The organism is Stenotrophomonas sp. STEN022, assembly GCF_056760155.1.
The window spans coordinates 1-52461 of sequence record NZ_JBRREG010000021.1; the positions used below are offsets into that span (position 1 = coordinate 1).

Genomic DNA, 52461 nt, shown 5'->3' on the forward strand with positions numbered 1-52461 from the left:
GCGCTTTTGTTGCGGTGTTTCTTTTGGTGGTGCGCGGTTCGGTCGCTGGTGGGGGGGGTGGGGGTGGTGGTGTTTCCTCGGCTGGGACGCGCCCCCCCCCCCACTTCAGGTCGTTGGCTCAGCCGCGACCCAGCACCAGCTCGATCACGAAGCGGCTGCCGAAGAACGCCAGCAGCAACAGCGCCATTGCGGTCAGGGTCCAGTGCACGGCCTTGCCGCCACGCCAGCCGTAACGGCGACGGCCGATCAGCAAGGTGCCGAATACGATCCACGACAGTACGCTGAGCACGGTCTTGTGCACCAGCTTCTGTGCCAGCAGGTTGTCGACGAACAACACGCCGGTCAGCAGGGTCAGGGTCAGCAGGCAGAAGCCGACCGTGATCGTGCGGAACAGCAGGGTTTCCAGGTCGGCCAGCGGCGGCAGGGCGCGCAACCAGGGGCGGAAGTCGCGGCGGCGCAGGGCCCGCTCCTGCAGCCACAACATGATCGCCAACAGCGCCGCCACGCTAAGCGTGGCGTAGGCCAGCAGCGCAAGCCAGGCATGGGTGGCCAGTCGCCAGCCCGGCAGCTTGCTCGGCTCATGGCCGTAGCCGTGGTAGGCCAGCAGCAGGATCGCCGCCATCGGGAACACCACCACGCCCAGCGCTGACATGCGCCCGCGCGCACCAACCACGGCGGTCAGTGCCGCCATGCCCAGGCCTACCAGCGACAGTGCCGCGAAGAAGTGCATGTCCGGTCCGCCAGCGGTTTTCATCGCCACCATCAAGTGGTAACCGGCATGTAGCAGCACGGCGGCGATGGTCGGCAGCAGCCAGTTGCGTGAGGGCGGACTACGCTCGCCGGCCAGCCCGCGTACCAGCAGGGCGGTGGACACCAGATAGAGCGCGGCGGCGATGAGAACGATTGTCATCGATGCAGTTTCGCATACAGGCCCGCCTCTGGCGATCTGAACCGGCGGTGGCGGCGGCTGGCCGTTATACTGACTGCCTCTGTTTCCACGATTTCCGCAGGTTCCGTCGCATGTTCGAGTCACTGACCCAGCGCCTTTCCGGCACCATCGAGCGCCTGCGTGGGCGCGGCCGCCTGACTGAAGAAAACATCCGCGAGGCCACCCGCGAGGTGCGCATCGCCCTGCTGGAGGCCGATGTGGCCCTGCCGGTGGTGCAGGCCCTGATCGAGAAGATCAAGGTCCGCGCGGTTGGCCAAGAGGTGCTCAAGTCGCTGACCCCCGGCCAGGCCCTGATCAAGGTCGTGCGCGACGAGCTGACCGCCGTCATGGGCGCCCAGGCCACCGACCTGAACCTCAATGTGCCAGCGCCGGCCATCATCCTGATGGCGGGCCTGCAGGGCGCCGGTAAGACGACCACGGTCGGCAAGCTGGCCAAGCACCTGAAGGAAAAGCGCAAGAAGAAGGTGATGGTGGTGTCGGCCGACGTTTACCGCCCGGCCGCCATCGAGCAGTTGAAGACGCTGGCCGAGCAGGTCGGCGTGCTGTTCTTCCCGTCCGCGCCGGACCAGAAGCCGGTGGACATCGTGCGTGCCGCCATCGACGACGCGCGCAAGTCGTTCGCCGACGTGCTGCTGGTCGATACCGCCGGCCGCCTGGCCATCGACGAAGCGATGATGGCCGAGATCAAGGCCCTGCACGCCGCGGTCAACCCGGCCGAAACCCTGTTCGTGGTCGATGCCATGACCGGCCAGGACGCCGCCAATACTGCCAAGGCCTTCGGCGAAGCGCTGCCGTTGACCGGCGTCGTGCTGACCAAGACCGACGGTGACGCCCGTGGCGGCGCCGCGCTGAGCGTGCGCTACATCACCGGCAAGCCGATCAAGTTCACCGGTACCGGTGAAAAGGTCGACGGCCTGGATGTGTTCCACCCGGAACGTGTGGCGAGCCGCATCCTCGACATGGGCGACGTACTGTCGCTGGTGGAGCAGGTCGAGCAGCAGGTCGACAAGGACAAGGCACAGAAGCTGGCCGAGAAGGTCGCCAAGGGCAAGAAGTTCGATCTGAACGACATGCGCGACCAGCTGGAGCAGATGCAGAACATGGGCGGCATCGGCGGCCTGATGGACAAGTTGCCGGGCTTGGGGCAGATCCCCGAGCACCTCAAGGCGCAGGTCAGCCAAAGCAAGGAAGTGCCGCGCATGATCGCCATCATCGGCTCGATGACCAAGAAGGAGCGCCGCAACCCGGGCCTGCTCAATGGTTCGCGCCGCGCTCGCATCGCGCGTGGCTCCGGCACCCAGCCGGCCGACGTCAACAAGCTGATGAAGCAGTACATGCAGATGGAAAAGATGATGGGCAAGCTTGCCGGTGGCGGCATGAAGGGCATGATGCGCAACATGAAGGGCATGCTCGGCGCCATGGGTGGCAAGGGCGGCCTGCCGTTCCGTTGATCACAACGGATTCCAACCGATTGAGAAAGGAGTGGTGCATGAAGAACAGGATGTATCTGGTATTGGCAGTGTTGGCGCTGAGCGCGTGTGGTGAGGACCGCTCGATCTCGCAGAAGGCCGGCAGTGCGATCAGCGGCACCGCCACCGATTTCGTCGCTGGCCTGGGCGAAGGCGTCGACAAGCGCATGTCGCTCAAGCTCGATGTGGCGCCGGAAGTGGTCAGCAACGGCATGACCGTGACCTTGGGCAAGAGCCGCGGCATGGGCTCCAAGGATGCCTCGGTCTATGTGGTGGCAACCAAGCCCTACAAGGGTGCATTCCTGGCGCGGGCATTGGACGAATCGGGCGCTGAAATCGGTCGCTCGCGGGTGGAAGTGGATTTCCCCGCCGATGATGCGCAGTATGTGAACTTCACTTTCAACGAAGAGATGGACAGTCAGCTGGTGCGTTCCTACGCCCTCTCGCTGCGCTGAGTGGCGCGTGCATCGGCGGTATGATCACCGCCATGCACAACGCTCTCATCTCAGCCCGGACCGAAGCGTTCTGCCAGCGCTTCGGTCTTGAACTTCCCATCCTGCTGGCTCCGATGGCCGGCGCCTGCCCGGTGCCGATGTCTGCCGCGCTTGCCAATGCCGGCAGCATGGGCGCGATGGGCGCAGTGCTGTCCACGCCGGAACAGATCAGCCAGTGGATGCAGGCGTTCGGCCAGCAGTCGCAGGGGCCGGCGCAGGTCAATCTATGGGTGCCGGATCCCGCACCGCAGCGCGACCGTGTTGCTGAAGCTGCTACGCGCGAGTTTCTTGCGCAATGGGGGCCGCAGGTTGCGGCAGAAGCTGGTGATGCTGGTCCCGCCGATTTTGATGCCCAGTTCGATGCGCTGATTGCTGCCAGGCCAGCGGTGGCTTCAACCATCATGGGTGTGTTCTCTGCTGCACAGGTGGCACGACTGCAGGCTGCTGGCATTGCCTGGTTCGCCTGCGCCACCACCTTGAGTGAAGCGCTGCAGGCGCAGGCCGCCGGTGCCGATGCGGTGGTTGCGCAGGGCATGGAGGCGGGTGGCCATCGCGGTGCGTTTGATGCGGCGCAGGCCGAGCGACAGATGGTCGGTTTGTTCGCTTTGTTGCCACGTCTGGTCGATCACCTGAGTGTGCCGGTGATCGCCGCTGGCGGCATTGCCGATGGTCGCGGCGTCGCTGCCGCCCTGATGTTGGGCGCCAGCGCGGTGCAGGTGGGTACGGCATTCCTGGCTGCCGATGAATCCGATATTCCCGCAGCGTGGAAGCAGGCGCTGGCGGTTGCCGAGCCCGAAGCCACGCGTGCGACGCGGGCTTTCAGTGGACGGCTGGGGCGTGCCTTGGATACGGCTTACGTGCGAGCAGCCGAGGCAGTTGGTGCGCCGGCGCCGCAGCCCTATCCGGTGCAGCGTGGACTGACCGCTGGCATGCGCAAGCAGGCCGGCACCGATAACCAGCTTGATGCGATGCAAGCATGGGCGGGGCAGTCGGCATGGATGGTCAAGCGTGCACCTGCGGCGCAGATACTGCGCGCGATGTGGGCGCAAGCGCAGACCCGGCCATGACGGTACTGTTCTGCAATGGGCAACTGGCTGATGCCGGAGCGTTGAGCGCGGCGCTGGTCAACTACGGACACTTCACTACACTGCAGGTGCGCGCTGGCGCGGTGCAGGGCTGGGCGCTGCATCTGGAGCGTTTGCAGCAGGGCACGCGTGAGTTGTTTGAGGTTGAACTGGATTGTGCGCAGGTACTGGGGTGGTTGCAGCAGGCGTTGCGGCAGCTGGATACCGCAGACGCATCGGTGCGGATCACGGTGTTCTCGCGACAGTTCGATTTCCGCCAGCCGCTTCGCGCGGTGCCGGTGGATGTATTGATAGCCATCGCCGCGCCGGCATCAATTCCACCGCTTGCGCGTTCAGTGCTGCCGCTGCGCTACCAGCGCGAGATGGCGCATATCAAACATGTGGGTACGTTTCCGCTGTTCCAGCTGCGGCGGCAGGCGATGCAGCGCGGCTTCGATGACGCGTTGTTTGTCGATACACAAGGCCGCATCAGTGAAGGCACGACCTGGAACCTTGCCTTATGGGATGGCGTGCAGGTGTGTTGGCCCCAGGCGTCGGCGCTGCGTGGCAGCACCGAGCGTCTGCTGATGGACGGCTTGACCGCCCTTGGTCAGGCGCAGGCCCAGGTCGAAGTGCACTTGCTGGCGCTGGCCCGCTTCAACGGCGCGGTGGCATTCAATGCCTCCGGCATCTGGCCGTTGGCGGCAATCGGCAATCAGCAACTGGAGCAGTCCGATGTGCTGATGGTCCATCTGCAATCAGCATTGGCGCAGACGCCCTGGTTGCCGCTCTGAGGCATTGCGTGAGCTGGCTTACCTGGCCGGTGTATGTGGATGGGGGCTGGCCGTGCATTGCGCGTACTCCTGTTGGCTCAGCTTATGGTCCTTGTTGCTGTCGCAGTGGTGCAGCCGTGCTGCAACGCCTGGTGGGTAGACATCGATTTCGGACAGGGTGACGATGCCGTCCTTGTCTTTGTCCAGCTGTGTATAGCTGGGCAAGCTGGTGTCGGCTGGGGGTGCGGCCTGTGCCAATGAATAGCTACCAGTGAGTAAAACCGCTATCAGTATCATTTGTGCCGAGTGGGACAGGTGCATCATGTTCTCCTCGAAGCCGGACGATCCGGTTGTCTGCCGGCATAGCAGGCGCCGCCGCGCCTTCGCGATTGGTGAAAAAAAGCGGGCGATGGTGTTTGTCGCGATGCTCGGTTTAGCTGCCGTTGGCTGGATGGGGAAGCGCGTGTTGATCACAGCCACACGAACGGCGTGCTATTGATCTGCCTTGTACCGTCACCGGCGTTGGGGGGAGCAGCATGGTATTTGAGCTGGGCTGGCCGCAGGCTCCCTTCCAATGGGTGGTCAGCGGGTTGGTTTTCATCGCGCACCTGCTGGTGGCTGCGCGGGCGCTGACCCGACCCAATCGTGCCCCCGCGTCCCGCGCGGCGTGGGTGGCAGTGATCATGCTGGCGCCACTGCTGGGCCTGTTCGCTTATTTGTTGCTGGGTGAAACCAGCATTGGGCGTGCGCGCGCTCGGCGCCTGCGCCAGACCGTTCGGATGCTGCAGGCGGCGGGCGATCCGCACGACATTGTTGCTGCGGAAATCGGCGACAAGGCTGCATCCTTGTTTGCGCTGGCGCAATCGATCAATGGCTTTTCGCCACAGCCGGGCAACCGGATCGCGCTGCTGGGCACGGCGCATTCGCTTGCGAACGCCCCAATGGAGGATTGCCGTGCGGCCATTGATCGGTTGGTGCAGGACATCAGTCAAGCGCAGCAGAGCGTGCATATCGCCTTCTACATCTGGCTGGATGATGGCGCTGGTGGCCGTGTTGCCGACGCGGTGGCTGCCGCGGCAAGGCGAGGTGTGGCCTGCAGGGTGATGGTGGACGCATTGGGTTCGCGGGCGTTCACTGGCAGCCCGCGCTGGTCGCAGCTGCAGCAGGCCGGGGTCAAGCTGGTGCGCACACTGGATGATCTGACCCGGCTGCAGCATGTGGCCTTCAGCCGCATGGATCTGCGTGATCACCGCAAGATCGTGGTCATCGACAACTGCATCGCCTATTGCGGCAGCCAGAACTGTGCCGATCCGGAGTTCCGGGTCAAACCAGGTTACGCGCCATGGATTGACCTGCTGTTGCGTTGCGAAGGTCCGTTGGTTGCGCAGGTCCAGCGGCTGTTCCTCAGTGGCTGGATTCCTGAGACCGGTGAGCAGGGACTGGACACTTACGCGGTGGCAACGCCGCAGCCGCAGTTCGACGATGGCTGTCTGGCAATGGCGTTTGAAACAGGCCCGGTTACCCGCCACAACGCGATGACCGATATGTTCGTGGCGTGCATCTATGCCGCGCGCCATGAGTTGATCATCAGCACGCCGTACTTCGTGCCGGACGAAGCGCTGCTGCGCGCGATCTGCGCGGCGCCGCGTCGGGGGGTGCGCACACAGGTGATCTTCCCCAAGCGCAATGACTCCTGGCTGGTGGGGCAGAGCAGTCGCAGTACCTATGCCGACCTGCTGCAGTGTGGCGTTGAGGTCCACGAGTATCCCCTGGGGCTGCTGCATGCCAAGTCGCTGACCGTGGATGGCGAGATCGCCCTGATCGGCTCGGCCAATATGGATCGGCGCAGTCTGGAGCTGAACTTCGAGAACAATCTGCTGATTGCCGACAGCGCAGTTACCGCCAGCATCGTGCGGCGGCAGCAAGGCTATTTGTCGGTATCCGAGCCGGTACTGTTGTCGCAGGTGATGGCGTGGCCCTTGGCCACGCGTTTGGTGCACAACGCGGTAGCGATGATGTCGCCTGTGTTGTGAGGCGAAGCCTCAGGCGGCCGGTGCGCTATCGCCGCGCAGCAGGCCCATGAACTCGCCGAACAGGCGCCGGTCGATCAAGCGTCCGCGGTCATTGGCCAGGATCTCGATGGCACGCTGCATCGGCATCGGGCCGCGATACGGGCGCTGCGAGGTCATCGCATCGAAGCCATCGACGATGGTCAGGATGCGCGATTCAAGTGGAATGTCTTCGCCCTGCAGACCATGCGGATAGCCACTGCCGTCCCAGGCTTCGTGGTGATGGCGGATCAACGTGGCAACGGCTTTGGCGTCGCTGCGGCCGGTGGCAGTGAATAGACGCGCGCCGCGCTCGGGATGGGTGCGCATTACCGAGATCTTGTCATCGTCCAGTTTGCCCGGGTGCAGCAGTACCTCGTCACGGATGCCGATCTTGCCGACATCATGGAAGCGGGCGGCCAGCACGAGGTGGCCGATGCGTTCCTCGGACAGATCGCAGCGGCGGCCCATGGCCTGGGCAAGTTGCGAGACGCGATCGCAGTGGTGATCGGTATAGCTGTCACGCTGGTCCAGCGCGGCGGCCAATACATCGATAGCGCAGGAGCTGTCATCCGGTGGATGCGACAGGCCCACGGGCGTGGTGATGGTCAACATGAGTGCGAAGCCACGTGGGGAACGGCTGCGAGCGTAAGAGAGGGGGCGTTATTTTCAACGCCCTTTCATCTTCACGCAATGTTTACAGGCTCTTTTATTCAGGCGCGGCCGGGATGCAGCGTGGTCAACAACGCGCGCGCGGCGTTGAAGCGGTCGGCGCTTTCCGGCAGCGGGTGCTTGATGCGCAGCTTGTCCGGGCCGTCCATCTGGTAGAGCTTGGGCTGCTTCTGGATCAGCTGGATCACCACCATCGGATCGATGTTGGGCTTGCTGTCGAACACGATGCGACCACCGTTCTCGCCCAGCTCCAGTTTGCGGATGCCCAGTTCGTTGGCCTGCAGTTTGAGCTCGGCGATGGCGAACAGATGCTTGACCGGATCCGGTAGCAGACCGAAGCGATCAATCATTTCCACCTGCAGTTCGCGCAGACGCTCGTTGTCGCGCGCCGAGCTGATGCGCTTGTACAAGGTCAGGCGGGTATGCACGTCGGGCAGGTAATCTTCCGGAATCAAGGCCGGCACATGCAGTTCGACGTCGGCACCGCGTGCCTCTTCGCCTGCATCCAGATCCGGCAGCTTGCCGGACTTGATCGAACGTACCGCGCGTTCCAACAGCTCGGTGTACAGGCTGAAGCCGATCTCCGCCATCTGCCCGCTCTGGTCTTCACCCAGCAACTCACCCGCACCACGGATTTCCAGATCGTGGGTGGCGAGGGTGAAGCCTGCACCCAGTTCGTCCATTGAGGCGATGGCATCCAGGCGCTTCTGCGCGTCTGGCGTGATGGAGCGTTTGTCCGGCACCAGCAGGTAGGCATACGCACGATGGTGCGAGCGACCAACGCGGCCACGCAGCTGATGCAACTGCGCAAGGCCAAAACGGTCGGCGCGGTTGATGATGATGGTGTTGGCGTTGGGGATGTCGATGCCCGACTCGATGATGGTACTGGCCAGCAGCACATTGAAGCGCTGCTTCTGGAAATCCAGCATCACCCGTTCCAACTCGCGCTCGGGCATCTGCCCGTGGGCCATGCCGATGCGTGCTTCGGGCACCAGCTCGGACAGCTCGCGCTGCATCCGCCCCATGCTTTCCACATCGTTGTGCAGGAAGTACAGCTGGCCGCCGCGCGACAACTCACGCTGGAAGGCCTCGCGCAGCTGTGCGTTGTCCCAGGCGGTGACAAAGGTCTTCACCGCCAGCCGGTTCGGCGGCGGCGTGGCGATGATCGACAGGTCACGCAGACCGGCCATGGCCATGTTCAAGGTACGCGGGATCGGTGTCGCGGTCAGGGTCAGCAGGTGCACGTTTGCGCGCATCGCCTTGAGTGCTTCTTTCTGGCGCACGCCAAAGCGTTGCTCTTCATCGACGATGACCAGGCCCAGGTCCTTGAACTTCACGTCCGGCTGCAATAGCCGGTGGGTGCCGATGATCACATCGATCGTGCCTTCGGCGACCTTGTCGAGCTCGGCCTTGATTTCCTTGCTGGTCTTGAAGCGCGACAGCACTTCCACCCGCAGCGGGTAGTCGGCGAAACGGTCGCGGAAGTTGCGGTAGTGCTGTTCGGCCAACAGCGTGGTCGGTACCAGTACTGCAACCTGCTTGCCACCACTTGCCGCAGCGAACGCCGCGCGCAGCGCGACTTCGGTCTTGCCGAAGCCGACGTCACCGCAGACCACGCGGTCCATCGGTTGGCTGGATTGCAGGTCACGTAGCGTGGCTTCGATCGCAGCCTGCTGATCCGGTGTTTCCTCGAACGGGAAACCGGCCGCAAACGGCTCGTACAGCGAGCGGTCGATATCCAGCGCCAGGCCGGCGCGGGCGCGACGACGGGCCTGGATTTCCAGCAGCTCGGCGGCAACGTCACGGACTTTCTCGGCAGCCTTGCGCTTGGCCTTTGCCCACTGCTCGCCACCGAGCGAATGCAACGGTGCGGTTTCCGGCGACGCGCCGGAATAGCGGCTGATCAGGTGCAGCTGCGCGACCGGCACATACAGGCGGTCGCCCTTGGCGTATTCGATCTCGAGGAATTCGCCGGGCATGCCGCCGACATCCATCGCGATCAATCCGCGGTAGCGGCCAACGCCATGATCTTCATGGACGATGGGCGCGCCTTCGGTCAGCTCGCCAAGGTCACGGATGATGGACTCGGGCTCACGCCCGGCACGCCGCGTACGCCGCGCCTGACCCGCGCGTTCCGGGAACAGCTGGCGCTCGGTAAGCACGGCCAAGGCCGGCTCGCTGAGCGCAAAGCCGTCATCCAGCGGCGCCACGGTAATGGCGAACTTGCTAAGCCCCGCTTTGCCTTCAAGCCCCTCTCCCGTTAACGGGGCGAGAAGAGGCGTCTGCGAACCACTGGTTCGCGACTCTTCGAGCGCACTCGCGCCAGCGCGAGGGCCGGGGCGCGGAGCGGGGGTTGGGGTGAGGGCGCTCTTGCTCTTGCTTTGGCTGGGAGCCTTACCCCCATCCGACCCTTCGGGCCACCTTCCCCCGATGGGGGAAGGCAGGAAGTCATTGAAGCTCCCAACAACCTCAGGCCGCAACTCAGCCGCCTGCAACACTTCCAACAAGGCCTCACGCCGTCCCGGCGAATCCGCCGCGATCAGTACCCGCCCCGGGTAATGTTCGATGAAGGACTTCAGTGCCTGCCCAGCCGGTGCATCCTTGGCCGCGACCGGCAACGGCGGCAGCGGCTGGTCACCCAGCGGCTGTGCCTCGGCGGCGCGCGGATGATCGGCCGCGCAGACTTCCACGCGCGGCAGTTTGTTGAACTGCTCGCGCAGCTTGTCCGGTGACTGGTAGATCTCGTCCGGCGGCAGCAGCGGCCGTTCGATATCGTGGCGGCGCTGTTCGTAACGGCTGTTGGTCTGCAGCCAGAACGCATCGGAGGCTTCGCTGACACCGCTGCCGAGCACGGTCATGAAACCGTCCGGCAGGTAGTCGAACAAAGTCGCGGTCTGGTTGAAGAACAACGGCAGCATGTATTCGATGCCCGAAGGCGCCAGACCAGCCTTCAGATCCTGGTACAGCGGACTGCGCCGGGTATCCACGTCGAAGCGCTCGCGCAGCGTGGCCAGCACCTTGCCGAGGCTGGCCTCGTCCATCGGCACTTCGCGGCCGGGCAGCATCTTCACTGCGGTGACCTTGTCCAGCGAACGCTGCGATTCCGGGTCGAATTCGCGGATGGAATCGATGTCCTCGTCGAGCAGCTCGATGCGCAGCGGCGCGTCGGCGCCCATCGGATAGACATCGAGCAGGCCGCCACGCACGGCGAAATCGCCCGGGTCCATCACCTGCACGACATTGCGGTAACCGGCGCTTTCCAGTCGGCGCTTTTCCGCGTCCATGTCCAGGCGCTGGCCGACCTTGAGGTCGAAGCTGCCGCCGACGATGTAGCTCAATGGCGCCAGCCGCTGCAGCAGGGTCTGCACCGGCACCACGACGATGCCTTGCTTCAGCGTCGGCAGGCGGTGCAGGGCGGCCAGGCGCTGCGAAATGATGTCCGGGTGCGGGCTGAACTGATCGTAGGGCAGGGTTTCCCAATCCGGGAACGGCACCACCGGCAGCGGGCTGTTCGCACCCAACAGGGTCTGCAGATCAGCGACCAGCTGATGCGCACTGTGGTTGTCGCGGGTAATCAGCAGCAGCGGTTTGGCGTGCGCCTGCGCGGCGCAGGCGACATGCCAGGCCAGCGCACTGCTGGAAGCCGGAGCGCGCCACCAGGCGCGGAGCTGGCCCGAACGGGGCAGCGGCGGAATGGGGTAGGTAATAGGCGACATGAACCGCGAATTTTACCAGATGCGTCCCGGTCGCCCGTTTGGGCCTGATCTGAGTTGCAGGTGTGGGCGTTGCAGGGCCGATAACGCGACAGGCGCCTTGCCGGCGCCCGTCGTGAGCTGAATGGAGAACCGACGCTTAGTTGGCCAGTTCCAGCACCATCCGCACCAGCCCGGGCGCGGCGGAAGGGTGCGGCACCTGCTTGAAGCCCAGCGAAGCGGCCAGCTGCAGCATTGGCTCGTTGTCCTGGGCGATGTCGCCATACAGGCGGTCCAGGTATTTGCCGCGCGCCCATTTGACCAGTTTGCGCATCAACTGCCGGCCCAGACCCTGACCGGCAAGGAAGCCGCTGACCAGGATGGCGTACTCGGCATCGCGGGTGCCCGGGATGATGGAGGCACGCGCCACCGCACCGACAACCGCCTCGCCGGGTGGCAGCGGCTCGGCTGCGACCAGTGCGATCTCGGTTTTCGGGTTGGGGTGGGTCAGGCGCTGGGCGGTCTCATCGGACAGTGATTCAACCGACTGCAGGAACTTGTCGCGCACCTCTTCCGGCCCGAACAGGGCGAACGCGCCCTGCAGCGGCGCACCGTCTTCAGGGCGGATGGGTCGTATCAGCAGCTCACGGCCGCTGGGTGCCTTGAAATTTTCATGCCACGGGGGCATGCGGTTGCGTGTGGCCATGACTACGTTTCCTCCAAAGTCGCCTGATTCTGTCACCGCGGCTGCTACGTTCTGTGAACGCGGTCCAAAGCGGCTGCAGATTGCTGGCGTCGCCCGTCATTCGGGCGTCTTCAACCACTCCAGCCGGGTCGAGGTGCCGGTTTCACCCAGATACTGCTTCAGGACCGGCAAGGCCGGGGCCAGCACCTGCTCGAACTGCCATGGCGGGTTGAGCAACAGCATCCCGCTACCATTCAGACGCAGCGGAGAGTCGTCGGCCCTCACCATGAATTCGGCAACCAGGATGGACTTGGCCGGCAGCGCGGCCGCCTTGCGGAAGAATGGCTGCAGGGTGCGGCGTTGCTTGATCGGGTACCAGACCGCGCATTGCGCTTGCGGCATTCGGGTGAGAATCTCACGAAGGGTTGAGATGATCAGCGGGTACTCGGCGTCCTGCACCTCATACGGCGGATCGATCAGCACCAGCGCCCGCCCAATCTTGATCGCGCCGCTCTTGGGCGGCAGGAAGGCGCGGATGGCTTCATAGCCGTTGCCAGCGTGCACCTGTACCCGGCGGTCGTGGGCAAACAGCTCCTTGAGCGCGGTGACCTCATCCTTCTGCAGCTCGCAGGCGGCCATGCGGTCCTGTTCGCGCAGGGCGCGCGCGGCCAGCAGCGGCGAGCCCGGGTAGGAGATCAAGGCGCCGACCGGGTTGTCGGCCTGCACTGCGCGCAGGTAGTGCTCCACCACTTCGGGCAGCGACGGGGTGGTCATCAGCCTCAGCACGCCTTCGTCGATCTCGGCGGTCTTGCGGCTTTCCTCGGCGGACAGCAGGTACCGGCCGCGGCCGGCATGCGTGTCCAGCACGAAGAAAGGCGAGTCTTTGCGCTTGAGCGCGTCGATCATCGCCAGCATGACGATGTGCTTGAGGACGTCGGCGTGGTTACCGGCGTGGAAGGCGTGGCGATAATTCATCGGCGAAGTTTACGGCTTGCGGCGTGGTGTGGGCGTTTTCATTGGCGGGAGCCGGCTGGGTCGCAGCTCAGAGGGGTTGGCATGGCTGTTCCAAGCCCGCGCCTCTGGCGTCTGCAGCAAGGCCCGCTATGCTGATGCAATGTCCAGCCAACCTGCCCGGGTACTCGTCGTCGAAGACGAGGCCGCCATCGCCGACACCCTTCTTTATGCACTGCGCAGCGAAGGTTATGCCGCCAGTCACTGCACGCTGGGCCGCGAGGCGCTGGCCTTGCTGCGCCAGCATGGCGCTGATGTGGTGGTGCTGGACGTCGGCCTGCCCGACCTGGGCGGCTTCGAGGTCTGCCGTGAACTGCGCACTTTCAGCCAGGTGCCGGTGATTTTCCTGACCGCCCGCAACGACGAGTTCGACCGCGTATTGGGGCTTGAGCTTGGTGCCGACGACTATGTGACCAAGCCGTTCTCGCCGCGCGAGATGGTGGCCCGGGTGCGCGCGCGCCTGCGCCGGACCGCGCCTGCTGCACCAGTTGCAGCGGAGGAGGGTGGCTGGAAGCAGCTGGGTCGGTTCGCAATTGACCACGACGGCCGCCGTATCCGCTACGACGAGGCGCTGCTGGACCTGACCCGCTACGAATACGCCTTGCTGGCAGCACTGCTACAGCGGCCCGGGGCGATCCTGAGCCGGGCACAGTTGATGGAGCGTGGCTGGGACCACGCCAGCGACAGCACCGACCGTACCGTCGATACCCACGTCAAAACCCTGCGCGCAAAGCTGCGTGCGGCCGGCGCGCAGGGCGAACCGATCCGTACCCACCGTGGCGTCGGCTACGCCCTGGATGTCTGACCGATGCGTATCGGGCTGAAGCTGTTCCTGGGGTTCTTCCTGATTGTCGGTATCGCCGCGTTCTTCGTGATGCGTGTGTTCGTCAACGAAGTGAAGCCCGGGGTGCGCCAGGCGATGGAGTCCACCTTGGTGGACGCGGCCAATGTGCTGGCGGTGATGGCTGCGCCGGATCTGAAGGCCGGCCACATCGGCGACGGTGACTTCGCCGCACGCCTGGCCACCGCCCAGCGCCGCGATCCCAAGGCGATGGTGTGGCGCTTCCCCAAGCGCAGCATCGACTACCGGGTGACGGTGACCAATGCGCAGGGCATCGTGGTCTACGACTCGCGCGGGCAGGATGTGGGCCGCGACAATTCGCGTTGGAATGATGTCTACAGGACGCTGCGTGGCGAGTACGGCGCACGCTCCAGTCCGGAGATTCCGGGCGACGAAACCAACACCGTGATGCACGTGGCCGCGCCGATGTACGACCCGGCTGACGGACGCACCCTGATCGGCGTACTGACCCTGTCGCAGCCCAACGACACCATCGATCCCTTCATCGTCGCCAGCCAGCGCGCCATCATCGCGCGTGGAGCCTGGTTGATCGGGCTGTCGGCACTGATTGGCCTGTTGATGACCTGGTGGCTGTCGCGCGGCATCAGCGGGCTGAGCCGTTATGCCAAGGCCGTCAGCGCCGGTGAGCCGGTGGCGCCACCGAAGCGTCGCCGCGACGAGATCGGCGACCTCGGTCAGGCGCTGGAAACCATGCGCCGCAAGCTCGAAGGCAAGGCCTATGTCGAGCAGTACGTGCAGTCGCTGACCCACGAGATGAAGAGTCCGCTGGCGGCGATACGTGGCGCTGCCGAACTCCTGCAGGAGCCGTTGCCGGAAGCTGAACGGCAGCGCTTCGCCGCCAACATCGTGCAGCAGGAGCGGCGCCTGACCGAAACCATCGACCAGTTGCTGCGGCTTGCCGAGGTTGAACAGCACGGCTGGCTGCAGCGGCGCACCGAGGTGGATCTGGTCGCGGTCTGCCGCGCGCTGGCCGAGGATGCGGCGCCACGCCTGCAGGCCGGGCAGATCCAACTGGATGTGGAACTGCCGGAGCGCGCAGCGGTGCAGGGCGATGCCTTCCTGCTGCGGCAGGCGCTTTCAAACCTGCTGGACAACGCGATCGCGTTTTCCGCGCCGGGCGGCCGCATCGTGCTGAGCGTGCAGCGGCAGCAGCAGAACTGGCGCATCGCCGTGCGCGACAACGGCCCCGGTGTGCCGGAGTACGCGCAGGAGCGGGTGTTCGAGCGCTTCTATTCGCTGGCGCGCCCGGGCACGGGGCAGCGCAGTTCCGGCCTGGGCCTGCCATTCGTGGCCGAAGTGGCGCGCCTGCATGGCGGCGTCGCGGAACTGGGCAACCATCCTGAAGGTGGTGCCGAAGCGCGCCTGCTGCTACCGGCTGGCTGACTTCACATTCGCTTCAAACTCGGCACAAACCCTGCTCACCGGTCGCGTTCAACCTGTCCCTGTTTCCACACGAGGACGGGACATGACTTCCCTGAAACTGCTGTTGCGCTTCGCCATTGTCGGCGGGCTGGTGTTGTTGCTGCTGATTCCCCTGCTGCTGATCCGCAGCACCATCAATGAGCGTGAGCGTTACCGCGACGAGGCAGTCGAGCGGGTATCACAGAGCTGGGCCGGCGAGCAGTCGCTGATCGGCCCGGTGCGGGTGCTGCCGTGGACCCAGCAGCGCGAGGTCGAGATTCCGGCCGAAGGCAATAATCCGCGCAAGACCGAAATGCGCGTCGAGAGCGGCTACGACCTGCAGATGCCGACGCGTTTGAATGTGCAGGGCAATATGCGCACCGACGAGCGCACAGTGGGCCTGTTCAAGGTGCCGGTCTACAACTGGCAGGCCAAACTGCAGGCCGAGTTCGCCGAGAGCAGCTATGTGGCGGTGCCGGGGCGCACCTACGGTCGTCCCTATCTGGCGTTGGGCGTGTCCGATGTGCGCGGTCTGGTAGGCACGCCGAACCTGCGCGTCGACGGCCGTGCGATCCAGCTGCAGCCCGGCTCCGGTGCTCTGGAGGGAACCTCCAAGGGCCTGCATGCACCGCTGTCGGTACTGCCGGATTCGATGCAGGGTGTGTTGCGCGAGGGTGGCAAGGTCGAGCTGGAGTTTGTGCTGGGAGGCACGCGTTCGCTGGCGGTTGCGCCGGTCGGCGATGACACCCGCGTCTCGCTCTCATCAACCTGGCAGCACCCGCTGTTCGGTGGCAGCTTCCTGCCCAATGAGCGCAGCATCGATGTCAGCGGCTTCAAGGCGGAGTGGGCGGTGTCTTCGCTGGCTTCGGCGGCACAGGCGCAGCTGGTCAAGGCGATACGCAGCGATGGCGGCAGCGTGGAAGCCTTGAACGTAGCCTTGGTGGACCCGGTGGACACCTATACGCAGGTGGACCGTGCCAGCAAGTACGGCATCCTGTTCGTGCTGCTGACCTTCGTTGGCTTTGCATTGTTCGAGCTGATCAAGCAGCTGAAGATCCATCCGCTGCAGTACCTGCTGGTTGGCCTGGCATTGGCGATCTTCTTCCTGCTGCTGCTGAGCCTGTCCGAGCAGATTGCATTCTGGAAGGCGTATCTGATCGCGGCGGCGGCGTGTATCGGCCTGCAGGGTTTTTATCTCAGCGGGGTGCTGCACAGCTGGAAGCGCGGTGTCGGTTTCGCGACGATGCTGACCATGTTGTACGGCGTGCTGTACGTGCTGCTGGTCTCGGAGAACAACGCGTTGCTGATGGGTTCGCTGCTGCTGTTCGGCATCCTCGCGGCGATCATGTGGGTCACGCGCAAGGTCGATTGGTACGAGCTGAGCAATCGCGCGGTGAGCAAGCAGGCTTGATTGGACGATTGCGATGACGGGGCGGGGTGGCGTTGGCCATCCCGCCTCTTTTGCAAGGAGGAATGACATGAATCGTGCATTGATCCATCGCCGGGCGCAGCGCTTGTTGCCGGCGGGTATCGAGACCTGCGGTTTGTTGCACTTTGGCTTGGCGCCGGGGCAGGTTGAGCGGGCGTTGTTGGGCAGTGTGTTTGCGGGTGAGCAGGTGCAGGGGGTTGTTGCGCTGCGCTTGTCGTTGTCGACGGCGTTGGCGATCCGGCGCAAGGGGCTGCGGTACTTCGAGCCAGGGGATTGGGTGTATTCGGCGTTTTCGGCTGCGAGTGCTTCATTCATTGCCGAGGTGTTGCCGCCTGGGCATGGGGCGGGTTATTCGGCGGTGGCATTGGATGGCCGCGCGTGGTTTGTGGTGCTGCCGGTGGAGCGCTTGGTGATTTACGGCTGGTGGGAGTGAGTTGGCTGTTGGCGGCAGACGAGGGCCCCGCCCCGTAGTACCCCCTTCCCCCGCTTGCGGTATAAGGTGCCCGGAGGGCGGATGAGGGGAGCTTTTAGCTTTGGCGTTTGCTGTTGACCAATAGCCAAAGTCAAAGTCCAAGCCAAAGCGGGAGCAAGGGCTTTCACTCCCCTTCGGGGAGCGAGTTACTTCTCTTTGCTTGTGCAAAGAGAAGATAACCAAGAGAAACACACCCTGCCTCCGCGCCCACGCCGCTGCGCGACGCGGGTTCACTCCGCTGGCAGGATATTTCGACGAAACATCCTAGTATCGTCGAAAAACGACGTGCGTCCTGCACGTCGCCCCGTGCGGGGTCTTGTCTGCCAGCTCCGTCGCTGCGGAAGGGGCCCGGTAAGTCAATGGCGGAAGCAACAGCAACAACGGCAACAGCAACAGCAACAGCAACGGCAACGGCAACGGCAACGGCAACAAGCGCAACGACTGTGGGCTGATACGGATCCGGGTTGCGCACCCCTTGAGAACTGCCGGGATGTACTCCGAAAGCCAATGCCCTTGATCGGCAAAGTCGGCGGCAGCCTGCGCTAGCGTATGTGCTGGTGACTCGCGCGGACTGAATCGCACCGTCGTTACCAAACCATGACCATTGGCCGACTCGGCAGCCGCTGTTCACTGGCTAGACTCGGTGGTTTGTCGTCATTGGGCCTTGGGCCGGGGAAAGCATGATCAAGCGGGGTTTGTTGGCGTTGTGCATGGGGTTGGCGGTGAGCGCTTCGGCGCAGGCGGCCGAGCAGGTGGATCTGGACATGGTCAGCAAGATCCGCCAGGAGGCGTTCCACCGTTCGCAGGTGATGGATACCTTCAGCCATCTGACCGAAACCATCGGCCCGCGCCTGAGCAATTCGCCGGCCATGACCCAGGCCAATGTCTGGAGCCGTGGCAAGTTCAATGAGTGGGGCTTGGTCAATGTGCATGACGAGGCCTTTGAGGACTTCGGTCGTGGCTGGGAATTCACCTCGGCCAGCGTCGAGATGCTGGGCCAGCGCGTGCAGCCGCTGCACGCCCTGCCCAAGGCGTGGACGCCGGGCACCAATGGTGCGGTGGAAGGTGAGCTGATCCAGGTCGATATCAAGAAGTTGGCCGACCTCGAGAAGTACAAGGGCAAGCTGCGCGGCAAGATCCTGCTGCTGGGTGATGCGCGCGAATACAAGCGTGGCACCGAGTCGGACTCGCACCGTCACGATGCGACCTCGCTGGAAGGCCTGCAGGCGTTCACCATTCCCAAGGCGGCGGAAGAGGACCGCGCAAAGCGCCTGAAGGAGTTCAACGAGCGCCAGGAACTGACCAAGGCGGTCAATGCCTTCTTCATTGAAGAAGGCGCGCTGGCGTCGATCAGCATCAGTGGCTGGGACAACGGCATCATCCGTGTCGCCGGTGGCGGTTCGCGCAAGGCCGGTGAGTCGGTGGGCATCCCCGAGCTGGCGATGATTGCCGAGCACTTCAATCCGCTGGTGCGCGCGCTCAAGGACAAGCAGACGGTGACGCTGCGGGTCAATGTGGATGCGCGCTTCACCGATGAGACCAATCAGCCAGGCCACAACACGCTGGCCGAGATCCGCGGCAGCAGCAAGGCTGACGAGATCGTGATGCTGGGTGCGCACATGGACTCCTGGCACACCGGTACCGGCGCGGCCGACAACGCCGCCGGCGTCGCGGTGATGATGGAGGCGATGCGCATCCTCAAGGCGGTGGGCGCCAAGCCCAAGCGCACGATCCGCGTGGGTCTGTGGAGTGGTGAGGAGCAGGGCCTTGTTGGTTCGCAGGCCTACGTGGCACAGCACTTTGCGCGTTATCCTGAGCCGACCGATGCGACGCAGAAGGCGCTACCGGCGTCGTTGCGTGAGCCGACGGGTCCGCTGCAGAAGCTGCGTGATTACGAGAAGTTCCAGGTCTACTTCAACATGGACAATGGTTCGGGCCGGTTCCGTGGCATCTATGCGCAGGAAAACATGGCGGCGATGCCGATCTTCGAGGCGTGGTTGAAGCCGTTCAACGATGTGGGTGCGACCACGGTGGCCACGCGCAACACCGGCAGCACGGACCACATCAGCTATGACCGGGTTGGCCTGCCGGGCTTCCAGTTCATCCAGGATCGTCTGGATTACTTCAGCAATGTGCATCACAGCCATCTGGATACCTGGGATCACGCCGAGGCCGAGGATCTGAAGCAGGCGGCGGCGATTGTTGCGTCGTTCGTCTACAACGCTGCGATGCGCGAGGAGCGGTTCCCGCGCAAGCCGCTGTTGGAGAAGTGAGCTAGCTGGGTTTGCTTGAAGGAAGGGCCGCATCGCGGCCCTTCTGCTTTTCGCGCAGAACGAACAGATGCTTGGTGAGTCCCTTCTCCCGCTTGCGGGGGAAGGTGCCCGAAGGGCGGATGGGGGGAGCTTTGGCTTTGGCTTCGGTTGTTGCTCTAAGCAACAGCAACAGCAAGAGCAAGAGCTTTCACTCCCCTGCGGGGAGCGAGTCACTTTTCTTTGCTTGTGCAAAGAAGAAGTAACCAAAAGAAACACACCCTGCCTCCGCGCCCACGCCGCTGCGCGGCGCGGGTCCACTCCGCTGGCAGGATTTTTAGACGAGACATACCTGTCTCGTCGAAAAACGACGCACATCCATGTGCGTCGCCCCGTGCGGGGTCTTGTCTGCCAGCTCCGTCGCTGCGGAAGGGGCCCGGTAGGTCAAAAGCTGGAGCAACGGCAACGGCAATGGCAATGGCAATGGCAACGGCAACGGCAATGGCAATGGCAATGGCAATGGCAATGGCAACGGCCGAAGCCGAAGCCGAAGCCAGAGCCGAAGCCAGAGCCAGAGCCGAAGCCGAAGCCGAAGCCAGAGCCAGAGCCAGAGCCAGAGCCGAAGCCAGAGCCAGAGCCAGAGCTAGAGCTAGAGCTGCCCTCACCCCAACCCCTCTCCCGTGAACGGGAGAGGGGCTTGCAGCTGCAGTTCGACGGTTCTTGTTGCGTCTTTCGGTCCGCGCGCAAAGGGCTGGAGCGGGTTCGAAGCACCGGCAGGGGGGAAAAGGTAAAATGCCCCGATTCCAACTTCTGCGCCCGTCATGACCGTCCGTACCCGCTTTGCCCCCAGTCCCACCGGCTACCTGCATATTGGTGGCGCCCGCACCGCGCTGTATTGCTGGCTGGAGGCGCGTCACCGTGGCGGTGAGTTCGTGCTGCGCATTGAAGATACCGACCGCGAGCGCTCCACCCAGGCGGCCATCGATGCCATCCTCGAGGCGATGGACTGGCTGGGCCTGGGCTATGACGAGGGCCCGATCTACCAGACCGCGCGCGTCGCCCGCTATCAGGAAGTGGCCGAGCAGCTGATCGCCTCCGGCAAGGCGTATTACGCCTACGAAACCAAGGAAGAGCTCGACGCCATGCGCGAAGCCGCCATGGCCAAGCAGGAAAAACCGCGCTACAACGGCGCCGCCCGCGAGCTCAACCTGCCGTACAAGGACGACCCGAACCGCGTCATCCGCTTCAAGAACCCGCTTGAAGGCACGGTGCTGTTCGATGACCTGATCAAGGGCAATATCGAGATCGCCAACAGCGAGCTGGATGACATGGTCATCTTCCGCCCGGACGGCTACCCGACCTACAACTTCGCGGTGGTGGTCGACGATTGGGACATGAACATCAACGAGGTCATCCGCGGTGATGACCACATCAACAACACCCCGCGCCAGATCAATCTGTACGAGGCCATCGGCGCGCCGGTGCCGAAGTTCGGCCACATGCCGATGATCCTGGACGAGCAGGGTGCCAAGCTGTCCAAGCGCACCGGCGCGGCCGACGTGATGCAGTACAAGGACGCCGGCTACCTGCCCGAGGCGCTGTTGAGCTACCTGGCCCGTCTGGGCTGGTCGCACGGTGACCAGGAGATCTTCACCCGCCAGGAACTGATCGACCTGTTCGACGTCACCAACTGCAATTCCAAGGCCGCGCGCCTGGACATGGCCAAGCTGGGCTGGGTCAACCAGCACTTCCTGAAGACCGAGACGCCGGAGTCCATCGTCCCGCACCTGGTGTACCAGCTGGAAAAGCTCGGTCTGGACATCAGCAAGGGCCCGGCCCCGGTCGATGTGGTCATCGCCCTGCGTGAACGCGTGCAGACCCTGAAGGAAATGGCCGAGAAGGCCGTGGTCTGGTACACCCCGCTGAGCGAATACTACGACGCGGCAGTGGTCAAGCACTTCAAGGCCGGCGCCGACGTGCCGCTGGCCAAGGCCCGCGAGCTGCTGGCAGCAGCTGAATGGACCGCCGAAGGCGTGTCCGTGGCACTGCACGAGGTGGCTGCGCAGCTGGAAATCGGCATGGGCAAGGTCGCCCAGCCGCTGCGCGTGGCCATCACCGGCACCCAGGTGAGTCCTGACATTTCCCATACCGTGTATCTGGCTGGGCGCGACGAGGCCTTGAAACGCATCGACGCCGCACTCATCAAGATCCCAACGGCCTGACCCCGAGGTAGACATGACCGACGCACACTCCTGCACCGCCCCGCACCACCACGTCGAAGACGCGGCCGGTTTTGTCGCGGTGGTCGAACGGGTGTGCCGTGAGCGCGGATTGCGGTTGACCCCGATCCGCGCCAACGTGCTGCGGCTGATCGCCGAGGCCGGCAAGCCGGTCAAGGCTTATGAGCTGCTGGAATGGGTGCGTGAAGGCAAGGGTGTGGGCGCCGATGCCCCACCCACGGTCTACCGCGCGCTGGACTTCCTGATGGCCAACGGTTTCGTGCACAAGCTGTCGTCGGTCAACTCGTTCGTCGCCTGCCACCACCCGAGCAGCAACCAGCATTCGGTACCGTTCCTGATCTGCGACCGCTGCCATAGCGCAGTGGAGCTGGAAGACCGCGACATCGTCCGCCAGCTCGAAGCCCGCGCCAAGGAATTGGGCTTCAAGCCGCAGGCGCAGACGCTGGAAGTGCACGGCCTGTGCGCGAACTGCGCAGGCTGAAGTTCTAGCCCCTCTCCCTGCGGGGAGAGAGGGGCAGCGTGCGAACCATTGGTTCGCTGCCCATCGAACGCCCTTGCGCCAGCGCAAGGGCCGGGGTGCGGAGCAGGGGTTGGGGAGAGGGTGAAGCGCCCCGCGGAAATGATTTTTGTAGGAGCGGCGTAAGCCGCGAAGCCGATAGGCTTCGACCGCCCCGGCTACTTCGGTGTGGTCAATGCGCTATCGGCTTCGGATGTTGCGGTGGTTTCGCGGCTTACGCCGCTCCCACAACAACCACATATCGCTCCTACGGCTTCGGCTTCGCCTCGTAAACCACTTCGCCATCCTTGATGGTCTGCAGCACCTTGATGGTGTGCAGCTGGCTGCGTTCGATGGTCATTGGGTTGTCCGAGAGCAGCGCCAGGTCCGCACGCTTGCCGACTTCGATCGAGCCCTTGCTGCTCTCCTCGCCGTACTGGCGCGCTGCCCACAACGTGATCGACTTCAGTGCGATCAATGGCGATACCCGTTGATCCGGTCCCAGCACGCGGCCACTGCGGGTCACGCGGTTGACCGTCGCGTCCAGCACCCGCATCGAATCCGGGAATACCACCGGCGCATCGTGGTGCGAGGTAAACACCATGCCCGCATCCAGCACCCATTGCGTGGGCGAGATGTTCTCGGCGCGCTCCGGGCCCAGTACCGAGTCGCGGTGCCAATCGCCCCAGTAATAGGTGTGCATCGGGAACAGCGAGGGGAAGATGCCCAGACGGCGTAGTTCGCCAACCTGGTCCTTGCGCAGGGTCTGGCCGTGGATCAGTACGGGGACGAGGTGCTTGTCCGGGTACTTGGCTTCTGCGACGGCGACGGCGTGGATCAGCTGATCAATCGCGGCATCACCATTGGCATGTGCCTGTACTTGCCAGCCATGTCCCCACGCCTGGGTGATGAGGTCATCGACCTTGGCGGTGGGGAAGGCGGGATAGCCGGCATAATCCGGCTTCTCGCCCTCGGGGACCTTGTAATAAGGCTTGGTCAGCCACGCGGTTTTGCCCTGTGGCGATCCGTCCAGGCTGATCTTCACGCCGGCGATGCGGAAGTGGTCGGTGTAGTTCAGGCCATAGAAGGGCCCCTGCATTGCTGGATTCTGCAAGGCCACTTCAATATCCGGATAGGACACCACATCGATCTTGAGCTTGCCGGCCTTGGCCGCCATCGGCAGCAGCTGCAAGGTGCCGGCGTCGGTCTTGGCGTCCTGGGCGGTGGTGTAGCCGTACTTCATGTACAGCGCTTGGCCGGCTTCGAGCATGGCAAAGGATTGCTCGACAGTCATCGCCGGCATCAGCTTGGCCAAGGCGATGTTGTGCGCGCTTTCCTCCAGCACACCATCGGGCACATTGCTGCCCGGCTCGCGGCGGATCACGCCACCGGGTGGATTGGGTGTGTCGGCGGTGATGCCGGCCAGTTCCAGCGCCTTGCTGTTGTAAGCACCGAGATGGCCGGACTGGTGCATCAGGATGATCGGTATGTCGGTGGCGATCGCATCCAGATCCTGCCGGGTCGGATGGCGCTGTTCGACCAGTTGCGAATCGTCGTAGCCGAAGCCGATCAGCACCTTGTAGCCTTCGGGCGTGGTTGGGTGCGCGCGGAATTCGCGCATGATCTTCTGCAGCGCGGGTATCGAGTTGCCTTCGCCATCGGGCGCAGGCAGCAGGTTGGCTGATAGCGCCTGCAGGCCGACACCTGAAACGTGGCCATGTGCGTCGATGAAGCCGGGCGTCAGCGTATGACCCTGCAAGTCGATCTGCTGCGCCTGCGGACTGAAATGGAGCGCTGCCTTGAGAGTGCCGACAAAGGCGATGCGGCCGTCGCGCACGACGATGGCTTCTGCGTCGGGGTGGCGGTCATCCACGGTGACGATGGGACCGCCGGAATACAGTTTGTCTGCTGCGTTGGCAGAGGTGGCCGTGAGTGCGGCCAGGACGGAGAGCGCCAGAATCATTTTCACCGAGGGTTCTCCCGGCTGTGAGCAGGGGTACAGCCTAGCGCAATCGGGTGAAGGCTTTGCTTTCTCCCTTGCGCAGCAGGGGGAGGGGTGGGGAGGGGGTGGCTCTGGGCCTTTCTAGCGATCTCAGCTTCGCGGCTTACGCCGCTCCCACCAGATGGTCGGTAGCGCCCTTGCCGAGCATGGCTCGGCACTACCGTCACCGATCGCGGTGCTCGCGGGAGCCATTTGCATCGTGTGGTTGCCGCTTTAGCCCCTCTCCCGCTGGCGGGAGAGGGGTTGGGGTGAGGGCTGCTCTTCGCTGGTAACGCCCCTGCCGAGCATGGCTCGGCACTACCGCTGTTGCTCCCTCCCTTGCGCAGCAGGGGAGGGTTGGGGAGGGGTTGGCTTTCAGGCCTTTCGCGCAATGTCGGCTTCGCGGCTTACGCCACTCCCACATGATGATCGGTAACGCCCTGCCGAGCACGGCTCGGCACTACCGTTGAGCGGGCGCTGCGGCGGTGTCCACTTCCACCACCACCGACATGCCGGGGCGCAGGCGCGCGGCCAGTGGCTGGTCGGGGTCGATGGCAATGCGGATCGGCAGCCGCTGCACCACCTTGGTGAAGTTGCCGCTGGCGTTGTCGGGCTTGAGCACCGAGAACTCCGAGCCGGTGGCCGGGGCGATCTGCTCGACGCGGCCGCGCAGCTTCTTGCCCTGGAAGGCATCTACGCTGAATGTCGCGGGCTGGCCGATCGCCATGTTCCAGGTCTGGCCTTCCTTGTAGTTGGCTACCACCCACAGCGTGTCCGGGACCAGGAACAGCAGCTGGCTGCCGGCGGTAACGTACTGCCCAAGCCGAACGGTCGCTTCCGATACCTGGCCATCACGCGGTGCCTTGATGACGGTGTTGTCGAGGTCGATCTTCGCCAGTTCCAGCGTGGCTTCAGCCATGGCGACTTTTGCCTCCAAGCCCTTGCGTGCCACTTCGGTGGAGGTGAGGGTTTCTTCGGCGATATGGATGGCTGCCTGCGATTGCGCCACGCCGGCAGTCGCCGCCTGCGCCGAGGCGCGCAGCTTGTCGCGGTCGCTATTGGAAACCAGTTGTTGTGCTGCCAGGGCTTCATAGCGCTGCAACTCGGCGCGGCTGCGCTGCTGCTCGGCCTGCTGCGCCGAGTGGTTTGCCCGTGCCGAGCTGATCTGCGCGCGGTTCTGCGCCTGGCTCTGGTCGGAGTTGGCCAGCTGCGCGCGTGCATCTTCGAGCGAGGCCAAAGCTTGATCCACCTTCTGTCGGTAGATGCGCTGATCGATGCGCAGCAGCGGCTGGCCCTGTTTGACGTGGTCGAAGTCGCTGACGAGCACTTCGGTGACATAACCGTTGACCTGCGGTGCCAGCACGGTTACCTGGCCGCGCACATAGGCATCGTCGGTGTGCATGTGCGTGCTGTTGAACGGCCACAACTGCCAGGCGCGCAGGATCAAGGTCAGCCCAACCAGGGCGACGATGATCATCAGCACCACCGCACGTCGACTCGGGCGGTTGTACTTGGACACCGGCGTGGGCGGCGGGGTTGAAGTGTTCTTTTCGGTCTTGTTGCTCATGTTTCTGCTCGGTTGTCCTGGGCCCCGGCGCGGCCACGCCGGATCACCTGTTTCACGCGGGGATTGCGCAGCGTCACTTCCAGCAGCAGCCAGGTCAGGAAGCAGATCGCGACCCAGCCACTGAAGGCGAATACATCGTTGAAGGCACGTACATTGGCTTCGCGTTTGGCCGCTGCCGCCAAGGCGGCACTGGCCTGCGCCTTGAGTTGTACGGGGTCGGTGATGACGCGGGCGTAGGCTTGCTGTTGCAGCTGCAGGCGGCGCGCTACCTGCGGATCGGCGGGATTGAGCTGGCTTGCCAGTGCGCTGGAATAGATGTGCTCGCGGTGCAGCTGGAAGCTGCTCAGGAAGGCCGAGCCGGCAAGGCTGCCGAAGCTCTGCGTCAGCGACAGAATCACGATGAAGGACACGATGTGGTCCAGCCCACGCGCCATCGCCTGGCGTATGCCGATCAGCATCAGCGGGCCCATGAACATGCCGCTGCCCACCGCCGCCAGGAACTGGCTGAGGGCGAAATCCATCGGTCGGTCCATGCTGGTACGGTGCTGGTCGAGGAAGGCGGCACTGCCGAGCAGGATGATCGACATCAGCAACTGCGGGATCAGCGCCTTCGGCCCGAACGTCAACGCACCGGCAGCGATGCCGACCAGCACGCCGATCAGGATGACTCCGAACAAGGGCGCCATCTGGTCTGGGCCCATGCCCAGCGTGCGCATCATCGAGATCATCCCGTAGGACTGCTCGTTGGTGAGGAAGCGGATCAGGAACGCGCCGACGATGAAGCGCAGCATCACCGGCCCCATCAGCCAGCGCACCTGCAGCAGCGGGTTGCGACGCTGGTGCTCGATGCACAGACCGGTGGTGATCAGCACCACCGCCGCAGCCAATGCCCAGCCCAGCCATGGTGAGTCGAACCACCAATGCGGGTAGCCCTGGCTCAGCACCACCACCAGCAGCGCCAGACCCGGCGCGAGCAGGGCGAAGGTGAGGAAGTCGGTGCGTTCGAAAACCTTGATCTGGATGCCGGGCGGCAGCTTCAGCACCACCACCGCGGCAAACGAACACAGCGCCAACCCGGCCTCGAACAGATACAGGTTCTGCCATTCGCCATGGTCGAGCAGGCTGGGTGACAGCAGCCACGCCAATGGCACGGCGAGCTGCGACAGGCCGACGCCTATCACCAGCAGGTTGCCCACGTATTTGCGCGGCAAGGCCTGCAGCATGTACAGCGTGCCCAGCGTGGTGCAGGCGGCACCGGCAAAGCCGCTGCCGGCGCGTACCAGCAAGGTGGTCGTGTTGTTGCCGACAAACAGATGCAGCACCGCCAATGCGGCATAGGTGCCCAGGCCGATCTCGGCGAACAGGCGGATGCCGTACTCCTGGCGGAACTTGAACACCAGCAGGTTGGCGCTGACATTGACCATCAGGTAGGCGGCGACCAGCCAGTTGGCCTCACTGGCCTGCAGTCCCATCTGGCCGGTGATCAACGGCAGGTTGGCGCTGATCAGGGCATTGCCCAGGCCGCCGGTGATCGCCACCAGCACCGCCACGGCGGCGTAGGCCGCGCGGCGGTGCGGCGGATGCCAGGGCATCGAGGCCGAGCCGGGCAGGCTTGGCTTCTCGTGCTCTTCCCAGTCCGGAATGGGCTTGAGGGGCTTCATGTGCGCTCTGCTGCAGCCTGCACGGACAGGCCGGGACGCAGCAATTCAATCGCACGCCGCGCGAGGGTGGCGCGATCTTCTACGGTGCGGCCGCGCAGGGCGGCACCGAGCATGCCGGAGATCAACGAGATATCCGACAACTGCAGGTCAAGCCGGCACAGCCCTGCGGCCTTGGCCCGCAGCAGCGCCGGTTCGGACAGGCCGAGAATGCGCTCGCGTGCGGCCTTGATCGTGGGCTCGTCCGGGTCCACTGCGCGCCAGTAATCGGCCAACGCAGGCGAATGCACGATGCGCCTGGCCATGCCGATGATCAGCTCGAACAGGGCATCGTCGCGCTCGCCCAGCTCCTGCAGGTGCACTTCGATCTTTTCCACGGTCCGTTGTAGCAGGGCTTCGATCAGCGCGGTGCGGTCGGGGAAGTTGCGGTACAGCGTTGCCCGGCCTACGCCGGCGCGAGCCACCACCAGGTCAAGTGGAGCGGTGATGCCGTGCTCGCCGAACACGGCGTCAGCCGCATCCAACAGCAAGGCACGACGCACAGCGGCATCGGAGCGAATGGAGGTCATGTCCATATGATCCGGACAAAAGTGTCCGGTTTCAATGGGCGGCATGGAACGGGCCGTTGCGGCGGGGCGTTCCCGTTCAGCCCGCGGCGAGCTGGCGGCGCAGTGGTGCTTCGCGGATCGGCAGGTTGATCAGCGCCGCAGCAGCGGCCAATGCCATGTCCGCGTACCACATCCAGCTGTAGTCGCCGCCGTATTCGAGTGCCACGCCACCCAGCCAGGCACCGAAGAACGCGCCGATCTGGTGGGAGAACAGGGTGAGGCCGAACAAGGTGCCCATGTGACGCGGACCGAACAGCTTACCGACCAGTCCCGCAGTGGGCGGCACCGTCGCCAGCCAGGTGAAGCCCAGTGCGGCGGCGAACACATAGAAGGTCATCGGTGTCGGCGGTGATGCCAGATAGACCGCGATCAGCACCGCGCGGCTGAGGTACATCCAGAACAGCAGCCACTTCATGCGGAAGCGTTCGCCAAGCGCACCGATGATCAGGCTGCCGGCAACATTGAACAGGCCGATCAAGGCAATCGATACGGAGGCCACGTTCGGCGACAGCCCGCAAAGTGCGATCTCGCCGGGCAGGTGGGTGACCAGGAAGGCGATATGCACGCCACAGGTGAAGAAGCCCAGATGCAGGCACCAGTAACTGCGGTCACGCAGGGCGCGCTGCAGCTGCGGACGCAGCGCTTCGCCGTCGTCACTGGCCTCGTTGCGTGGCGCGCGCTTGCGCAGCGGCCAGGCCAATGGCAATGACAGCAGCACGATGAAGGCCAACGCATACAAGGCCTTGATCCAGCCGAAAGCACTGAGCAGCAGCTGCACCAGTGGTGCGAACAGGAATTGGCCGAGTGAGCCGCCGGCGTTGATGATGCCGGCGGCCATCGAGCGCTTCTGGGCGGGAATACGCCAGGCGGTTGCGCCGATCAGCACCGAGAAACTGCCGGCACCGGCACCGGCTGCCAGCAGCAGGCCAAAGCTGAGGTTCAGCCCCCAGGCGCCGGGCAGCAAGGTTGCCGCGATCAGGCCGACCGCCAGCAGCGCGCCGCCGCCGACCAGTACCGGCAGCGGTCCGCGTTGGTCGGCCATGGCACCGAAGAATGGCTGCACTGCACCCCATACGAATTGGCCGATCGCCAGCGAGAAGCTGATCTGGGCGATGCCGAGCCCGGTCGAAACATGGATAGGGTCGATCAACAGGCCGCTGGTCTGGCGCACGCCCATGGTCACCATCAGGATGCTGGAGGCAGCGAGCAACAACAGCCAGGGAGTGCGCGTGGGGGCCTGCGTGGTCATGCTGATTGCTCCTGTTCCAGTGCCTGGGTGAGTGCTTCCAGCTGGTGGTTGAGATCTTCGATGCGCTTGCCGCCGAACAGCATTTCGATCTCCTGCTGGGCTTGCTGCCAGAGAGGAAAGGCCTTCTGCAGGCGGCGCTTGCCGGCGGCGGTGATGTGCAGTTGGCGCTGGCGGGAGTCCGCGCCGGGGGCGGAACTGAGCAGGCCCGCTTCGAGCAACGGCTTGAGGTTGCGGGTGAGGGTGGTGCGGTCCATGCCCAGCGCATCGGCGAGCTCGCCGAGCGGGCGTGGCTGGCTGGAGCGGCGCAGGATGGAATAGGCGTTGAGGCTTAGATCGGCGGCGGCCAGATGGCGGTCATAGAGCTGGGAAACGCGGCGCGTGGCGCGGCGCAGCTGGAAGCAGGTGCAGGGGCTGGGGGCGTCCATCGGCTTGTGGGGTAGGGCGATGGGTTGCAGTTTATGTGTATATGCACGTAATTGCGAGGGCTGGGTCCTGGCGACTCTGGCGCTTTGTGCGCTTAGCTTTGGTAGTGGTAGTGGTTGTGGCTTTGGCTGTGGCCTTGGCCTTGGCTCTGGCTTTGGTTTGGCTGTTGCTGTTGCCTTCCCTTCTCCCGCTTGCGGGGGAAGGTGCCCGGAGGGCGGATGGGGGGCTCTTGATTTGGCTCTATCTGAGTGGGTTACCAAAGCGGGGCTCTGCACAAAAATAAAACCACCTGACGGTGGTTTTCAGGTTTGCTTGGGTTGCTAGGCAGGAGGGCAAAAAGCAGAAGCAGAACTAAACGCAGGAGCAGAAGCTTGCCCTCACCCCTACCCCTCTCCCGCAAGCGGGAGAGGGGAAAGACAGGAGCAGGAGCCAAAGCTCAGAGCCAAAGCTCAGAGCCAAAGCTCAGAGCCAAAGCTCAGAGCCAAAGCTCAGAGCCAAAGCCTGCGACGAACCTTTAGAACCAGGCGCGGATGCCAAATGCCACACCGCGGCCTGGCAACGGCGAGTAATCCCGCAGCAGCGATGTATGCGGGCGTGCTTCACGATCGGTCAGGTTGCTGCCATCGAGGAACACTTCGTAGCTGTTGCTGCCATTGCGATCCCAGCGGTACGCCACGTGTGCATCCACCAGCGTGTAGCCGGCGCTGGTTTCCTCGTTCACTGCAACATCCTTCTGGCTGCCGTAGCGCACAGCACCCAGCGACGCGCGCCAGCCACCCAGCGACCAATGCAGGTCGGCACCAACACGGGCCGGGGCGATGCGCGGCAGGTAGCCGCCATTGGCCAACTCGACGTTGTAGTTGTGTGCGTGGTCACCGTGCGGCACGGCGATGGCGACATCGCGGGTGCCGCTGCCATCCAGTTCTGCCTTCACGTAGTCACCAAACACGCGCAGGTCCCAGTCACCGGCGACGTTCTCCAGCATGTGCCAGGTGGCTTCGACTTCAGCGCCCTTGAAGGTGGCGTCGTTCTGGGTCCAGGTGCGCACCGGCAGGCCACCTTCGACCACGCCGGTGTCGGCCAGGTAGATGAAGTCCTTGAACTTGGTCTGGTAGATCGCTGCCTGCACATCGATACGCTCGTTGTGCGCGTGCAGGCCCAGCTCCATGCGACGACCGCGCTCGGTGTCCAAGTTGGCGTTGCCGATCTCCAATGAGCGGGTGGCAATGTGGGCGCCAGCGGCGTACAGCTCTTCGTTGGTCGGCGCACGCTCGGAGGCGTCCACGCCGAAGCGCAGGTCGAAGGTGTCGTTCAAGGCCCAGATGCCGGACGCCGACAGGTTGGTCGCGCCGAAGCTGCGGTTGCGTTGGGCATCGTTCGGGTCGAGTTTGACCCGGTCATGGCGTGCACCCAGTTCCAGCTTGAACGGGCCGAACTGCTTTTCCTGCAGCACGAAAGCACCAATGGTGTCGGTGGTGGTGCCCGGTACGAAGGCTTCTTCGCCGGTGGCGCCGAAATCGCTGCTGCCGAACTGCACGCCGAAGGCACCGTCCCAGCCGGCCAGCGGCTGCTGCACGGCTTCCACGCGGCCTTCAAAGCCCTTGTTGGTGAAGCGGGTGGACGGGGTGCCGGCTTCCAGCTCGGTGTGCTCGTAGTCGGTGTAGCCGCCACGCACGGTCAGGCTCTTCAGGAATGAGGTCGGGTTGTACAGACCGCCCTTCAGGTCGAAGCGGTTCTGCACCATGTCGATGCGCACATCGTGCTCTTCGCCTTCCTCGCCGTGGTCGTGATCGTGATCATCATGGTCGTGGCCGTGGTCATCGTCGGCATGCACGTGGGCGCCATTGGGAATGCCGTAGTTGCTGCGGTAGGTGCCCGGCGAGGCACCGAGGAAACCGTTCTCGCCGAACCAGGTGGCGCCGACGCCGCCGGCGCGGGTGCGCGTCGAGCTGTTGTCCAGGCGGCCGCGGGTGCCGGCGTCTTCGTCGTGGGCGTCGTGATCGTCATGGCCATCGGCGTCCAGCGCGTGCGGGTCGATCGCGTAGCCAGGGATGCGGTAGTCATCGCCATTGCGGATCAGGCCGTCGACATGCAGGACCAGGTTGTCGCCGCTGACGCCGTCCAGACGGAACATGCCGCCGCGCTCCTGGTTGACCGAGTTGCCACGCAGTTCGGCGCGGCCGCTGATTGGGCGGTCCGGTACTTCGCTGGCGATGCGGCCATCGACCACGTTCACCGCGCCGCCAATGGCACCGCTGCCGAACAGCAGTGTGGCCGGGCCTTTCAACACCTCGATCTGGTCGGCCAGGAAGGGTTCGATGGCGGAGGCGTGGTCGGCGCTGACGGTGGAGGCGTCCATGTTGCCGACGCCATTGGACACCACCGCCACGCGTGGGCCTTCCTGGCCACGGATGATCGGGCGGCCGACGCCGGGACCGAAGAAAGTGCTCTGCACGCCGGGTAGCTTGGCCACGGTGTCGCCCAAGGTGCCGGATTTGTGTTCGTCCAGATCGGTGCCTGCCAGGACCTCGACCGGGCGTGCCAGCGACTCGGCAGAGCCCTGCAGCGGTGAAGCGGTGACCTTTACTGCGGTCAGTTCGGTCAGGTGATGGCTTTGCCCGGCGTCGTCATCGGCGGCACTGGCGACGGCAGGCAGGGCGGCGGCAAGGGCGAGGAATAGCAGGTGGTGCCGGGTGTGACGGGGGAAGGGCATGAGAATTCCTTTGTTACTGTGTATCACTTGGATGGCAATCTGAACCGGAGGCGGCAAAGGGCTGGCGCAGGCGGTTAGGGCGGGGAGGACAATAATGTTATATTATTCCATAACGTTCTGCCGCCCCTGCTGGAAGTCATGCCCACCCCACCCAACGGACTACGCAAATTCCTCGATCGCTTTGGCGCGACCGGATCCCTGATCTGTGCGGTGCATTGCGCGTTGTTGCCGGCCTTGCTGGCGGTGGCGCCGGCGCTGGGGCTGTCGTTCTGGCTCAGTGATGGGGTAGAGGCCAGCATCGTGATCTTCGTTACCGTGCTGGGTCTGTTCAGTCTGATCTGGGGCTATCTGCGGCATCGTGCGCTGATGGCTTTGTTGCTGCTGGTGCCAGGCTTGTTGTTGCTGTGGGCGGGTCTGCTGCACCCGGAACTGCATCATTCGCAGGTTCCGCATGCGGTGGTGATGACCTTGGGTGGCGTGCTGGTGGGTTTGGCACATGTGGTCAACCTGCGCTTGAACCATGTGCATGTACACGACGCCAGCTGCGCACATTGAGGGGCGCATGGTAGGCTTCCTGTCCATGCGCGAGGGCGCTTGTTGTGGCCTCGCCAAACCCGTGCTTGCACGGGGTAACTGATTACAAACCAAGGAGTTGACGACATGGGTAAGGGTGACCGTAAGACCGCCAAGGGCAAGCGCTACAACGCCAGCTATGGCAATTCGCGCTCGCACGTGAGCAAGGTGGCCGTGGGCGCTGCTGCGCCGGTCGCCAAGAAGACCGTCACCAAGGCTGCCGCCAAGAAGGCTGTTGCCAAGAAGACCGTCGCCAAGGCCGGCTGATCCAGCCAGGCAGTGGTTACAGAAAAGCGGCGCATTGCGCCGCTTTTTTGTGTTCGTGATAGATCACGGGTGCGCTGCGCTTACCCGGGCTACCTCACTTCGATTGGCGCAGCGCCTGCTCCAGTGCGTGCGGGTCGCCATCGTTGGGCTGGGCCGGGATACCGATCAGGCGGGTAAGCAGCGGATAGACGTCGACGTTGTCGAAGGCGGTGAGCTGCTTGCCCTGCGCGAAGGCCGGGCCCCGTGCGACGAATACCGCCTGCATCGACGGTAGCGCCGGATCATAACCATGCGAGCCGCGGTCGCCTGGCGGGCGCTTTGCGATGTCGTTGCGAGTCAATGCGTCCCAGCCCTCCTGCATCTGGCAGATGATGGCCGGCACGCGCGGGTTGCTGCCGTAGTGCCAGCGCGTTGGCAGCTGCGCCTTGTTCCAGCACTGGTAGTGCGCGTGCTCCCCGAGCAGCGCTTTCTCCGCGGCGGCCTGCTTGCCCGGCAGCGGTGCGAAGCCTACCGATTGACCCACCGACACCACCTTGGCGATATCTGCCGACACCATGTCTTCGATGGCCACCGCATTGCCGGCCTTGACCGTTGCCATGCCGTGATCGGACACGACAATCACGTTGGTGTGATCAAGCAGGCCATCGCGGCGCATGCCGTCAACCAGCTGGCCGACGGCGGCGTCCACCTGCTGCAAGGCTGCTTTGTACTCGGGCGAATCCGGGCCGTGCTCATGTCCGGCCTTGTCCACATGCTCCATGTAGGTGGCAACGAAGCGCGGTTTGATCGCGTCCGGTGCGCCGTGCAGCCAGGCCAGGACCTGGTTCATGCGCTCGGGCAGCGGCACGCTCTCGTCGTACATGCGCCATTGATTGGCATGCAGGCCGCGCACCGGCGCCTCACTGCCTGGCCAGGACCAGGTGGCACTCTTGAACCCGGCCTTGCGTACGCTGACCCAGATCGGCTCACCGCCATCCCACCAGGCCGCGTTCTGCACGGCGGTGCGGTCACTGACCTTGAACTCGCCAAGCGCATCGGCGCTCATCGCGTTGTGCACCAGACCGTGGTGGTCCGGGCGCAGGCCTGTGACCAGGGTGTAGTGATTGGGGAAGGTGAGCGATGGATAGGACGGGCGCATGCCAACGCTGCGCACGCCCTCGCGGGCAAGTCGCATCAGGTTGGGGCTGTCTGCTTCGCTGAGTTTGTCCGCGCGCAGGCCGTCGATGGAAATCATCAATACGGTGGGCGGTACTTCCTGAGCGGTGGTGGGCGAGGAAGGCGTGGTGGCGCAGGCTGCAAGCAGTGCGCAGGCCAATGCACTGGCCGAAATACGTAGAAAAGTCATGCCGCAATGATAGGCCGGGCCGGTGACCGTACAAATACAACCTTCGGCATGTTGCCTGCAGTAAACCGACCCTGTAGCCCAGGTAGGTAAAGCGTACCCGGGAGCAACCACGCTCAGGCAAACAGGTCCGCCACCCGCTCACCTTCGCTGGGCACGCCCTCCAGCTTCAACAAGGCTGCCTTGGTCGGCAGCCCGCCACCGAAACCGGTCAGTGCGCCGTTGTTGCCGATTACCCGATGGCAGGGCAGCACGATCGGCAATGGATTGCGGCCATTGGCAGCGCCGACTGCGCGCGTCGCGGTGGGCCGACCAATGCGCTCGGCCAGCTGCCGGTAGCTCCAGGTTGCGCCAAAAGGAATCTGCGCCAGGGTGTGCCAGACCTGCAACTGGAATTCGGTGCCGACCGGTGCAAGCTCCAGCTGGAACTCGTGGCGCTCACCGCGCAGGTACTCCAACAGTTGGCGGCGTGGCTCTGCGACCGCATCCGGGTCACGCTGCCAGTGCTCGCGGCCCTTGGCGTCGTGGCGGTTTTCGGCGAACAGGATGTGGCGTACGCCGACCTGATCGACGGCGACAGTCAGTGCGCCGATGGGGCTGTCGAAACGGTCGTAATAGAGGGTGTTCATGCGCTGGCCTCCGTAACAGGCTTGGAATTCTTTCTCTCGGTTGGTACTGCCAGGTGCCACAGATGCAGCACCGCATAGGCGCGCCATGGCCGCCAGAGCTGGGAGCGACGTTCGGTTTCTCGTTCGCTGAGGCGCTGGTCTTCGCCCAGCACCTGCTGCAGCACCAGGTCGCCGGCAGGGAAGGCATCGGGAAGCCCCATCGCCCGCAGTGCCATGTAATGCGCGGTCCATGGGCCGATACCGGGCAGGGCGGTGGCCTTCTGCACGAAGCTCTCCAGTGTTTGTGCACGGCTGAAATCCAGTCTGCCTTCGGCGCAGGCGCGGGCGATTGCGCGCAGGGTGGCGGCACGGGTGCGCGGCAAGCCGATGCTCTCCAGCGGTGCCTCGACCAGGATTGCCGGTGCCGGGAACTGTCGGTCCAGGCCTTCGGGCATGCCGGGCAGGTGCTCGCCGAAGCGATCGACCAGGCGCCGCGCCAGCGTGGTTGCCGCAGCGACGCTGACCTGCTGGCCGAGGACGGCGCGTGCGGCGACTTCAAAGCCGTCCCAGCCGCCGGGAATGCGCAGGCCCGGCCGCTCGGCGATGCCGCGCGCGAGCAGGGGTTCCTGGCCCAAGGTGGCATGGACGGTACGCAGGTCGGCATCCAGGTCGAAGACGCGGCGCACCTTGGCGACGATGGCAGGAATGGCTCGTGGATCGGTGGTGCCCAGTTGCAGGCGCAGTTCCGGCCGCTTGGGATCGGCAGTGACCCGGATCAGGCTGGCCACGCCATTGGCGACGACTAGGCGTTGGTAGCTGCTCTCGTCGATGCACTCGATACCCGGCAGCGAGCGGCGGCGCAGGAAGGCCAGCATCAACGGGAAGTCCAGCGGCGGCCGGTAGGCCAGGCGCAATACAGGCTCGCCGCCTGGCACCGCGCCGTGCTGCTTGCGCAGCGCGCTCGGCGGCATGCCGCAGCCTTCGAGGAAGGCGCTGTTGAAGCGGCGCAGGCTGTTGAAGCCGGCGGCCAGTGCGACCTGGGTTACCGGCAGCGCGGTTTCGGTTAACAGCTGTTTGGCCAGCAACAGACGGCGGGTGGTGTGCAGCTGTGCCGGCGTTGCCCCAAGTCTGGCGACGAACAGCCGTTGCAACTGGCGCGCACTGATCCCCATCGCCTCGGCCAGCGCGGTCGCTGGCTGCTCCTGCAGGATACCTTCATTGAGTAGGGCCAGTGCCTGGTGCAGGGTCTGGTCCTGCAGCAGATTGGCGTCATCCGGCGACAGTTCGGGGCGGCAGCGCAGGCAGGGCCGGTAACCGGCAGCGCTGGCCGCAGCGGCGCTTGGGTAGTAGCTGACGTTCTCGGGTTTGGGTGGCGGTGCCGGGCACACCGGCCGGCAATAGATGCCGGTACTGCGCACGGCAGTGAAGAACAGACCGTCAAAGCGCGCATCACGGGCCAGACGGGCTTGTTCGCATTGCACGTGGGCGGGCATCAGGAGGTTTTGCATGGGCCCAGTCTAGGCGCAGCCGGCGGCCGGTACTGGCCATTTTCGGACATCAATGCGCGCGACGCTGTGTTGATTCACCGGGCGTTGCAGCAGGGAGGGTGTTGCGCACTAGACTGTCCACCTTCCTGGCGCGGTTGCGCCGTAGTACGGACCTGATTGCTCTCCATGTTGCCCAAGTTCTGGTGGTCGCCGTTGTTGTGCATCGGGCTGTTGGCCTGCAATCCGCAGACCGGCGAAAAAAAGCCAGTGGCCGACCCTGCTACCGCATTGGCCGCCGATGGCGACCACATGGTGTCGATCAACGCCGCCGATGCGCCGGCACCGCCGGCGCCGGTATTGCCGGCCAAGGACAAGCCCTGGCCCGAGCTGCTGTTGGAGAACGGCAAGGCCTGGGTCAGTTGTGGCACCGACTATGCCGGCGAAAACGGCGATGGCACCGAGCTGACCGCGTTTGACCGCGCCAGCATGGATGCAGCCTTGGAGCCCTGCAAAGAGCGTGGTCTGCTGCGGGTGCGCTATGCCGGCAAGATCAATCCCTCGTTCGCAGCGATGGTGACGCGGCTGGCGGTAGTGGCCGACGCGATGAAGATCAGCCGGCGCATCCTGGATCTGGATTCCAGTGGCGGTCAGGTGGAAGCAGCCATCGTTGCCGGTGACAGCATCGGCGAGTCTGGCTGGACCATCTGGGTGCGCGAAGGCTCGGTCTGCCACAGCGCCTGCGTGTTCGTGCTGGCGGCCGGTGACAATCGGCTGATCTCGGGCAAGGTTGGCATCCACCGCATGATGCGGATCAGCTCCAGCGCCAGTTCGCGCGCGGAGTTGAACAAGGAGCTGCACGAGGTCTACGACAACGTGAAGGACTACCTGCAGCGCAACGGCGTGGCGGTGGGCGTGGCCGACCTGATGATGACCGTGCCCAACCGCAGCCTGCGGGTGCTGACCAGTGAGGAGCTCAAGCAGTACGGACTGGACGGTACCAACGCAGTGCAGGACGATCTGGAGCGTATCAAGCAGATGCGCAAGTGCGGCGATGATTTCGTGCGTCGCAAGGATGCGTTCCTGATCGCTTTCGACCGCGACTGCAAGACGGCGGGTGCGGGTCTGGAAGCAGTGAACAGCTGTGGCCAGGCCTTGAAGGAGCAGTTTGGCTTCCCGGATGAGGTCTGTCCGGAGGAAAGTCCGTTGTCGGAAATCGATACCGCCATGCTCGAGCCGATGCCGACCGCCATCCCGACCGGTGCCGCGGAGTCGGTGGTGACGCCGGCTGCGGCAGCTGCGCCAGCCGTCAGTGCGCAGGTGAGTGCGCCCGGTACACGAAAGTGAACAAATAAAGGGATGCGGAAGGTCGTAAACCGTGATTGGATTGGCATTCCGTTCAACTGAAAGCGTCATGGAGAGAGCTATGCGACCCAGTTGTTTGTTGATGGTGCTGTCCCTGGCCGTGCCGGCTGCAGGCGTTTTCGCGCAGACACCCGCTGCGGCCCCAGTGCCAGCGCGGGCTGCTGCCCCGGCCGCCCCTGCGACCGCACCGGCGTCAGCCGCCGCACGGCCGGCGCCAGCGCTCAGTGCAGCGCAGCAGGCGCAGGTGGCCAAACAGGATGCGGAGATGACTGCCGCTGCGCAGCGGGTGGCGCAGCTGGTGGATGGCCAGCAGGCGGCCACGGTCTGGGACGGTGCCTCGGCTGTCGCGCGCAAGGCGGTGACCCGTGATGTGTTTGCCAACAACGTCAATGCCGACCGCGCCAAACTGGGCGCGCTGGTCTCGCGCGGCAAGCCATCGATCACCCGAGTGCAATACCCGGCCGGTGCCTCGGTGCCGGAAGGTATCTACTTGAACGTCAGCTTCCCGACCCGTTTTGCCAACAATGCGCAGCCGGTGCGCGAGCTGGTCTCGTTCCGCCTTGACGAGGACAAGGTGTGGCGCGCCTCCGGCTATAGCGTGCGCGCGGCCTCGGCCAACTGAGCGCCATCACATCGCAGGCATCGCACACGGGCGCCGCAGGGCGCCCGTCGTGTTTGCGCGCTGATTGCCGGGGAGCTGATCTGGATCAATGAATCCTTACATCGGCCTGCTTACCCTGCCTGCGGTAGGCATAACGGAGTGGCACATGCGCAAGGTGGATGTGGTGGTGGTGGGCGCCGGCCCGGCCGGCTTGAGTCTGGCCCGCAGCCTGGCGGGCAGCGGTCTATCGTTGGCGCTGGTCGAGCAGCAACCGCTGGCGGCGCTGGCCGAGCCGGCCTTCGACGGCCGCGAGATCGCGCTGACCCACGCCTCGCGGCAGATCATGCGCAGCATGGGCCTGTGGCAGCGCATCGATCCGGGCGAGATCTCGCCATTGCGCAGTGCCAAGGTGATGAATGGCAGCTCGCCGTTCGCGCTGGGTTTCGCCGCGCAGGGCGAGGGCGTCGATGAGCTGGGTTGGCTGATTCCCAATCACCTGATCCGGCGTGCGGCCTGGGAGGCGGTGCAGGGCCAAGCGGGGCTGGAGCTGCTGGATGGGCGCTCGGTCACTGCAATCGATGCCGGCGAGGCATACAGCACGGTCAGCTTGAGCGACGGCAGTCAGCTGCGCGCACGACTGGTGGTAGCCGCCGACAGCCGCTTCTCGGCGACCCGGCGGATGATGGGAATCGGAGCGCAGATGCGTGACTTCGGCAAATCCATGCTGGTCTGCCGGATGCAGTGCGAGCGGGCGCATGAGCACGCTGCCTGGGAGTGGTTCGGCTACGAGCGGACCTTGGCCATGCTGCCCTTGCCGGGCAACCAGGCCTCGGCGGTGATCACCATGCCGCCGCAGCAGCTGCAGCAGTTATTGGCGCTGGATGAGGCTGACTTCGGCCGCGCGGTCAGCGGCTTCTTCGAACATCGCCTGGGCGCGATGACCCCCGTGGGGACACGCCACACCTATCCGCTGGTGGGGGTGTATGCGCACCACTTCGTCGGCAAGCGCTACGCCTTGATCGGCGATGCGGCGGTCGGCATGCATCCGGTTACCGCGCACGGCTTCAATTTTGGCCTGCACAGCCAGCAACGGCTGGCGCGATTGCTGCTGGATGCGGTTCGTGGCGGTGGCGATATCGGCGCGGACGGGTTGCTGGCCGGTTACCAGCGCGGCCACCGGCTGGCGACGCGGCCGCTGTACGAAGCCACCAATGCCATTGCAAGCCTCTACAACGACAGCCGGCTGCCGGCACGCCTGCTGCGCGGCGCGGCATTGCGGGCCGCGCAGGGCGTGGTTCCGTTCAGGAAGTTGATTGCCGGACATCTGACCCAGGCGCGCGCGTAGCAAGCCTTTGGCGGCGGGGCTGGTTTGTAGGAGCGGCGTAAGCCGCGAAGCCACTGGTGGTGGGTATCGGGTGCTGGCAGGCCGCCAGCTTCGCGGCTTACACCGCTCCCAAAAGCTCGGCAGTGCTGACGGAGCCTCGGGAAGGCTCCTGCCGAGCATGGCTCGGCACTACAGCAGCTCCTGCGCCGCTGATATGGCGCTGGGACGGCCCCTGCCGAGCATGGCTCGGCACTACATCACTCGTCTTCGTCGTCTTCTTCGGCGCGGTTCGGGTCCGGATCGGCGAGGACGTTGATCAGGACATCGCCCAGCGCCACCTGCTGGCCGCCGCGGATTTTGCAGGCTTTGCGCAGCTCCACCACGCCATCCACGGTGACCTGGCCGTCGGCAATGATCATTTTTGCCTCGCCGCCGCTGGTGACCAGATCGGCCAGTTTCAGCAGCTGCTTCAGTTCCACGTAATCGCGGTCAAGTTCAAATTCGATGGTCTGCATGGTGTTCACGGATAAAAACGAGTGCTATTGTGCGCCATCGGCGACCCGTGCGGGTGCTCCAACAGGGGCCACGCGGCGGCCGGTTGTGTTCGTAAGCTGAACGCAAATCTAGCCATGCGCGACAGCTGAGCTGTTTAGAGCGCACAATATGCGTCTTTTCGCCCGCCCGTTCGCGGCGGTGCCCCCGGAGTTACCATGTCCCAAGATACCCCCGCGCCGCTGCTGTTTGCAGATCTCGGCCTATCCGAGCCTGTGATGAAGGCAGTGGCCGAAGTCGGTTACGAGACCCCGTCGCCGATCCAGGCTGCCACCATTCCGGCAATGCTGGAAGGCCGCGACGTGCTCGGCCAGGCGCAGACCGGCACCGGCAAGACCGGCGCCTTCGCGCTGCCGGTGCTGTCCAACATCAATCTTTCCGCCACCAAGCCGCAGGTGCTGGTGCTGGCCCCGACCCGCGAACTGGCCATTCAGGTCGCCGAGGCGTTCCAGACCTATTCGGCATCGATGCCGGGCTTCCGCGTGCTGCCGGTTTACGGTGGCCAGCCCTACGGCCAGCAGCTGTCGGCCCTGCGCCGCGGCGTGCACGTCGTGGTTGGCACCCCGGGCCGCGTGATCGATCACCTCGATCGCGGCACCCTGGACCTGTCTGAGCTGAAGACGCTGGTGCTCGACGAAGCCGACGAAATGCTGCGCATGGGCTTCATCGACGACGTTGAAGCCGTGCTCAAGAAGCTGCCGGAAACCCGTCAGGTTGCGCTGTTCTCGGCCACCATGCCGCAGCAGATCCGTCGCATCGCGCAGACCTACCTGCGTGAGCCGGTGGAAGTGACCATCGCTTCCAAGACCACCACCTCGGCCAACATCCGCCAGCGTTACTGGTGGGTGGCTGGCATGCACAAGCTGGATGCGTTGACCCGCATCCTGGAAGTCGAACCCTTCGACGCGATGATCATCTTCGCGCGTACCAAGGCCGGCACCGAGGAGCTTGCCACCAAGCTGCAGGCGCGCGGCCTGGCCGCTGCCGCCATCAATGGCGACATGCAGCAGGCCCAGCGTGAGCGCACCATCGCCATGCTGAAGGACGGCAAGCTCGACATCCTGGTTGCCACCGACGTGGCCGCCCGTGGTCTGGACGTGGAGCGCATCAGCCACGTACTGAACTACGACATCCCGTACGACACCGAAAGCTACGTGCACCGTATCGGTCGTACCGGCCGTGCCGGCCGCAGCGGTGAGGCGATCTTGTTCGTCACCCCGCGCGAGAAGGGCATGCTGCGCCAGATCGAGCGTGCCACCCGCCAGCCGATCGAAGAAATGCAGCTGCCGAGCGTGGACGCAGTCAACGATCACCGCGTGACCAAGTTCATGGACCGCATCAGCCAGGCCCTGGCTGCCGGCGACATGGATTTCTACCGCGACCTGCTGCAGCGCTACGAAGGCGAGCACAACGTGCCGGCCATCGATATTGCCGCTGCGCTGGCCAAGCTGCTGCAGGGCGATTCGCCGTTCCTGCTGACCCCGCCGGTGCGCGAGCGCCGCGAGTCGTCGTTCGAGCGCAGCGAGCGTCCGGCGCGTGACGGCGGTTTCCATCGCCGTGACGAGCGCGGTGACCGTGGCGATCGCCCGGCCCGTTTCGAGCCGCGTTTCGAGCGTGCCCCGCGCCATGACGACGGCGAGCGTGCACCGCGTCCGCCGCGCGGCGAAGGCGACTTCGAGTCGCGTCCGCGTCGCGAGATGCCGCCGCGCAGTGCGCCGGAATTCGGCATGGAGACCTACCGCATTGAAGTCGGTCATACCCATGGCGTGAAGCCGGCCAATATCGTCGGCGCGATCGCCAACGAAGCTGGACTGGAAAGCCGCTTCATTGGCCGCATCGACATCCATGACGGTCACTCGGTGCTGGATCTGCCGGCCGATATGCCGTCTGACGTGCTGCAGCACCTGAAGAAGGTGTGGGTGTCGGGCCAGCAGTTGCAGATGCGCAAGGTAGAGGCGGGTGAGGACCACGGCACTCCTGCGCCGTCGTTCAAGCCGCGCTTCGACAAGGGGGACGGCAAGCCGGGTGGCCCGCGTCCGGGTGGCCCGCGCGGCCCGCGTCCGGGTGGTCCTGGTGGTTCGCGCCCGGGTGGCTTCAAGCCGCGCGGTCCGCGCAACTACTGATCCAGCCCGTCCAAAGCGTGACCAGACAGCCCCGGCAATGCCGGGGTTGTCTGTTTCTGACCGTTTGTAGTCCCACCAGGACCGGGTGGGACGACAAGTTCAAGCCGCGACCGTCTTCACGTACTGCTCGCGGCGGGTTATTGCGATAATGCCGCTTATCCGCGTCGGGGAACGCGAGAGGGAAGCTCATGGCAGTAGGGGGAGGGGCAGGTGCTGGCAGGGTGAGGCGTGGCTGGACCGTGCTCCTGTTGCTGTCGACATTCTTCACGTTGTGGCCGTTGCTGTGCGCTGCCCAACCGCTGCAGGTGGACCGTGACTTCCTGATTGCCGGTGGCGCAACGGCTGAGCAGGCGCCTTTGCGTGCCTGCAGCGCCGAAGCCTTGGCGCGGATGCGCCCTGCCATTGAAATTGCTGCGCCCGAAGGCGGTTGGTCCGGTGCGCCGCAGGGCGTGGGTGTATTCAATGTGTTTGCTGGCGAGGTGATGATTTTCCACGGCGACCGCCAGGTCTGTGGCGACATGCAGGATGCGCGCACCCGCGACTCACGTTTCCGTGCTGGTGTCGGCCTGGTGGTGGTTCCCAAGCAGGGTACGGTGGAGCCGATCCGGGTGGCCTGGGAGTCGCCGCTGAAGCCGCGCTGGATTCCCACCGTGCGGCTTGGGGCACCCAGTCCGCTGCAGCAGCAGGACACCCTGCGGTTGGTGGTGCGCACCGCCTGTGTGGCGATTGCGCTGGCCTTGGCCTTGTCGGCGTTGATGGGGTTTGCCACCACGCGCGGGCGTGACTTCCTGATCTACACCTTGGTCTGTGGGCTATTGGTGGTGTGGCAGGCGGTGTTGAGCGGTCTCAGTGGCTATCCCGAGCCGTGGCTGCCGGTGGACGGTCACGCACCGGTATGGATGGTCTCGGTGTCCGCGCTCAGTTACGCGGTGATGGGCTGGGTGCTGTGGCGGATGTGCGGTGGCCGTCGTGTGCTGCGCGGCTCGCGGCCCTGGATGCTGGGGCTGATGATCGTGCTGGCGCTGGTCGCACTGACTGCACCGTTCATGCCTTGGCCGCTGTTGGCATGGATGGCGGTAGCGTTGGATGACCTGTTCACGTTGATCTGCCTGACCTCGGTAGGCATCGCCGTCGTCGCCTTGCGGCGACGTAACTTCCAGGCGCTTGATGGACTGGTGGCGGTGATCCCACTGTTGGTGATGGCGCTGGCGGATCTTATGGACAATCGTCTGCTGGTGGAATTCCGGGTCGAGGCGATCCAGGTCTCGGTGACCTGGTTCCTGATGATGGCGGCGTACTCGCTCAATCGCAGCCTCAGCCAGCTGCGTCAGCAGCGCGATGAGATGCGTGAGCTCGCCGATACCGATACCCTGACCGGTCTGCCAAATCGCCGCGCAGGCCTGCGTCAGCTGGACCACTACCTGCGCGAGGCCAAGGCTGCCGGGTTGCCACTGTCGATTGGTTTCCTGGACATCGATCTGTTCAAGCAGATCAACGACAGTTACGGCCACGATGGCGGCGATCAGGTGTTGATCTCGGTGGCCAGCACCTTGTTGGCCGGCGTGCGCAGCCGCAGCGACGTGATCCGCATGGGCGGCGAGGAATTCCTGATCCTGCTGCCGGGAATCGGTGCCGATGCGGCACGGCCGCGGCTGGAACAGCTGCGTGAAAAGGTCACCGTACAGGCCCGCGGGCTCAAGCATGAAGGCCTGGTGGTCACCGCCAGTATTGGTCTTGCCGAGCTGCAGTACCGCGACAACGATGTGGCCGGGTTGCTGCGGCGGGCCGACAATGCCATGTACCAGGCCAAGCGTAGCGGGCGCAATCAGGTGGTGGACGCGCGCGATATTCAGGAAGTGCCCTGAACAGGCAATCTGGTCGTGCTGTTCCGGCCGCGGGCGATGGCGGATAATTCGCCGATGACAATTCGAATCAACAAGCACATTGCCGAAACCGGCTTCTGTTCGCGCCGTGAGGCCGATCGCCTGCTGTCCGCCCGTCGCGTCACCGTCAACGGCATCGTTGCCGGCACTGGCGCGGTGGTGGGCGAGGGCGACGAGGTCAAGGTAGACGGCCAGCCGCTGCGCGCCCGTGCGGTGCAGAAGAGCACCGGCCGCCGCCATGTCTATATCGTGCTGAACAAGCCGGTAGGCATCACCTGCACCACCGAGAGTGCGGTCAAGGACAACATCGTCGAGTTCGTCGGCCACGAGCAGCGCATCTTCCCGATCGGTCGCCTGGACAAGGATTCGGAAGGGCTGATCCTGATGACCAGCAACGGCGACATCGTCAACCAGATCCTGCGTGCCGAGAACGGCCACCAGAAGGAGTATCTGGTGGCGGTCAACAAGCCGGTCACCGACGAGTTCCTGCGTGGCATGGCGCGCGGTGTGCGCATCCACAACGAGATGACTTTGCCCTGCCGCACCAGCCGCATTGCCAAGTACGGTTTCCGCATCATCCTGGAGCAGGGTTTGAACCGGCAGATCCGTCTGATGGCGGCCGAGTTCGGTTACCGCGTCACCCAACTGCGCCGCGTGCGCATCGACAACGTCAAGATCGGTGCGCTGAAACCGGGTCAATGGCGCAACCTGAGCGAACAGGAACTGCGTGGCCTGCTGCCGCAACAGCAGCAATGGTGAAATGTGACACGCTCACCGCGGCTTGCGCGGTGAGCGGCTAGACTCAGCAGCGCCTCCATCCTGCCGCTTTGGACCCGTGCATGATCAAGCCTGCATTGCCTGCCAACGAAACCGAACGTATTGCCGCGCTGCAGCGGTACCGGGTACTGGACACCGCACGCGAGCAGGAGTTCGAAGATCTGGTGACCATCGCCCGCACCATCTGCGGTACGCCGATGGGGGCAGTAACCCTGATTGATCGCGACCGCCAATGGTTCAAGGCCTTGCAGGGCCTGGAGGGTGAGCAGACCCCGCGCGATGAGGCATTCTGCGCCCACACCATCCTCAGGCCGCAGGAGCTGACCGTGGTGGCAGATGCGCGCCAGGATCAGCGTTTCAGTGGCAATCCCTCGGTGTTGGGCGATCCGCATATCCGCTTCTACGCCGGTGCGCCGCTGCTCAGCAGCGATGGCTATGCACTGGGCTCGCTGTGCGTGTTCGATTCGGTGCCGGCACAGCTGGGTAGGCCGCAAGCCGAGGCGCTGCGCGCGCTGTCACGACAGGTCAGTCGGATGATGGAGATGCGCCTGCTGCGGATCGAGATCGATCATCACCAGGCCGAGCACGATTGGTACGAGGCGCATCTGCTCGAGTGCTACCAGCAGCTGGAGCAGCTCAATCTGGAGCTGTCCGAGCAGACCCGTACGGATCCGCTGACCGGCTTGCCCAACCGCCGCGCGCTGTCTGCGGCGCTTTCGGAATCGATCGATCGTGCTGGCGAGGTGCCGCCGGCGGTGGCCATCGTTGATATCGACCACTTCAAGCTGGTCAATGACATCCATGGCCATACCGAAGGTGATCGGGTGCTGGTCGAGCTGTCCAGCGTGCTGAAGTCGCAGTTTGCCGCGCGCGGCATGGCCGCGCGTTATGGTGGCGAGGAGTTCGTCATCCTGATGCCGGATACACCGCTGCAACAAGCCGAACTGCAATGCGAATACCTGCGCGAGTCGGTGGGCATGCTGCCGATCGGCCCGCCGATTTCGGTGAGCATCGGCCTTGCCGTGCACCGCGCCGGTGACGCCCCAGGCGAAACCCTGCGCCGTGCCGATGCCGCGCTCTACCAGGCCAAGGCCGAGGGGCGCGATCGGGTGGTGGTAGCGAGCTGAGTCGGGCTACACCATCAAAAGCCAATCAGGCCGAGCCGACGCCTGCCGTCGCCGGCCGCAGGCGGTTCAGCAGCGGATGCAGGAACACACCGCCGAGAATGATCGCCACGCCCAGATAGAACTGCGGGGTCAGCTCATGCTGTTCGCCGAGGAACAGCATCGCCAGCACGATCGCGTAGACCGGTTCCAGATTGGTGACCAACTGCGTGGTGTAGGCGCTCAATTGCCTTAGTGCGACCAGCGCCAGCGCAAACGGCAGCAGCGTGCACAGGCCGGACAGGGCCAGCAGCAACAGGCCATCGTGCAGGTTGGGCAGCACCCACAGGTCGCTGGCCAAGGCGGGCAGCAGGAACGGCAGTGCCGGAGCCAGCAGGGTCAGGGTCAGGGTGCCTGCGCCCAATTCAACGGCAGTGACGGTCAGCGGATCAGCGTGGCCGACCATGCGCTTGTTGAGCGAGCCGAACAGCGCCACCAGCAATGCAGATGCGGCACCGACCGCTACGCCCAGACGCATGCCATCAGGTACGCCGCCAACCACCAGCGCGACACCTGGAAGTACCACCACGCCCAGCGCCAACTCGCGCATCTGGAACGGACGCCGCGCGATCCACGGTTCGATGATGGACGTGAACACCGGTGCCAGCGCGATGCAGGTCGCGGCGACCGAGGCATTGGCCAGTTTCACCGCGCCATAGAACGTGAGCCAGTGCAGCGCGACGAGTGCGCCAATACCGGCATAGCCCAGTATCAGCCGCAGGTTCAAGCCCGACAGGCCGCGCCAGACCCGTGGCAGCAGCGCCAGCATCGCCACCACCAGCAGCATCCGCCACCACACCAGTGGCAGGGCAGGTAAGGTGATCAGCTTGCCAAGAATGGCGGTGATGCCCCATAGCAGAACGCAGAAATGGATCTGCAGCAGGGCTTTGCGGGTGTCATTGATAGGCATCAGCATATTGTCGCCGATGCGGGTTGGCTGCGCCGCGCTGCCGGCTTCAGTTTGCGTCGATCAGCCGTTGCAGTTCGCGTGCCGCTGCCGGGTTGCGGTGCTTGGCGGCACTGATGAAGTAGAGGAAGACCTCGCGCGGTGCGGCAGCTGCAAGCGGCGCGGCCAGGTGCGGCAGCTCGGCCACGTCTTCGCCCTTGCGCCAGCGCCGGACGCGATCGGCCCATGGTCCAAGTTCACTGGCCGGATAGCCGGTGGCGTGCTCGTCGCGGCTGCCCATCAGGCGCGCATAGATGAAATCGGCGGACAGATCGGCAGCGTTGGGATAGGCGGCCGAGTCGGTATAAACTAGGGCGATGCCGTGCTGGCGGATCAGCGCCACCAGCTCGGCATCTAAGCAGCCGGGATCTCGAACTTCCAGGGCATGGCGCTGGCGGCGGCCGTTGACCTGCTGTGGCAGCAATTGCAGGAAAGCGGCGAGATCCTCGCGGTCCAGCGTGCGCCCGGCGTCGAACTGCCACAGCAGTGGCCCAAGCCGATCGCCGAGATGGCCGATGCCGTCGATGAAGTCCTCGATCTGTCCGCCAGTAGCGGCAAGCTTGCGTGCAGTGACAATGCGTTTTGGTGCCTTGGCCGAAAACACGAAGCCATCGGGCGTGGCATCGCGCCAAGCGGCATAGATATGCGGCTTCTGTGCGCCGTAATAGGTGCCGTTGATCTCAATGCTGGTCAGCTGCTGGCTGGCGTACTCCAGCTCACGCCGCTGCACCAGCCCGACCGGATAGAACGTACCGCCGCGCCACGGCACATAGGTCCAACCGCCGATACCGATATGCACACCGGGCGCATGCGCTGTGCTGGCAAACAGATCGTTCAAGACAATGCCCCGATGCTTTGTGGGAGCGGCGCAGGCCGCGAAGCCGACAATGTACCTGCACAAGGTAGTGCCGGGCCATGCTCGGCAGGGGCCTTGCCGGCAATCTCAGACGCTATGTGTAAGGCCTCTGCCGAGCATGGCTCGGCACTACATGTTCGGGCCCCACGGGTCATAGCTGCCAAACCACCACAGGTGGCCTTCCGGATCACGGCAGGCATAGCCGCGGCCGCCGTAGTCCTGGTCGGCGATGTCGATGACGATCTCCGCGCCGGCGGCCTTGGCCTGCGCGTAGTGTGCGTCGGCATCGCTGACGATGACGCAGGCACTCTGCGTCTCCATGCCGCCCACTTCGTCGGGTTGGATCATGTTGCTGCCCCATTCGCTGGGCTGCACCGAGCCGAGCATGATCATGCCGTTGCCGAACACCAGCTGCGCGTGATGGACGACATCGCCATCCTGGTACACCGCATGGCGCTGGAAGCCGAAGGCCGTGCACAACCACTCGATGGCGGCTGGCGCATTGCGGTAGCGCAGGCAGGGAATGATGGTGGCGGTGGTGCGGGCGGCGAGGTCCATGGTCGCGTATGAGCAGCTGTGGAAAGGCGAGAGTGGACGCGCTCGCGTTACCATCGCGAGAAGGCCGGCGCGGCGCTGGCACCGATCCACACAGGAGCGCACTTTGAATAGTTGGTTGGGAAGCGGGCTGGTGCTCGCGATGGGCGTGGTGGCACCGATGGCCTCCGCACAGGAGGCAGTGCCGACGGAACTGCAGCAGCTGGATGCCACGGTCGAGCGCGTGCGCCAGCAGTTCGACGTGCCGGGCGTGGCGGTGGCCGTGGTCAAGGATGGCAAGGTGCTCCTGGAGCGCGGCTGGGGCCTGCGTGAACTGGGCAAGCCCGAGCCGGTGCAGGCCGATACCTTGTTCGCGATCGCTTCCAATACCAAGGCCTTCACCGCCACCTCGCTGAACCTGCTGGCCGAAGAGGGCAAGCTGAAGATGGATGACCGGGTGGTCGATCACCTGCCGTCGTTCCGCATGTCCGATCCGTATGTCACCGGCGAGATGCGCATCCGCGACCTGCTCTCGCACCGCAGCGGTCTGAGCCTGGGCGCGGGCGACCTGCTGTTCTGGCCGACTACCCGTTACAGCAATGCCGAGGTGGTGGCGCGGCTGGCGCAGGTGCCGCTGAAGAACGGCTTCCGTGACCGTTACGCCTACGACAACATCCTGTACGCGGTTGCCCAGCAGGTGATCGAAAAGGTGTCCGGGCAGTCGTTTGCCGACTTCCTGCAGCAGCGCATCTTCAACAAGGTTGGCATGAGTGGGACGCGCTACAACGCCGATCATCTGCAGTCGGGTGACAAGGCCGCCGTGGGCCACGCCAAGTACGACTTCAAGGACCTGCGTCCGGTGCCGCCGCTGACCTGGTCCAACAACGCCGGTGCCGGCGGCATCTATTCCAGCGTGCATGACCTGGCCAAGTGGATGAACGTGCAGCTGGCCGAAGGCAAGCTTGCCGATGGCACGCCGCTGTTCACCGAGAAGACCCAGCAGCAGATGTGGCAGATGCAGATCCCGCAGGTGGTGCCCAAACCGTCGGTGCCAGAGCTGGCGCCGGCCCGGCCGAACTTCGCCGGTTATGGCGAGGGCTGGAGCCTGAGTGACTACCGTGGGCAGAAGCTGGTCTGGCATACCGGTGGCTGGCCGGGCCAGGTGTCGCGTCTGACCCTGGTGCCCGAGCAGAACCTGGGCGTGGTGGTATTGACCAACCAGGAATCTGGTGCCGCCTTCAACGCGATCACCATGAGCGTGCTCGATGCCATGCTTGGTGCGCAGGGCAACGACTGGGTAGCCGCATACGCCGCCGGCGTAGCCAAGGCGCAGGGCAATGCTGACGAAGGCTGGGACAAGCATGTGGCGGCACGTGACGCCAAGAGCAAGCCGTCGCTGCCGCTGTCCGGCTATGCAGGCACCTATGGCGATGCCTGGTACGGCGATGTGTTCGTCGAGCAGCAGGGCAGCAAGCTACGCCTGCGCTTTGGTGCAACGGCCGATCTGGTCGGCACGATGGAGCACTGGCAGCACGACACTTTCATCGTGCGCTGGGACAACCGCTCGCTCAACGCCGATGCTTTCGTCAACTTCAGCCTGGACCCGGATGGCAAGGTGCGTGAGGTGCGGATGCAGGCGGTGTCCTCGCTGACCGATTTCAGCTTCGACTTCCAGGATCTTCTGCTGAAGCCAAAGGCGGAATAAGCCGCTGTAGGAGCGGGCGTAAGCCGCGAAGCAGATGGATTATCAGCTGGCAGTTGATCAGGGCTGTGTAAACAGTGTCAGCTTCGCGGCTGACGCCCCTCCCGCAATCCGGTGATTCTCGCAGCTGATACAGCCATACATCGCCTGGACAGACACAACACAGGCCGCGGTGGGACAATCGCGGCCTGTTCTGGTTTTACAGGCCGTGGCGATGCTGCGCTGGTTCGAATCCCTGATTCCCGTTTTTCCGCCGCTGGATACCCGCACGCCGCCTCGCGGCGTGGTGCGTTTCTACCTGCATTACCTGCGCCCGGTGTGGCCGGTGCTGCTGGCCACGCTCATCGCCGGCCTGCTGCTGGCCCTGGTGGAAGTGGCGATGTTCGATTTCCTCGGCCGCATCGTCGACATGCTTGCTGAGGGTCCTGGCAATGGCTTCTTCCAGCGCCACGCCAGCGAACTGCTGTGGATGGCCGCCATCACCCTGCTGGCGCGTCCGCTGCTGGTGGCCCTGCACAACCTGCTGGTCAACCAGTCGATCGTGCCGGGGCTGAGCAACCGCTCGCGCTGGCTGATGCACAACCATGTGGTGCGGCAGAGCCTGAGTTTCTTCCAGAATGATTTCGCCGGCAGCGTTGCCAACCGGGTAATGCAGACCGGCACGTCGCTGCGCGAGTCGGCCGTGCAGATGGTGGATTCGCTGTGGTACATCGTGGTCTATACCGGCACCGCGCTCTACCTGTTCGCGCAGGCGGATTGGCGTTTGATGCTGCCGCTGGCGATCTGGCTGGTGGCCTATGTCGGGATCGGCGTGTACTTCGTGCCGCGCATGAAGCACCGCGCCTGGATTGCCTCCGATGCACGTTCGCGGGCGATGGGGCGCATCGTCGATGGGTATACCAATATCGCCACACTCAAGCTGTTCGCGCACAGCGGCCACGAGCAGCGCTACGTCGCTGAAGCCATCCAGGAGCTTGCTGAGAAGCACCGCGCGCAGACCCGGATCACCACCGGGCTGGAGATGGTGATCGCTGTCCTCAATGGCTTCCTGATCGTGGGTACCTGCGCGCTGGCCTTGTGGCTTTGGCAGGACAGCTTGATCAGCGTTGGTGCAATCACCCTGGCCACTGGCCTGGTGATCCGCATCCACAACATGTCCGGCTGGATCATGTGGACCATCAACGGCATCTTCGAGGACATCGGCACGGTGCAGGACGGCATGGAAACCATCGCCCAACCGCTGACCGTGCAGGACGCGGCCGATGCCAAGCCGTTGGTGGTCACCGCTGGTGCGGTGGACTTCCAGAACGTGCACTTCCACTACGGCAAGCGCGGTGGGGTGATGGCTGGCTTGAATCTGGCGGTGAAGCCGGGCGAAAAGATCGGCCTGGTCGGGCCTTCGGGCGCGGGCAAGTCCACCCTGGTCAATGTGCTGCTGCGGCTGTACGACCTGGAGAGCGGGAAGATCCTGATTGACGGCCAGGACATCGCCCACGTCACCCAGGACAGCCTGCGTGCGCAGATTGGTGTGGTTACCCAGGACACCTCGCTGCTGCATCGCTCGATCCGCGACAACCTGTTGTACGGCCGTCCGGATGCCAGCGAAGCGCAGCTGCGCGCTGCGGTGGCCAAGGCCCGCGCCGAAGGTTTCATTGATTCATTGGTCGACGGACAGGGCCGGCAGGGCTATGACGCCCATGTTGGCGAGCGCGGAGTGAAGTTGTCCGGCGGACAGCGCCAACGCATCGCCATCGCCCGGGTGTTGTTGAAGGACGCCCCGATCCTGATCCTCGATGAGGCTACCTCGGCATTGGATTCTGAAGTGGAAGCGGCGATCCAGGACAGCCTGGATGAGTTGATGGGCGACAAGACCGTGATCGCCATCGCCCACCGCCTGTCGACCATCGCGCGCATGGACCGGCTGGTGGTGATGGATCAGGGCCGCATCGCTGAGACCGGCACACATGCGGAGTTGGTTGCTGCTGGCGGGTTGTATGCGCGGCTATGGGCGCGGCAGACCGGCGGCTTTGTGGCCGCCGAGGGTTGATGCACGCGGTAGCTGGCCTGCTGTAGTGGGGGGGGGGGGGGGGGGGGGGGGGGGGGGGGGGGGGGCGCGCGCGGGGGCGGCGGGGGGGGGCGGGGGCGCCCCCGCCGCC

The 52461-nt window shown here is 64.6% G+C and carries 43 protein-coding genes; 23 read left to right on the plus strand and 20 right to left on the minus strand.

What is annotated here, in order from left to right:
* Positions 1-118 precede the first annotated feature (118 nt).
* Complete coding sequence (locus ACVOMF_RS06555; protein WP_481508542.1) at positions 119-910, minus strand: cytochrome C assembly family protein; 792 nt, start codon at positions 908-910, stop codon at positions 119-121.
* Positions 911-1020: 110 nt separating this feature from the next.
* Between ACVOMF_RS06555 and ffh the strand changes: the two genes are divergently transcribed.
* Genes ffh through ACVOMF_RS06575 form a run of 4 tightly spaced genes read left to right on the plus strand, consistent with a single transcriptional unit; the run spans position 1021 to position 4770 of the window.
* Positions 1021-2400 (plus strand): signal recognition particle protein, encoded by a 1380-nt coding sequence (gene ffh / locus ACVOMF_RS06560; RefSeq protein ID WP_282266648.1) that lies wholly within the window; start codon positions 1021-1023, stop codon positions 2398-2400.
* A 38-nt stretch (positions 2401-2438) separates the two neighbouring features.
* On the plus strand, positions 2439-2873 hold the full coding sequence (locus tag ACVOMF_RS06565) for a hypothetical protein (protein ID WP_481508543.1): 435 nt from the start codon (positions 2439-2441) through the stop codon (positions 2871-2873).
* Positions 2874-2905: 32 nt separating this feature from the next.
* Positions 2906-3979, plus strand: coding sequence for an NAD(P)H-dependent flavin oxidoreductase (locus ACVOMF_RS06570; protein ID WP_481508544.1), 1074 nt, complete (start codon positions 2906-2908; stop codon positions 3977-3979).
* Positions 3976-4770: an aminotransferase class IV gene (locus tag ACVOMF_RS06575; RefSeq protein WP_481508545.1), complete on the plus strand. Its 795-nt coding sequence runs from the start codon at positions 3976-3978 to the stop codon at positions 4768-4770. The genes ACVOMF_RS06570 and ACVOMF_RS06575 overlap by 4 nt, the downstream gene beginning before the upstream one ends.
* Before the next feature lie 18 nt (positions 4771-4788).
* Here ACVOMF_RS06575 and ACVOMF_RS06580 read toward each other — a convergent pair whose 3' ends face one another.
* Entirely contained in the window at positions 4789-5229 is a 441-nt protein-coding gene (locus ACVOMF_RS06580; protein ID WP_481508546.1) for a hypothetical protein, read from the minus strand.
* Positions 5230-5285: 56 nt separating this feature from the next.
* Between ACVOMF_RS06580 and cls the strand changes: the two genes are divergently transcribed.
* The gene (gene cls, locus ACVOMF_RS06585) at positions 5286-6782 is read left to right on the plus strand and encodes a cardiolipin synthase (RefSeq protein WP_481508547.1); all 1497 of its coding nucleotides are present in this window, start codon (positions 5286-5288) and stop codon (positions 6780-6782) included.
* Between the two features lie 9 nt (positions 6783-6791).
* Here cls and ACVOMF_RS06590 read toward each other — a convergent pair whose 3' ends face one another.
* The 4 genes from ACVOMF_RS06590 to ACVOMF_RS06605 all read right to left on the minus strand — a co-directional run bounded on the left by ACVOMF_RS06590 (position 6792) and on the right by ACVOMF_RS06605 (position 12821).
* Positions 6792-7412, minus strand: coding sequence for an HD-GYP domain-containing protein (locus ACVOMF_RS06590; protein WP_481508548.1), 621 nt, complete (start codon positions 7410-7412; stop codon positions 6792-6794).
* A 98-nt stretch (positions 7413-7510) separates the two neighbouring features.
* Positions 7511-11185: a transcription-repair coupling factor gene (gene mfd, locus ACVOMF_RS06595; protein ID WP_481508549.1), complete on the minus strand. Its 3675-nt coding sequence runs from the start codon at positions 11183-11185 to the stop codon at positions 7511-7513.
* Positions 11186-11321: 136 nt separating this feature from the next.
* Positions 11322-11867 (minus strand): GNAT family N-acetyltransferase, encoded by a 546-nt coding sequence (locus ACVOMF_RS06600; RefSeq protein ID WP_282266665.1) that lies wholly within the window; start codon positions 11865-11867, stop codon positions 11322-11324.
* A gap of 96 nt (positions 11868-11963) precedes the next feature.
* Positions 11964-12821, minus strand: a complete 858-nt coding sequence (locus tag ACVOMF_RS06605; protein ID WP_282266667.1) for a 23S rRNA (adenine(2030)-N(6))-methyltransferase RlmJ — start codon at positions 12819-12821, stop codon at positions 11964-11966.
* 139 nt (positions 12822-12960) lie between these two features.
* Here ACVOMF_RS06605 and creB point away from each other — a divergent pair, with 139 nt between their 5' ends.
* The 7 genes from creB to ACVOMF_RS06640 all read left to right on the plus strand — a co-directional run bounded on the left by creB (position 12961) and on the right by ACVOMF_RS06640 (position 21991).
* Positions 12961-13662 carry a two-component system response regulator CreB gene (creB, locus tag ACVOMF_RS06610; RefSeq protein ID WP_282266669.1) on the plus strand — a complete coding sequence of 234 codons (702 nt, stop codon included), beginning with the start codon at positions 12961-12963 and terminating at the stop codon, positions 13660-13662.
* A 3-nt stretch (positions 13663-13665) separates the two neighbouring features.
* Entirely contained in the window at positions 13666-15102 is a 1437-nt protein-coding gene (gene creC / locus ACVOMF_RS06615) for a two-component system sensor histidine kinase CreC (RefSeq protein WP_481508550.1), read from the plus strand.
* Between the two features lie 82 nt (positions 15103-15184).
* Positions 15185-16531: a cell envelope integrity protein CreD gene (gene creD / locus ACVOMF_RS06620; RefSeq protein WP_481508551.1), complete on the plus strand. Its 1347-nt coding sequence runs from the start codon at positions 15185-15187 to the stop codon at positions 16529-16531.
* A 67-nt stretch (positions 16532-16598) separates the two neighbouring features.
* Positions 16599-16982, plus strand: a complete 384-nt coding sequence (locus tag ACVOMF_RS06625) for a hypothetical protein (protein ID WP_481508552.1) — start codon at positions 16599-16601, stop codon at positions 16980-16982.
* A gap of 719 nt (positions 16983-17701) precedes the next feature.
* Entirely contained in the window at positions 17702-19294 is a 1593-nt protein-coding gene (locus ACVOMF_RS06630; protein WP_481508553.1) for a M20/M25/M40 family metallo-hydrolase, read from the plus strand.
* Between the two features lie 797 nt (positions 19295-20091).
* Positions 20092-21492 carry a glutamate--tRNA ligase gene (gene gltX, locus ACVOMF_RS06635; RefSeq protein ID WP_481508554.1) on the plus strand — a complete coding sequence of 467 codons (1401 nt, stop codon included), beginning with the start codon at positions 20092-20094 and terminating at the stop codon, positions 21490-21492.
* Positions 21493-21505: 13 nt separating this feature from the next.
* Positions 21506-21991 (plus strand): Fur family transcriptional regulator, encoded by a 486-nt coding sequence (locus ACVOMF_RS06640; RefSeq protein WP_282266682.1) that lies wholly within the window; start codon positions 21506-21508, stop codon positions 21989-21991.
* A 283-nt stretch (positions 21992-22274) separates the two neighbouring features.
* Here the strand turns inward: ACVOMF_RS06640 and ACVOMF_RS06645 are convergent, their stop codons facing one another.
* The 7 genes from ACVOMF_RS06645 to ACVOMF_RS06675 all read right to left on the minus strand — a co-directional run bounded on the left by ACVOMF_RS06645 (position 22275) and on the right by ACVOMF_RS06675 (position 32205).
* On the minus strand, positions 22275-23969 hold the full coding sequence (locus ACVOMF_RS06645; RefSeq protein WP_481508573.1) for an amidohydrolase: 1695 nt from the start codon (positions 23967-23969) through the stop codon (positions 22275-22277).
* Between the two features lie 478 nt (positions 23970-24447).
* Positions 24448-25554, minus strand: a complete 1107-nt coding sequence (locus ACVOMF_RS06650; RefSeq protein WP_481508555.1) for an HlyD family secretion protein — start codon at positions 25552-25554, stop codon at positions 24448-24450.
* Positions 25551-27215 (minus strand): MFS transporter, encoded by a 1665-nt coding sequence (locus ACVOMF_RS06655; protein WP_481508556.1) that lies wholly within the window; start codon positions 27213-27215, stop codon positions 25551-25553. Before ACVOMF_RS06655 ends, ACVOMF_RS06650 begins: the two co-directional genes overlap by 4 nt.
* A complete protein-coding gene (locus ACVOMF_RS06660) occupies positions 27212-27781 on the minus strand; it encodes a TetR/AcrR family transcriptional regulator (protein WP_481508557.1) in 570 nt (189 codons plus the stop codon). The genes ACVOMF_RS06655 and ACVOMF_RS06660 overlap by 4 nt, the downstream gene beginning before the upstream one ends.
* Positions 27782-27857: 76 nt before the next feature.
* Positions 27858-29069, minus strand: coding sequence for an MFS transporter (locus ACVOMF_RS06665; RefSeq protein WP_481508558.1), 1212 nt, complete (start codon positions 29067-29069; stop codon positions 27858-27860).
* Positions 29066-29494, minus strand: coding sequence for a MarR family winged helix-turn-helix transcriptional regulator (locus tag ACVOMF_RS06670; RefSeq protein WP_481508559.1), 429 nt, complete (start codon positions 29492-29494; stop codon positions 29066-29068). The genes ACVOMF_RS06665 and ACVOMF_RS06670 overlap by 4 nt, the downstream gene beginning before the upstream one ends.
* 512 nt (positions 29495-30006) lie before the next feature.
* Positions 30007-32205, minus strand: coding sequence for a TonB-dependent receptor (locus ACVOMF_RS06675; protein ID WP_481508560.1), 2199 nt, complete (start codon positions 32203-32205; stop codon positions 30007-30009).
* A 138-nt stretch (positions 32206-32343) separates the two neighbouring features.
* Here ACVOMF_RS06675 and ACVOMF_RS06680 point away from each other — a divergent pair, with 138 nt between their 5' ends.
* On the plus strand, positions 32344-32760 hold the full coding sequence (locus ACVOMF_RS06680) for a MerC domain-containing protein (protein ID WP_481508561.1): 417 nt from the start codon (positions 32344-32346) through the stop codon (positions 32758-32760).
* Between the two features lie 105 nt (positions 32761-32865).
* Entirely contained in the window at positions 32866-33045 is a 180-nt protein-coding gene (locus ACVOMF_RS06685) for a 30S ribosomal protein THX (protein WP_296251805.1), read from the plus strand.
* A 94-nt stretch (positions 33046-33139) separates the two neighbouring features.
* On the opposite strand, the gene ACVOMF_RS06690 is transcribed toward ACVOMF_RS06685, so the two are convergent.
* The 3 genes from ACVOMF_RS06690 to ACVOMF_RS06700 form a co-directional block, all read right to left on the minus strand.
* Positions 33140-34390: an alkaline phosphatase family protein gene (locus ACVOMF_RS06690; protein ID WP_481508562.1), complete on the minus strand. Its 1251-nt coding sequence runs from the start codon at positions 34388-34390 to the stop codon at positions 33140-33142.
* 113 nt (positions 34391-34503) lie between these two features.
* Positions 34504-35016 carry a methylated-DNA--[protein]-cysteine S-methyltransferase gene (locus ACVOMF_RS06695; RefSeq protein ID WP_481508563.1) on the minus strand — a complete coding sequence of 171 codons (513 nt, stop codon included), beginning with the start codon at positions 35014-35016 and terminating at the stop codon, positions 34504-34506.
* Positions 35013-36503 (minus strand): DNA-3-methyladenine glycosylase 2 family protein, encoded by a 1491-nt coding sequence (locus ACVOMF_RS06700; RefSeq protein WP_481508564.1) that lies wholly within the window; start codon positions 36501-36503, stop codon positions 35013-35015. Before ACVOMF_RS06700 ends, ACVOMF_RS06695 begins: the two co-directional genes overlap by 4 nt.
* A 165-nt stretch (positions 36504-36668) precedes the next feature.
* On the opposite strand from ACVOMF_RS06700, the gene ACVOMF_RS06705 reads away from it, so the two are divergent.
* From ACVOMF_RS06705 to ubiM, 3 genes are all read left to right on the plus strand, one after another.
* The gene (locus tag ACVOMF_RS06705) at positions 36669-37826 is read left to right on the plus strand and encodes a COG3904 family protein (RefSeq protein WP_481508565.1); all 1158 of its coding nucleotides are present in this window, start codon (positions 36669-36671) and stop codon (positions 37824-37826) included.
* Between the two features lie 79 nt (positions 37827-37905).
* Positions 37906-38466, plus strand: coding sequence for a DUF4019 domain-containing protein (locus ACVOMF_RS06710; protein ID WP_481508566.1), 561 nt, complete (start codon positions 37906-37908; stop codon positions 38464-38466).
* A gap of 145 nt (positions 38467-38611) precedes the next feature.
* On the plus strand, positions 38612-39790 hold the full coding sequence (gene ubiM, locus ACVOMF_RS06715; protein WP_481508574.1) for a 5-demethoxyubiquinol-8 5-hydroxylase UbiM: 1179 nt from the start codon (positions 38612-38614) through the stop codon (positions 39788-39790).
* A 236-nt stretch (positions 39791-40026) separates the two neighbouring features.
* On the opposite strand, the gene ACVOMF_RS06720 is transcribed toward ubiM, so the two are convergent.
* Positions 40027-40284, minus strand: a complete 258-nt coding sequence (locus tag ACVOMF_RS06720) for an RNA-binding S4 domain-containing protein (protein ID WP_296251787.1) — start codon at positions 40282-40284, stop codon at positions 40027-40029.
* 195 nt (positions 40285-40479) lie between these two features.
* On the opposite strand from ACVOMF_RS06720, the gene ACVOMF_RS06725 reads away from it, so the two are divergent.
* The 4 genes from ACVOMF_RS06725 (at position 40480) to ACVOMF_RS06740 (ending at position 46231) form a co-directional block, all read left to right on the plus strand.
* The gene (locus ACVOMF_RS06725; RefSeq protein WP_481508567.1) at positions 40480-42444 is read left to right on the plus strand and encodes a DEAD/DEAH box helicase; all 1965 of its coding nucleotides are present in this window, start codon (positions 40480-40482) and stop codon (positions 42442-42444) included.
* A gap of 239 nt (positions 42445-42683) precedes the next feature.
* The gene (locus tag ACVOMF_RS06730; RefSeq protein ID WP_481508568.1) at positions 42684-44309 is read left to right on the plus strand and encodes a GGDEF domain-containing protein; all 1626 of its coding nucleotides are present in this window, start codon (positions 42684-42686) and stop codon (positions 44307-44309) included.
* A 54-nt stretch (positions 44310-44363) separates the two neighbouring features.
* Positions 44364-45086 carry a pseudouridine synthase gene (locus tag ACVOMF_RS06735; protein ID WP_282266718.1) on the plus strand — a complete coding sequence of 241 codons (723 nt, stop codon included), beginning with the start codon at positions 44364-44366 and terminating at the stop codon, positions 45084-45086.
* Positions 45087-45166: 80 nt separating this feature from the next.
* On the plus strand, positions 45167-46231 hold the full coding sequence (locus ACVOMF_RS06740) for a GGDEF domain-containing protein (protein ID WP_481508569.1): 1065 nt from the start codon (positions 45167-45169) through the stop codon (positions 46229-46231).
* 25 nt (positions 46232-46256) lie between these two features.
* On the opposite strand, the gene ACVOMF_RS06745 is transcribed toward ACVOMF_RS06740, so the two are convergent.
* The 3 genes from ACVOMF_RS06745 to ACVOMF_RS06755 form a co-directional block, all read right to left on the minus strand.
* On the minus strand, positions 46257-47177 hold the full coding sequence (locus ACVOMF_RS06745) for a DMT family transporter (RefSeq protein ID WP_481508570.1): 921 nt from the start codon (positions 47175-47177) through the stop codon (positions 46257-46259).
* 46 nt (positions 47178-47223) lie between these two features.
* Complete coding sequence (locus tag ACVOMF_RS06750; RefSeq protein ID WP_481508571.1) at positions 47224-48051, minus strand: DUF72 domain-containing protein; 828 nt, start codon at positions 48049-48051, stop codon at positions 47224-47226.
* Between the two features lie 147 nt (positions 48052-48198).
* Positions 48199-48627, minus strand: coding sequence for a VOC family protein (locus ACVOMF_RS06755; RefSeq protein ID WP_481508572.1), 429 nt, complete (start codon positions 48625-48627; stop codon positions 48199-48201).
* A 139-nt stretch (positions 48628-48766) separates the two neighbouring features.
* Between ACVOMF_RS06755 and ACVOMF_RS06760 the strand changes: the two genes are divergently transcribed.
* Both ACVOMF_RS06760 and ACVOMF_RS06765 read left to right on the plus strand, forming a co-directional pair.
* Positions 48767-50308 (plus strand): serine hydrolase, encoded by a 1542-nt coding sequence (locus ACVOMF_RS06760; RefSeq protein ID WP_481508575.1) that lies wholly within the window; start codon positions 48767-48769, stop codon positions 50306-50308.
* Between the two features lie 211 nt (positions 50309-50519).
* Positions 50520-52352: an ABC transporter ATP-binding protein gene (locus ACVOMF_RS06765; RefSeq protein WP_481508576.1), complete on the plus strand. Its 1833-nt coding sequence runs from the start codon at positions 50520-50522 to the stop codon at positions 52350-52352.
* Positions 52353-52461: the final 109 nt, after the last annotated feature.

What these genes read in the sequence shown, in the direction of transcription:
- creB (WP_282266669.1), top strand. Translation starts at nt 12,961, where the DNA reads ATGTCCAGCCAACCTGCCCGGGTACTCGTCGTCGAAGACGAGGCCGCC.
- ACVOMF_RS06675 (WP_481508560.1), bottom strand. Translation starts at nt 32,205, where the DNA reads ATGCCCTTCCCCCGTCACACCCGGCACCACCTGCTATTCCTCGCCCTT.
- ACVOMF_RS06685 (WP_296251805.1), top strand. Translation starts at nt 32,866, where the DNA reads ATGGGTAAGGGTGACCGTAAGACCGCCAAGGGCAAGCGCTACAACGCC.
- ACVOMF_RS06725 (WP_481508567.1), top strand. Translation starts at nt 40,480, where the DNA reads ATGTCCCAAGATACCCCCGCGCCGCTGCTGTTTGCAGATCTCGGCCTA.
- ACVOMF_RS06570 (WP_481508544.1), top strand. Translation starts at nt 2,906, where the DNA reads ATGCACAACGCTCTCATCTCAGCCCGGACCGAAGCGTTCTGCCAGCGC.
- ACVOMF_RS06605 (WP_282266667.1), bottom strand. Translation starts at nt 12,821, where the DNA reads ATGAATTATCGCCACGCCTTCCACGCCGGTAACCACGCCGACGTCCTC.
- ACVOMF_RS06700 (WP_481508564.1), bottom strand. Translation starts at nt 36,503, where the DNA reads ATGCAAAACCTCCTGATGCCCGCCCACGTGCAATGCGAACAAGCCCGT.
- ACVOMF_RS06565 (WP_481508543.1), top strand. Translation starts at nt 2,439, where the DNA reads ATGAAGAACAGGATGTATCTGGTATTGGCAGTGTTGGCGCTGAGCGCG.
- ACVOMF_RS06755 (WP_481508572.1), bottom strand. Translation starts at nt 48,627, where the DNA reads ATGGACCTCGCCGCCCGCACCACCGCCACCATCATTCCCTGCCTGCGC.
- ACVOMF_RS06735 (WP_282266718.1), top strand. Translation starts at nt 44,364, where the DNA reads ATGACAATTCGAATCAACAAGCACATTGCCGAAACCGGCTTCTGTTCG.
- ACVOMF_RS06555 (WP_481508542.1), bottom strand. Translation starts at nt 910, where the DNA reads ATGACAATCGTTCTCATCGCCGCCGCGCTCTATCTGGTGTCCACCGCC.
- ACVOMF_RS06695 (WP_481508563.1), bottom strand. Translation starts at nt 35,016, where the DNA reads ATGAACACCCTCTATTACGACCGTTTCGACAGCCCCATCGGCGCACTG.
- ACVOMF_RS06655 (WP_481508556.1), bottom strand. Translation starts at nt 27,215, where the DNA reads ATGAAGCCCCTCAAGCCCATTCCGGACTGGGAAGAGCACGAGAAGCCA.
- ACVOMF_RS06625 (WP_481508552.1), top strand. Translation starts at nt 16,599, where the DNA reads ATGAATCGTGCATTGATCCATCGCCGGGCGCAGCGCTTGTTGCCGGCG.
- ACVOMF_RS06640 (WP_282266682.1), top strand. Translation starts at nt 21,506, where the DNA reads ATGACCGACGCACACTCCTGCACCGCCCCGCACCACCACGTCGAAGAC.
- ACVOMF_RS06760 (WP_481508575.1), top strand. Translation starts at nt 48,767, where the DNA reads ATGGGCGTGGTGGCACCGATGGCCTCCGCACAGGAGGCAGTGCCGACG.
- gltX (WP_481508554.1), top strand. Translation starts at nt 20,092, where the DNA reads ATGACCGTCCGTACCCGCTTTGCCCCCAGTCCCACCGGCTACCTGCAT.
- ACVOMF_RS06720 (WP_296251787.1), bottom strand. Translation starts at nt 40,284, where the DNA reads ATGCAGACCATCGAATTTGAACTTGACCGCGATTACGTGGAACTGAAG.
- cls (WP_481508547.1), top strand. Translation starts at nt 5,286, where the DNA reads ATGGTATTTGAGCTGGGCTGGCCGCAGGCTCCCTTCCAATGGGTGGTC.
- ACVOMF_RS06600 (WP_282266665.1), bottom strand. Translation starts at nt 11,867, where the DNA reads ATGGCCACACGCAACCGCATGCCCCCGTGGCATGAAAATTTCAAGGCA.
- ACVOMF_RS06745 (WP_481508570.1), bottom strand. Translation starts at nt 47,177, where the DNA reads ATGCCTATCAATGACACCCGCAAAGCCCTGCTGCAGATCCATTTCTGC.
- ACVOMF_RS06575 (WP_481508545.1), top strand. Translation starts at nt 3,976, where the DNA reads ATGACGGTACTGTTCTGCAATGGGCAACTGGCTGATGCCGGAGCGTTG.
- ACVOMF_RS06765 (WP_481508576.1), top strand. Translation starts at nt 50,520, where the DNA reads ATGCTGCGCTGGTTCGAATCCCTGATTCCCGTTTTTCCGCCGCTGGAT.
- ACVOMF_RS06705 (WP_481508565.1), top strand. Translation starts at nt 36,669, where the DNA reads ATGTTGCCCAAGTTCTGGTGGTCGCCGTTGTTGTGCATCGGGCTGTTG.
- ACVOMF_RS06690 (WP_481508562.1), bottom strand. Translation starts at nt 34,390, where the DNA reads ATGACTTTTCTACGTATTTCGGCCAGTGCATTGGCCTGCGCACTGCTT.
- ACVOMF_RS06665 (WP_481508558.1), bottom strand. Translation starts at nt 29,069, where the DNA reads ATGACCACGCAGGCCCCCACGCGCACTCCCTGGCTGTTGTTGCTCGCT.
- ACVOMF_RS06650 (WP_481508555.1), bottom strand. Translation starts at nt 25,554, where the DNA reads ATGAGCAACAAGACCGAAAAGAACACTTCAACCCCGCCGCCCACGCCG.
- ACVOMF_RS06710 (WP_481508566.1), top strand. Translation starts at nt 37,906, where the DNA reads ATGCGACCCAGTTGTTTGTTGATGGTGCTGTCCCTGGCCGTGCCGGCT.
- creD (WP_481508551.1), top strand. Translation starts at nt 15,185, where the DNA reads ATGACTTCCCTGAAACTGCTGTTGCGCTTCGCCATTGTCGGCGGGCTG.
- ffh (WP_282266648.1), top strand. Translation starts at nt 1,021, where the DNA reads ATGTTCGAGTCACTGACCCAGCGCCTTTCCGGCACCATCGAGCGCCTG.
- mfd (WP_481508549.1), bottom strand. Translation starts at nt 11,185, where the DNA reads ATGTCGCCTATTACCTACCCCATTCCGCCGCTGCCCCGTTCGGGCCAG.
- ACVOMF_RS06740 (WP_481508569.1), top strand. Translation starts at nt 45,167, where the DNA reads ATGATCAAGCCTGCATTGCCTGCCAACGAAACCGAACGTATTGCCGCG.
- ACVOMF_RS06660 (WP_481508557.1), bottom strand. Translation starts at nt 27,781, where the DNA reads ATGACCTCCATTCGCTCCGATGCCGCTGTGCGTCGTGCCTTGCTGTTG.
- ACVOMF_RS06590 (WP_481508548.1), bottom strand. Translation starts at nt 7,412, where the DNA reads ATGTTGACCATCACCACGCCCGTGGGCCTGTCGCATCCACCGGATGAC.
- ACVOMF_RS06670 (WP_481508559.1), bottom strand. Translation starts at nt 29,494, where the DNA reads ATGGACGCCCCCAGCCCCTGCACCTGCTTCCAGCTGCGCCGCGCCACG.
- ubiM (WP_481508574.1), top strand. Translation starts at nt 38,612, where the DNA reads ATGCGCAAGGTGGATGTGGTGGTGGTGGGCGCCGGCCCGGCCGGCTTG.
- ACVOMF_RS06630 (WP_481508553.1), top strand. Translation starts at nt 17,702, where the DNA reads ATGATCAAGCGGGGTTTGTTGGCGTTGTGCATGGGGTTGGCGGTGAGC.
- ACVOMF_RS06645 (WP_481508573.1), bottom strand. Translation starts at nt 23,969, where the DNA reads ATGATTCTGGCGCTCTCCGTCCTGGCCGCACTCACGGCCACCTCTGCC.
- creC (WP_481508550.1), top strand. Translation starts at nt 13,666, where the DNA reads ATGCGTATCGGGCTGAAGCTGTTCCTGGGGTTCTTCCTGATTGTCGGT.
- ACVOMF_RS06680 (WP_481508561.1), top strand. Translation starts at nt 32,344, where the DNA reads ATGCCCACCCCACCCAACGGACTACGCAAATTCCTCGATCGCTTTGGC.